The organism is Mesonia mobilis DSM 19841, assembly GCF_000423405.1.
In the GTDB taxonomy this organism is placed as follows: Bacteria; Bacteroidota; Bacteroidia; order Flavobacteriales; family Flavobacteriaceae; genus Mesonia; species Mesonia mobilis.
This window is the reverse complement of record NZ_AUHX01000005.1, coordinates 1-57671: the sequence shown is the minus strand read 5'-3', so window position 1 is coordinate 57671 and position 57671 is coordinate 1. Positions and strand designations below refer to the sequence as shown.

The 57671-nt window shown below is 36.5% G+C and carries 59 protein-coding genes (1 of these 59 running past the window's edge); 32 read left to right on the top strand and 27 right to left on the bottom strand.

Going from position 1 to position 57671, the window contains the following annotated elements; translation table 11 throughout:
• The 9 genes from G551_RS0104670 to G551_RS0104630 form a co-directional block, all read left to right on the top strand.
• Positions 1–907 carry the 3' portion of a tyrosine-type recombinase/integrase gene (locus tag G551_RS0104670; protein ID WP_027884460.1) on the top strand. 425 nt of this gene lie to the left of the window's left edge, so 907 of the gene's 1332 nt are visible here — the last part of the coding sequence; its start codon lies beyond the left edge, outside the window; the stop codon is at positions 905–907.
• A 1084-nt stretch (positions 908–1991) separates the two neighbouring features.
• On the top strand, positions 1992–2333 hold the full coding sequence (locus tag G551_RS0104665; protein ID WP_027884033.1) for a single-stranded DNA-binding protein: 342 nt from the start codon (positions 1992–1994) through the stop codon (positions 2331–2333).
• A gap of 78 nt (positions 2334–2411) precedes the next feature.
• The gene (locus G551_RS0104660; protein WP_027884459.1) at positions 2412–2861 is read left to right on the top strand and encodes a JAB domain-containing protein; all 450 of its coding nucleotides are present in this window, start codon (positions 2412–2414) and stop codon (positions 2859–2861) included.
• A gap of 15 nt (positions 2862–2876) precedes the next feature.
• Positions 2877–3074: a hypothetical protein gene (locus tag G551_RS0104655; RefSeq protein ID WP_027884458.1), complete on the top strand. Its 198-nt coding sequence runs from the start codon at positions 2877–2879 to the stop codon at positions 3072–3074.
• A 375-nt stretch (positions 3075–3449) separates the two neighbouring features.
• Positions 3450–4082: a BfmA/BtgA family mobilization protein gene (locus G551_RS16175; RefSeq protein ID WP_051191263.1), complete on the top strand. Its 633-nt coding sequence runs from the start codon at positions 3450–3452 to the stop codon at positions 4080–4082.
• A complete protein-coding gene (mobB, locus tag G551_RS0104645) occupies positions 4048–5082 on the top strand; it encodes a MobB family relaxase (protein ID WP_027884457.1) in 1035 nt (344 codons plus the stop codon). The genes G551_RS16175 and mobB overlap by 35 nt, the downstream gene beginning before the upstream one ends.
• Entirely contained in the window at positions 5079–6515 is a 1437-nt protein-coding gene (locus G551_RS15420) for a type IV secretory system conjugative DNA transfer family protein (RefSeq protein WP_036243340.1), read from the top strand. Before mobB ends, G551_RS15420 begins: the two co-directional genes overlap by 4 nt.
• 139 nt (positions 6516–6654) lie before the next feature.
• Positions 6655–7872 (top strand): DNA polymerase IV, encoded by a 1218-nt coding sequence (gene dinB, locus G551_RS0104635; protein ID WP_027884456.1) that lies wholly within the window; start codon positions 6655–6657, stop codon positions 7870–7872.
• A gap of 2 nt (positions 7873–7874) precedes the next feature.
• Positions 7875–10880, top strand: coding sequence for a DNA polymerase III subunit alpha (locus tag G551_RS0104630; protein WP_027884455.1), 3006 nt, complete (start codon positions 7875–7877; stop codon positions 10878–10880).
• A 141-nt stretch (positions 10881–11021) separates the two neighbouring features.
• On the opposite strand, the gene G551_RS0104625 is transcribed toward G551_RS0104630, so the two are convergent.
• The 23 genes from G551_RS0104625 to G551_RS0104515 all read right to left on the bottom strand — a co-directional run bounded on the left by G551_RS0104625 (position 11022) and on the right by G551_RS0104515 (position 30311).
• A complete protein-coding gene (locus tag G551_RS0104625; RefSeq protein WP_084626379.1) occupies positions 11022–11885 on the bottom strand; it encodes a TraB/GumN family protein in 864 nt (287 codons plus the stop codon).
• A 166-nt stretch (positions 11886–12051) separates the two neighbouring features.
• Positions 12052–12546 (bottom strand): hypothetical protein, encoded by a 495-nt coding sequence (locus tag G551_RS0104620; RefSeq protein ID WP_027884453.1) that lies wholly within the window; start codon positions 12544–12546, stop codon positions 12052–12054.
• Between the two features lie 202 nt (positions 12547–12748).
• Entirely contained in the window at positions 12749–14851 is a 2103-nt protein-coding gene (locus G551_RS0104615) for a copper-translocating P-type ATPase (protein WP_027884452.1), read from the bottom strand.
• An 18-nt stretch (positions 14852–14869) separates the two neighbouring features.
• Positions 14870–15163 carry a hypothetical protein gene (locus G551_RS0104610; protein ID WP_008616393.1) on the bottom strand — a complete coding sequence of 98 codons (294 nt, stop codon included), beginning with the start codon at positions 15161–15163 and terminating at the stop codon, positions 14870–14872.
• 6 nt (positions 15164–15169) lie between these two features.
• Positions 15170–15814 carry a hypothetical protein gene (locus tag G551_RS0104605; protein ID WP_027884451.1) on the bottom strand — a complete coding sequence of 215 codons (645 nt, stop codon included), beginning with the start codon at positions 15812–15814 and terminating at the stop codon, positions 15170–15172.
• Complete coding sequence (locus tag G551_RS0104600) at positions 15811–16704, bottom strand: ribose-phosphate pyrophosphokinase (RefSeq protein ID WP_008616396.1); 894 nt, start codon at positions 16702–16704, stop codon at positions 15811–15813. Before G551_RS0104600 ends, G551_RS0104605 begins: the two co-directional genes overlap by 4 nt.
• 10 nt (positions 16705–16714) lie before the next feature.
• Entirely contained in the window at positions 16715–18217 is a 1503-nt protein-coding gene (locus G551_RS0104595) for a thymidine phosphorylase family protein (RefSeq protein ID WP_027884450.1), read from the bottom strand.
• A 28-nt stretch (positions 18218–18245) separates the two neighbouring features.
• On the bottom strand, positions 18246–19622 hold the full coding sequence (locus G551_RS0104590; protein ID WP_027884449.1) for an MBL fold metallo-hydrolase RNA specificity domain-containing protein: 1377 nt from the start codon (positions 19620–19622) through the stop codon (positions 18246–18248).
• Between the two features lie 15 nt (positions 19623–19637).
• A complete protein-coding gene (locus G551_RS0104585) occupies positions 19638–19892 on the bottom strand; it encodes a hypothetical protein (RefSeq protein WP_027884448.1) in 255 nt (84 codons plus the stop codon).
• Between the two features lie 41 nt (positions 19893–19933).
• Complete coding sequence (locus G551_RS0104580; RefSeq protein WP_013072812.1) at positions 19934–20776, bottom strand: ATP cone domain-containing protein; 843 nt, start codon at positions 20774–20776, stop codon at positions 19934–19936.
• Positions 20777–20778: 2 nt separating this feature from the next.
• The gene (locus tag G551_RS0104575) at positions 20779–21609 is read right to left on the bottom strand and encodes a universal stress protein (protein ID WP_027884447.1); all 831 of its coding nucleotides are present in this window, start codon (positions 21607–21609) and stop codon (positions 20779–20781) included.
• 32 nt (positions 21610–21641) lie between these two features.
• Positions 21642–22703: a class I fructose-bisphosphate aldolase gene (locus G551_RS0104570; protein WP_027884446.1), complete on the bottom strand. Its 1062-nt coding sequence runs from the start codon at positions 22701–22703 to the stop codon at positions 21642–21644.
• Between the two features lie 11 nt (positions 22704–22714).
• Positions 22715–23728 carry a type II glyceraldehyde-3-phosphate dehydrogenase gene (locus tag G551_RS0104565; RefSeq protein WP_027884445.1) on the bottom strand — a complete coding sequence of 338 codons (1014 nt, stop codon included), beginning with the start codon at positions 23726–23728 and terminating at the stop codon, positions 22715–22717.
• A gap of 18 nt (positions 23729–23746) precedes the next feature.
• On the bottom strand, positions 23747–25102 hold the full coding sequence (locus tag G551_RS0104560) for an APC family permease (RefSeq protein WP_027884444.1): 1356 nt from the start codon (positions 25100–25102) through the stop codon (positions 23747–23749).
• 7 nt (positions 25103–25109) lie between these two features.
• Positions 25110–26465: an NAD(P)/FAD-dependent oxidoreductase gene (locus G551_RS0104555; RefSeq protein WP_027884443.1), complete on the bottom strand. Its 1356-nt coding sequence runs from the start codon at positions 26463–26465 to the stop codon at positions 25110–25112.
• The gene (locus G551_RS0104550) at positions 26462–26923 is read right to left on the bottom strand and encodes a universal stress protein (protein ID WP_027884442.1); all 462 of its coding nucleotides are present in this window, start codon (positions 26921–26923) and stop codon (positions 26462–26464) included. Before G551_RS0104550 ends, G551_RS0104555 begins: the two co-directional genes overlap by 4 nt.
• Before the next feature lie 132 nt (positions 26924–27055).
• On the bottom strand, positions 27056–27874 hold the full coding sequence (locus G551_RS0104545) for an AlbA family DNA-binding domain-containing protein (RefSeq protein ID WP_027884441.1): 819 nt from the start codon (positions 27872–27874) through the stop codon (positions 27056–27058).
• Positions 27875–27968: 94 nt separating this feature from the next.
• Complete coding sequence (locus tag G551_RS0104540) at positions 27969–28244, bottom strand: DUF5676 family membrane protein (protein ID WP_027884440.1); 276 nt, start codon at positions 28242–28244, stop codon at positions 27969–27971.
• A 12-nt stretch (positions 28245–28256) separates the two neighbouring features.
• The gene (locus tag G551_RS0104535; RefSeq protein WP_027884439.1) at positions 28257–28481 is read right to left on the bottom strand and encodes an SHOCT domain-containing protein; all 225 of its coding nucleotides are present in this window, start codon (positions 28479–28481) and stop codon (positions 28257–28259) included.
• A 22-nt stretch (positions 28482–28503) separates the two neighbouring features.
• Positions 28504–28716 carry a heavy-metal-associated domain-containing protein gene (locus tag G551_RS0104530; RefSeq protein WP_027884438.1) on the bottom strand — a complete coding sequence of 71 codons (213 nt, stop codon included), beginning with the start codon at positions 28714–28716 and terminating at the stop codon, positions 28504–28506.
• 10 nt (positions 28717–28726) lie between these two features.
• Positions 28727–28954 carry a hypothetical protein gene (locus G551_RS0104525; RefSeq protein WP_027884437.1) on the bottom strand — a complete coding sequence of 76 codons (228 nt, stop codon included), beginning with the start codon at positions 28952–28954 and terminating at the stop codon, positions 28727–28729.
• A 182-nt stretch (positions 28955–29136) separates the two neighbouring features.
• A complete protein-coding gene (locus G551_RS0104520) occupies positions 29137–29718 on the bottom strand; it encodes a helix-turn-helix domain-containing protein (RefSeq protein WP_027884436.1) in 582 nt (193 codons plus the stop codon).
• A 176-nt stretch (positions 29719–29894) separates the two neighbouring features.
• Positions 29895–30311, bottom strand: coding sequence for an HYC_CC_PP family protein (locus G551_RS0104515; protein ID WP_027884435.1), 417 nt, complete (start codon positions 30309–30311; stop codon positions 29895–29897).
• Between the two features lie 236 nt (positions 30312–30547).
• Between G551_RS0104515 and G551_RS0104510 the strand changes: the two genes are divergently transcribed.
• The 23 genes from G551_RS0104510 to G551_RS0104390 all read left to right on the top strand — a co-directional run bounded on the left by G551_RS0104510 (position 30548) and on the right by G551_RS0104390 (position 53926).
• Complete coding sequence (locus G551_RS0104510; RefSeq protein ID WP_027884434.1) at positions 30548–30964, top strand: HYC_CC_PP family protein; 417 nt, start codon at positions 30548–30550, stop codon at positions 30962–30964.
• A 134-nt stretch (positions 30965–31098) separates the two neighbouring features.
• A complete protein-coding gene (locus G551_RS0104505; RefSeq protein WP_027884433.1) occupies positions 31099–34839 on the top strand; it encodes an efflux RND transporter permease subunit in 3741 nt (1246 codons plus the stop codon).
• Complete coding sequence (locus G551_RS0104500) at positions 34836–36053, top strand: TolC family protein (protein ID WP_027884432.1); 1218 nt, start codon at positions 34836–34838, stop codon at positions 36051–36053. The genes G551_RS0104505 and G551_RS0104500 overlap by 4 nt, the downstream gene beginning before the upstream one ends.
• A 48-nt stretch (positions 36054–36101) precedes the next feature.
• A complete protein-coding gene (locus G551_RS0104495) occupies positions 36102–38474 on the top strand; it encodes a multicopper oxidase domain-containing protein (protein WP_036243335.1) in 2373 nt (790 codons plus the stop codon).
• Between the two features lie 21 nt (positions 38475–38495).
• Positions 38496–38882, top strand: a complete 387-nt coding sequence (locus tag G551_RS0104490; RefSeq protein WP_027884430.1) for a DUF302 domain-containing protein — start codon at positions 38496–38498, stop codon at positions 38880–38882.
• 51 nt (positions 38883–38933) lie between these two features.
• Positions 38934–39539: a DUF3347 domain-containing protein gene (locus tag G551_RS0104485; RefSeq protein ID WP_027884429.1), complete on the top strand. Its 606-nt coding sequence runs from the start codon at positions 38934–38936 to the stop codon at positions 39537–39539.
• On the top strand, positions 39539–39991 hold the full coding sequence (locus G551_RS0104480) for a heme-binding domain-containing protein (protein ID WP_027884428.1): 453 nt from the start codon (positions 39539–39541) through the stop codon (positions 39989–39991). The genes G551_RS0104485 and G551_RS0104480 overlap by 1 nt, the downstream gene beginning before the upstream one ends.
• Before the next feature lie 22 nt (positions 39992–40013).
• Entirely contained in the window at positions 40014–40574 is a 561-nt protein-coding gene (locus G551_RS0104475) for a DUF3347 domain-containing protein (RefSeq protein WP_027884427.1), read from the top strand.
• Between the two features lie 769 nt (positions 40575–41343).
• Positions 41344–42054, top strand: coding sequence for a PepSY domain-containing protein (locus tag G551_RS0104465; protein ID WP_027884426.1), 711 nt, complete (start codon positions 41344–41346; stop codon positions 42052–42054).
• A 22-nt stretch (positions 42055–42076) separates the two neighbouring features.
• Entirely contained in the window at positions 42077–42559 is a 483-nt protein-coding gene (locus G551_RS0104460; RefSeq protein WP_008992801.1) for a DUF305 domain-containing protein, read from the top strand.
• A gap of 11 nt (positions 42560–42570) precedes the next feature.
• Entirely contained in the window at positions 42571–44373 is a 1803-nt protein-coding gene (locus tag G551_RS0104455; RefSeq protein ID WP_027884425.1) for an efflux RND transporter periplasmic adaptor subunit, read from the top strand.
• 243 nt (positions 44374–44616) lie between these two features.
• A complete protein-coding gene (locus G551_RS0104445; RefSeq protein ID WP_027884423.1) occupies positions 44617–45183 on the top strand; it encodes a helix-turn-helix domain-containing protein in 567 nt (188 codons plus the stop codon).
• 82 nt (positions 45184–45265) lie between these two features.
• Positions 45266–45913, top strand: coding sequence for a class I SAM-dependent methyltransferase (locus G551_RS0104440; RefSeq protein WP_027884422.1), 648 nt, complete (start codon positions 45266–45268; stop codon positions 45911–45913).
• Between the two features lie 142 nt (positions 45914–46055).
• A complete protein-coding gene (locus tag G551_RS0104435; RefSeq protein ID WP_008992796.1) occupies positions 46056–46430 on the top strand; it encodes an ArsR/SmtB family transcription factor in 375 nt (124 codons plus the stop codon).
• Entirely contained in the window at positions 46427–47041 is a 615-nt protein-coding gene (merTP, locus tag G551_RS0104430; protein ID WP_027884421.1) for a mercuric transport protein MerTP, read from the top strand. The genes G551_RS0104435 and merTP (G551_RS0104430) overlap by 4 nt, the downstream gene beginning before the upstream one ends.
• Positions 47042–47058: 17 nt before the next feature.
• Positions 47059–47400, top strand: coding sequence for a heavy-metal-associated domain-containing protein (locus G551_RS0104425; protein ID WP_008992794.1), 342 nt, complete (start codon positions 47059–47061; stop codon positions 47398–47400).
• Positions 47401–47429: 29 nt separating this feature from the next.
• Positions 47430–49136 carry a mercury(II) reductase gene (gene merA, locus G551_RS0104420; protein ID WP_189394882.1) on the top strand — a complete coding sequence of 569 codons (1707 nt, stop codon included), beginning with the start codon at positions 47430–47432 and terminating at the stop codon, positions 49134–49136.
• 9 nt (positions 49137–49145) lie between these two features.
• Positions 49146–49532: a metal-sensing transcriptional repressor gene (locus G551_RS0104415; protein ID WP_008992792.1), complete on the top strand. Its 387-nt coding sequence runs from the start codon at positions 49146–49148 to the stop codon at positions 49530–49532.
• 68 nt (positions 49533–49600) lie between these two features.
• The gene (locus G551_RS0104410; protein ID WP_008992791.1) at positions 49601–49870 is read left to right on the top strand and encodes a thioredoxin family protein; all 270 of its coding nucleotides are present in this window, start codon (positions 49601–49603) and stop codon (positions 49868–49870) included.
• 2 nt (positions 49871–49872) lie between these two features.
• On the top strand, positions 49873–50484 hold the full coding sequence (merTP, locus tag G551_RS0104405; RefSeq protein WP_013072780.1) for a mercuric transport protein MerTP: 612 nt from the start codon (positions 49873–49875) through the stop codon (positions 50482–50484).
• 164 nt (positions 50485–50648) lie between these two features.
• On the top strand, positions 50649–52907 hold the full coding sequence (locus G551_RS0104400; RefSeq protein ID WP_027884419.1) for a heavy metal translocating P-type ATPase: 2259 nt from the start codon (positions 50649–50651) through the stop codon (positions 52905–52907).
• 20 nt (positions 52908–52927) lie between these two features.
• Positions 52928–53140 (top strand): heavy-metal-associated domain-containing protein, encoded by a 213-nt coding sequence (locus tag G551_RS0104395; RefSeq protein ID WP_027884418.1) that lies wholly within the window; start codon positions 52928–52930, stop codon positions 53138–53140.
• Positions 53141–53152: 12 nt separating this feature from the next.
• Positions 53153–53926 carry a M90 family metallopeptidase gene (locus G551_RS0104390; protein ID WP_013072779.1) on the top strand — a complete coding sequence of 258 codons (774 nt, stop codon included), beginning with the start codon at positions 53153–53155 and terminating at the stop codon, positions 53924–53926.
• A 117-nt stretch (positions 53927–54043) separates the two neighbouring features.
• Here G551_RS0104390 and G551_RS16810 read toward each other — a convergent pair whose 3' ends face one another.
• The 4 genes from G551_RS16810 to G551_RS0104375 form a co-directional block, all read right to left on the bottom strand.
• Positions 54044–54265, bottom strand: a complete 222-nt coding sequence (locus tag G551_RS16810; protein ID WP_229797310.1) for a hypothetical protein — start codon at positions 54263–54265, stop codon at positions 54044–54046.
• 179 nt (positions 54266–54444) lie between these two features.
• A complete protein-coding gene (locus G551_RS16805; RefSeq protein ID WP_240470471.1) occupies positions 54445–54822 on the bottom strand; it encodes a hypothetical protein in 378 nt (125 codons plus the stop codon).
• A gap of 3 nt (positions 54823–54825) precedes the next feature.
• Complete coding sequence (locus tag G551_RS0104380) at positions 54826–55737, bottom strand: hypothetical protein (protein WP_036243328.1); 912 nt, start codon at positions 55735–55737, stop codon at positions 54826–54828.
• An 85-nt stretch (positions 55738–55822) separates the two neighbouring features.
• Positions 55823–57037 (bottom strand): site-specific integrase, encoded by a 1215-nt coding sequence (locus tag G551_RS0104375; RefSeq protein ID WP_027884416.1) that lies wholly within the window; start codon positions 57035–57037, stop codon positions 55823–55825.
• Between the last annotated feature and the right edge of the window lie 634 nt (positions 57038–57671).

Genomic DNA, 57671 nt, shown 5'->3' with positions numbered 1-57671 from the left:
AAGTAAATCAGCCGTTATTAAATCAATAAATGAGCGTCGCTTGCACCGAATTAGTGAGGCAAGGCTTAACAAATATAGTTGGTTAGATGGTGTAGATCATTTCAAAAATAGTAAGGTTCTAGCGTTTCGGGATATTGATGAAGTTTTCATTAATAAATATAAAACATTTTGTCATTCTTACTTAGGGCAAAAAACCAGAACTATTACTAATCAACTTATTTTGATTAGAACTCTTTTCAATTTAGCCATTAAGGAAGGAATTATTGAGCGAAAATTTTACCCTTTTGCTGGTGATAAAGAGAAAATTAGAATTGGTTCTGGTAATAAAATAGGATTAAGCACAGAAGAAATTGAAAAAATAGAAAAACTGAAGTTGGAGGAAAATAGTTCTATTTGGCACACTCATAATGTATGGCTATTTTCTTTTTATTTTGCAGGGATTCGTATTTCTGATGTTGTCAAAATAAAATGGTCGGATTTTAAGGATAATCGACTTTATTATATAATGAATAAAAATGAAAAAGCACTCAGCCTTAAAATTCCTGCGAAAGCAAAAAAAATTTTAGAATACTATAAAAAAGAGAAAAAACTTAATAAAGGTTATGTCTTTCCGTTCCTTAGAAATACGGATGCCAATGATGCTGAACAAATCTATATAAGAACAAAAAGTGTTACTAAGGTCTTTAATAAATGCCTAAAACAAATTGCCAAGGAATGTGAGATTGAAAAAAACTTATCTAATCACATCGCTAGGCATAGCTTCGGTAATATAGCTGGTGATCGTATTCATCCTTTAATGCTACAAAAGCTCTATCGCCATAGTGATTTAAAGACTACTTTGAATTATCAAGCCAATTTTATTCATAGAGATGCAGATGATGCACTTGATGAAGTAATAAATTTTTAAAAAGGTGGAATTTGTTTAAAAATTTCTTCATTCTTTGAGTACTATATATTACTTGTACGGCATGGTCAATTATATCTCTATTGATCTTTGGTAATATCGTATATTCCTAATATACTATAATATAACTTATAATTTAATAGGACTTAGCTATTTGAATTAAGATTTGGGGTAATGGTTGTTATAATAATTAGATAAGGACTTTCAAAGACTACAAAGATATTACTTTTTAACTTTACTGTTTCTATATCAGTGTAATAATTACTATCCAGAGCGCATACAAAGAATTTTAGGTTTTATAAGAATAAGTCTAAAATCAATCCACAATGCTTTATTATTAAATCTTATCATCGATGAACAATTTATCGTGTGCTTTTTTAAAAATTTCTTGATAAGAGTAAATCTTTCCTAAGTTCAAATAATATCATCACTTTAAATGATAATAAATAATATTCTTTAAGATGTCTTGTGTAATAATAATTTAGGGGCTAGCATTAATTTTTTTACTCTTATTCTGATTTATAAAGCTTATGCGGTTCTTTATACCGAAAAAAATAATACATAATTATATATAAGTAATATTGTGAAGAGCGATTTACATTAATGGATAACATATAATAAGCTCAATTTGATTTGATCTCACATTTTTTGAACCCCTGATTATACATACGAATGTTAATTTTTACTTTTAAAATATTTATATAGTCTCAATTTCATCCATTTACTTCGCTTCCGGTTGTTTTTCAATTTCAATGGTTTTTGTTGACTTCCCAGCTGCTCACTGTCCCTCCCTTTTTTACTATGCAAAATACCAGTAATTGGAAGTTAGTCCAGATGGCATAAGCCAGTCATTCTTCCTTTTTATACATCTTCCCTAATTCCAATTCCTGAAAACGTATCAGCATCAAAAAAGGAAACAGCTCACAGCTCTATGGGAAGTAAATCAAAAAAAATAGCATTATGAAATCATTTCAAAACAACATCATCGGAAGCGAAGTAAAAATCAAAAAGGAAAACGCTTCAGATATAATAAGTAAATCAATGTTTAACCTTTCTACCCTAATGGTAGAATCTAAATTTTAATGTTATGAGTACGATCAAAAATCAAGTTCAATTAATCGGAAATGTGGGGAACACCCCGGAAACCATCACTTTTGACAGTGGTAAAAAAGCGGTTCGTCTATCGATGGCAACCAATGAATATTACCAAAAGGATGGTGAGAAAGTGCAGGATACCCAATGGCACAACCTGATCGCCTGGGGAAATCAGGCGGATCTTATCGAAAAATATGTCGGTAAAGGAAAAGAAATTGCCATTCAGGGAAAATTGACCTCCAGATCTTATGAAACCCAAACGGGTGAAAAAAGATATGTAACCGAAGTGGTGGTACAGGAAATTTTATTTCTTGGAAATCAAGCTGCGGAATAAGTAAAGAGTAAAGAGGGCATATCCGTCTAAAGTTGTGCCCTCTTTTTCATTGTTAACCTTTTAAAAAATAAAAGTATCATGAAAACCAAAGTTAATGAAATTCAAATCAGCTACCACGGAAATCAAACGATAAATACCACTTTTAAAATTGGATGTTCGCAAGATGCTGCCAAGCTGGCTTTTGAACATTGGGATCAAAATCATATCGAAATGCAGGAGCATTTTAAAATTCTATTGCTCAATAATTCAAATATCGTCAAAGGTATTTACGAGGTTTCAAAAGGTGGAATTACCGGAACCTTAGTAGATCTTAGAATCTTATTTGCCGTTGTATTAAAAAGTTTGTCTACAGCGATCATACTTTTACATAACCACCCAAGCGGTACTTTAAAACCTAGTGAAGCTGATCGACAGCTTACGCAAAAGATTATCAAAGCGGGAGAGTTATTGGATGTCAAAGTTCTTGATCATCTTATCATTACTCCTAAAAAAGAGTATTACAGTTTTGCCGATCAGGGAGTTTTGTAAATTAAAATTTCGTTTATGATCTATTTAAATTATACGAATCTCGATAGCGAAACACAGGAACACTTAATTTCAATTTCTAAAAAAGAAGTGCTTCGACGTTATGGTAAAGAATTGATGAGTTATGCTCAGAAAAACCATGTGAATTATGACCAACTCCTAGAAGAGGAAGCCATACGAAACCTATATACTTATCATTTTGTATTTAAGATGTAATTGCTAAATAACAACAAAAAAGCCCTTATTTAATGAGGGCTTTTTTTAATGTTTAATAGACTGAAATTCGTATATTTAAAGCATTGGGAGATAGAAGTTTTGGTCCTTTTATTTTTTGATTTGACTTTCCTGAACGACCAAATAAATAAGTTTTAATTCGTGGTTTTCGGTGACTGCCGGAGGTTTGAATTTTTGTCCCCCACGGGGACGAAAAGGAAAAGCAAGAGGATAACACGCAGAGCGGTGTTATAGCGATATGTTTTTTCTGAAATCGCCTAGGGATAGGGGGTGCGGTGATTGGTCAGATTGTGTACTTGCCTGTTTTTGCAGCAAATACCTTCGTGAGCCTTAAATATCGGGTAATTTTTACAGCAAATGGAACCTAAACCTTTTAAAAAGTACAAGTTTTCAGCGATTAATTTTAAAAAAGAGGTGGCGGATCAGTTCCGGATTTTCTCCAAGAAATTAGGGGCTTCTCATAGTGATAGTTTCCAGGCTATGCTTCGATTTTTTGACATACATCAGCTTTCTCCTTATGAATCTTTAGGGAATAATATGGATACCTTGGAGCGTAGGTTAAAAAAAAGAATGAATGCAATGATCGCTATTATTAAAGATATTGAAAAAAGGCAAACCAAGCCTACTCAGGCTATGCTTCAATTGCTTTTCGAACAGGTAGCGGCTACCGATGAGAATACCCCGGATATTCAGGAAAGAGAATTATTCAACCCGTCTTCCTGTAAGGAAATTCCTGAATTAAAGGTGGAAAAGGAAGCTCCAAGCCGGGAGGTTCCGGAAGTTTCCTCTTGGGAAATCGCCTATCATAGTGAACAGGAGAGAAGTAAGATGCTTTATGAATTATATTCGGCTATTTCATCTAATGTTCGCTACATCAAACCTGGATTAGGGAAGAATTATTTCCGTTTGGAAATGACCCCGAAACAATGGGAGAAAATTCAGCAAAAAATAGAGTATGTATATCACCATCACACCACAGAAACTCGGTAGTCATTACCTGCAAAGTGCCGGTGATTTTGTAGACTATCTGGAAAAAGAAAATCAAGGGAAAACCCAAAATGAAATGGAGGCGTTTTTTGATCCATATGATGATAAAATTTCTGCTGAAGAGGTGAAAACGTCTATTGATGAAAACACGACTAAACTAAAGAAAAAAGAGCCTAAATTTTATTCGATCACAATCAATCCCAGCGCGAGGGAACTGGCACATATCGCTGATAAGCCTTCCGCCTTAAAAGCTTATACCCGAAGCCTTATGGAAAACTATGCCAAGGCTTTTCATCGGGAAATAGAGGGACGTAAAATTACTAAGGATGATATTCTCTATTTTGCAAAATTAGAACACCAGCGTAGGTATAAAGGTACCGATAGGGCTGTTCGGGAAAATCGACCTTATATTCAAAAAATTGTTCGTTTACAACACGAGATGGTACTCATTAAAAAAGGGGAGATGGAAGGAAGTATTCAAACGAAACAGCAAAGCATTCGGGAACTTCAGCAAAAATCGCCGCATCAACAGCAAGGGAAGATGATCGAGGAGGGAATGATCAAGGAAGGGGATCAGCGCCATATTCACGTGCTGGTGAGTCGAAAAGATCGATCTAATCGGTATAGTCTTTCTCCTGGGAGTAGGTACAAAGCGTCAACGACTATGCTTCACGGGAAAGAAGTGAAACGAGGTTTCGATCGGGATCAATTTTTTAAAGCGGCAGAAGAAGTTTTTGATCGGAAATTTCAATACCGAAGAAATTATGTGGAAAGCTACCAAGCTCGAAATACTTTTTTAAAACATCCGGAAAGGTATTTTAAACAACTTCTTCGGCTTCCTGCACCAGAGAAGAAAATAGCTTTCCAACTGCTAAAAGAAAGAGGAGTGAAATTACCCTTAACAACTATTCCCTTAACTTCCTCACAGCTCGCCGGAAAAATTATGACGAAGCTTAAAAAAGGGATTACCAAAGCCATCCATTCCGGATCTATTGAATTATGAGTATAGATATTGCTTACCTTTTCGTTTATGTAGCTCCTCTTTTGTTTTTGGGAGTGATTTGTTGGGGACTCTTTACCGAAAGAAGCACCTCAAAAGTCCCTGAAAAATATCAAGTAAAACTTAAGCTTCGTGGAGGACATTTTAAAATTCAGGATATCAGAAAAGGGGTTTCGATCATCGGAGCTGCAGGAAGCGGAAAAACCTTTAGTGTGGTTTATAATTTGTTGCTGCATTTTAGCCAGTATAAATTTTGTGGGGTGATTCACGATTATAAAGATCAGGAACTTACCGAGATTGCTCTACCTTTATTTGAGGCTGCAGGAGTGCGCTTTTATCCTGTTTCTTTTGATCGGGTTCAATACCGAGTAAATCCCATCGCTCCTCGGTATTTGCCGAATGAAGAGAGTGTCAATGAAGTGGCGAAAGTTTTAATGGAGAATCTGTTAGAACAAAATCTATCGTCTTCAATCGGAAGCAATCGTTTTTTTACAGATGCAGTGGAAGGATTACTGGCAGGACTTATCTGGAAACTGAAATCAAGGTATCCGCAGTATTGTAGTTTACCCCATCTTATCGCTGTGTTTCAGTATTTAGATACGAAGAGTCTGGTGGCTTTTCTAAGTAGTGACCTCACCGCAAAAAGTATGGCAGGGGCATTTATCAATGGGGTTGATTCTGAAAAGCAAACCGCAGGAGTTAAAAGTACACTTGCTAATGCGTTTAAAAAAATCAGCTCTCAGAAAATGTTTTATATGCTCTCCGCTGATCAGATTCCCTTAGATATCAATGCAGTTGAACATCACGCCGTGATTTCCATTAGTAACAATCCGCAATACGAATCTGCTTATTCCCCGATTATTGCCACTATTATTCATACCATTACCAAGCAGATGAGTGTTCGCCAGCGGGAGGGATCTTTTCTATTGATGGAAGAAGCTCCCACCATCAAATTACCACATATGCACCGTATTCCGGCAACTCTTCGGAGCTATAATATTGCTACGGTCTATGTGATGCAGGATAAGATACAAAATGATATGCTTTACGGAGATAAGGCGAGTAAGGCGATTCTGAGTAATCTATCTTATCAGTTTTTCGGAAAGGTGAATGATCCCGATACGGCAAAGTATTATGAGCGCTTTTTTGAAATCATTAAATCTCCTACCAAGAGTGTGAGTAAAAGTAGTGGATTAACTTTACAAAGTAGGGTAACCAAAGGGGAGAAAGAGGTTTCTAAACGGAGAGCTCACGAGTTTTTTAAACTCAAAGCCGGGGAGTTTATCGCTTTTGCCGATGGTAAGGATCGAAAAATAAACTTTGATTTTCCTAAGCATACTCATGTGAATGAAGCAACGATAGACACTGTAGATCCTGAAGTAATAGGGGAATGCTACCAGAACATCTTCGCAGATGTAAAATCTATTTTTAAATAATATTCTCGCAATATGCTGGATACTCGTTATTTAGGGCTTGTTAATTTTTAATTCAATCCTGACTGTTAATTTTCTTGTCAGAAATAGTTCATATTTATAATTTTGGAAAAAATCCTCTTAAAAGGAAAATATCCTAATTATGAATGCCAATTCAATACTTCATTTAGATCTTGATACCTTTTTTGTATCTGTTGAACGGTTAATTAATACGGAGTTATTGAATAAGCCGTTGTTAGTAGGTGGTTTGGGAGATCGTGGAGTGGTAGCGGCTTGTAGTTATGAAACCCGAAAGTTTGGTGTGCATAGTGGGATGTCAATGAAAGTTGCTCGAAATCTTTGTCCGGAAGCTACGGTGATCAAAGGAAATGCTTCTACCTACACAAAATACTCTCATCTGATTACCGAAATTATAAAATCTGAAGTGCCTTCTTTTGAGAAAGCCAGTGTCGATGAGTTTTATGCAGATCTAACAGGGATGGATCGTTTTTTTGGTACCTATAAGTTTGCAGGAGAATTACGTCAGAAAATTATAAGGGAAAGCGGACTGCCAATTTCCTTTGGTCTCTCTCAAAATAAGGTCGTTTCTAAAATTGCTACTGGAGAGGCTAAACCCAATAATCAAAAAATCATTGAAGTAGGTACTGAAAAAGGTTTTTTAGCGCCGCTTTCGGTGAAGAAAATACCGATGGTCGGAAATAAAACCTTTCAAAAACTCGTGCATCTTGGAGTGCATTATATTCATACACTTCAAGAAATGCCTTTGGAGATGTTGGAACGCGTACTTGGAAAAAACGGTAAGCTCATCTGGCTTCGGGCGCAAGGGATTGATCATTCTCCCATTATTCCTTTTCACGAGCGAAAATCTATTTCGATGGAGCGTACCTTTAATAAAGATACCATCGATGTTATACGACTAAAAGCAACTATACAGGCGATGGCAGAGAGTTTAGCTTACCAATTACGGAACGGCAATAAATTAGCATCCACCGTGACAATTAAAATTCGCTATTCTGATTACCAGACTTATTCAAAGCAAACTAAAATACCGTATACCAGTGCCGATCATATTTTGGTGCCTAAAGCTCTAGAACTTTTTCAAAATCTTTATCAACGCCGGGTATTGATTCGGTTGATCGGTGTTCGCTTGTCGGGAATTGTGGGCGGAAACTATCAAATTAATTTGTTTGACGATTCTGAAAAAATGCTGAATCTCTACCAATCCTTAGATAAGATTAAAAACCGCTTCGGCGAAAAGAGTGTGTTACGCGCTTCCACCTTAGGAACACGAACTATTGGGGGCGTACAAAACCCGTTTAATGGAGAACCGCCCATTGTCTTAGCTCACCGAAAGCAATAAATATGTATCTAAATTGTCATACTTGGTTTTCGTTACGCTATGGTACTTTTTCAGCAGAAGAACTGTGTCGATTAGCAAAGAGCAAGGGGATTTCAACCGTAGCGGTTACCGATATTAATAACACTTCCGCTTGTTTGGAGTTTTTAAAAATTGCTCCATCCTACGGGATAAAGCCTTTGGTGGGAATCGATTTTAGAAATGATCATCAAGCTTTGTATGTAGGAATTGCCAAAAACCGTCACGGTTTTTTACGGTTGAACCGTTACTTGTCAGAACATCTCCATCAGAAAAAGGCTTTCTCAGTCATCGCCCCGGAACTGGAGGATTGTTATTTTATTTATCCTTTTGAACAAGCGTTACAACTACCTGCAACCGCATTTCAACCACAGCGGTTGATTGGTGTAGGTATGTATGATTTGAACCGTTTTAAATTCTCAAAATTTAATGCAGAGGAGTACCAACAACATTTAGTGTTTTTATCAAGTGTAACGGTTCGCCATCAAAAAGATTTTAATGCGCATCGCTTATTACGTGCCATTGATCTGAATACTTTATTGAGCAAACTTCCTAAGACTCAACAAGCCGACAAAGCCCATCGCATGTATGCTCAAGAAGAAGTTGAAGAGCACTTTCGTGATTATCCATTTATACTTGAAAATACTCACCAACTGATTGAAGGGTGTAGGGTAGATTTTGAATTTGGTAAAGGGCTCAATCAAAACCTGAAAGTGTATACCCGAAGTCAACAGGAGGATGAGGCGCTGCTACGGAAATTATGTGATGAACGTTTAGAAAAGCGTTATCCTCATCCTTCAGCTTATGTACATCAACGCTTGACCAAGGAACTCGATGCGATTATTCGGTTAGGCTTTGTGTCTTATTTTTTGATTAATCTGGATATCGTTGAATATGCCCGAAGCAAAGACTATCCTTTTATAGGAAGAGGGAGTGGGGCTAATTCTATAGTGGCGTATATTCTAGGAATAACCAATGTAGATCCTATTGAACTCGACCTTTATTTTGAACGTTTTATTAATCCCAACCGAAGTTCACCGCCTGATTTTGATATCGATTTTTCTTGGAAAGATCGTAATGATGTCACCGAATATATCTTTCAGCGCTATCAGCATACTGCTTTGATGGGAACCTATGTGACTTTTAAGCAAAAGGCCGTTGCTCGGGAATTGGGAAAGGTATTTGGGCTGCCTAAAGAAAATATCGATAAGCTTGCCTCGGGATATTACCACTATCAGCAGTTGGATGAATTGGAGCAACTGGTCGTGAATTATAGTGCCTATATCCAAGGCTTTCCTAACTATATCAGTGTGCATTCCGGTGGTATTCTGATTTTAAATGAAGCGGTGGAGAATTTTGCTGCCACCTTTTTACCTCCGAAAGGATTTGCAACCATTCAAATTGATATGAATATTGCTGAAGAAGTGGGGATCCATAAGTTTGATATTTTGGCACAACGCGGATTGTCTAAAATTAAAGATGCTATTGCGCTGATCAAACAAAATCAACCGGAAGCAAAACTGCTCGATATTGAAGCTATAGAAGCGTTTAAAAAAGATGAGCAGATCAATCAACTACTTCAAGTGGGGGATTGTATGGGCGTGTTTTATGTAGAATCTCCTGCGATGCGGGGTTTACTAACTAAATTGCAAACCGATAATTACTTGAATATGGTTGCTGCCAGTTCGGTGATTCGTCCGGGCGTTTCTAGTGCCGGAATGAAAGAACAATTTATCCTACGCCACCGATTTCCTGAAAAACGAAAAGAAGCGCATCCGGTTTTATATGAAATTATGCCCGATACTTACGGCGTGATGGTTTACCAAGAAGATGTGATGAAAGTAGCTCATCATTTTGCAGGTTTAGATCTCGATGATGCCGATGTGTTGCGACGCGGAATGAGCGGTAAGAAAACCTCTAAAGGGCAAATGGAGCGTATTGCGGCTAAGTTTAGAAGTAATTGCAAAGCCAAGGGCTATCCTCATGCGCTCACCGAAGAAATATGGACGCAAATTTCATCTTTTGCCGGTTATGCCTTTCCGAAAGGACATTCTGCTTCTTATGCCGTGGAGAGTTACCAAAGTCTTTATTTGAAATGTTATTTTCCGTTAGAATTTATGGTGGCTGCCATAAACAACGGGGGCGGTTTTTATACGGTTGAAACGTACTTGCAAGAAATAAGAAATAAAGGTGGAGTTGTGCATCCTCCTTGTATTAATACAAGCAATCATCCCACCGTAATCAAGGGCAAAGCTATTTATTTAGGATTGGGTTATTTAAAAGAATTAGAGCTTAAAACCATTCAGCGTATTTTAGAAAATCGAAATTTTTATGGGGCTTATCAATCTTTAGCCAACTTTTTAGAGCGCGTACCTATCGGAATTGAGCAAGTGAGTATTTTAATTAAGATCGATGCCTTTCGGTTTACCGGTAAAGATAAGCACGAACTTTTATGGAATGCTCATTTTATGATAAATCAACCTCAAGTGCTTGAACACCAGGAACAGCTTTTTAGCAATCCGCCTAAAAATTTTGTATTACCCTCTTTTGAACATAGTTTTTTAACGCAGGCTTACGATCAGTTAGCGGTTTTAGGTTTTCATTTGTTTCACCCATTTCAGCTATTGAAGTACAAAGTCACCAGTAAAATGAATATCAAGCGTATTTGCAACCGCTATCTCAACCGTGACGGTTTAAAGACGGTTGGACAAAACCCAAGCGTGACGGTTTATGGATATTTGATCACGGTAAAAACCACTAGAACCAGTAAGGGAGAGTATATGTATTTCGGTACGTTTTACGATTATAACTTTACGGTTTTCGATACGGTTCACTTTCCTAAAGTCGCGGCTCAATACCCAATTCGAGGCAAAGGGATTTATCGATGTACAGGAACTATTCAACAAGAATTAGGGTATCTATCGATCACGATTAGCAAAATTGAAAAAATGGAATTATTACAAGACCCTCGATTTGTGAGTAGGTATTCGTAAATGTTAAGTTTCGATATTATTGCTCTTCAGGGATAAAAATCTGAGAATTTGATTTGTTACGTTGAGTTATTAAATCCAGGATGATATTTTCAAATTAGCACAGAATCTTGAACTGTAATATAAATTGCTGAAGCTACTCTTTTAAAAATTGATAGGATTAACTTCATATCCACTATTTCTTAATTGTTCAATAATACCACATTGACCTTTTAAATGAAGTAAACCAACAGCAATAAATACCGAATTATAATTTTGTAATGAATTTTCAATTATAGGAATCCATTTTTCATTTCTATTTGACAACATATCCTCATTCTGTGTACATTCACTTTTAAACTGATAATCAATGTCCATTTTCATATAATTCTCAGCTGTTGCACAAATATTCTTTTTAAATTTTTTGTTTGAAAAATTTTTTTCTAAATCAGAAAATGCGTCTTTTACCATTTTCCAAGTAATTTCTTCATTATTTACATAATTTATTGAATTAAATTGTTCCGAACGGGTCTCCAATCCTATAATCTCAATCTTTTCTTTATTTATAATCGATTGTAAATATTCATCCATATGTTCACTAGTGTCTTTCGATTTTATAGTCCCACAGTTTCGTTTTATATATTCTTGTTTTAACCTAACTAAAAGCTCAGCAGGCTTATGTTTACTTATCGGTACATCCCAATCTGTAGTATACCTTTCTAAGAACTTAAAATCATCTCTTTTTAAGTAATTTCTATATGAAAAATCATCAGGTCTATCCAGCATAATTTTGGTAATCTCCTCATATCTATCTCCAATAGACTCAAAAATTACTGCATTAGACTTTTCTAAAAAAAAAATTATTTCAGGTTTGTTATCGACAAAAGAATTTCCCATTTGATGAAAAGTTCCAAAAAGATATGAGGTCTTATTTGAATCTGGTTTACTAATAGACCAGAGAATGGTGTTTTGTGAATTCACCATGTTTACACTTAGTAAAATAGATAGTATTAAGATTATTTTTTTCATACTAGTAGTTTTATTTGTGTACTTGATCTTTTGAGAGGGGTCTTTTTTATCTATAAGTTATAAAAATTTGAGAAAGAAGATTGCTTAAACCACCTACTTTTATGATTTTACGATTGTGCTCGCAGTAGACAAAGCCGCAATTGTTTTTATACGGTATTCTACCTCGTTATTTTTTATTCTCATAAAGTTCAATTGCTTTTAAATAATTCATTCCGCCTGTCATTGTTTGGTCGTAGATAAAACCATTCAATTCAGGATGATTTTTATCAATCCAATCCACAAGTTCGTCTCTTTTTTTTACAAATACCGAATCGTTAAAAATTACATATTTAGTTGTTTCAATACTAGTTATTTTATCATTATCAAAACGGACAACTTGGTCAGTCACAATAGGTTCTTGATGAAGGAAAATGATTCTTTTATCCGTTTTTGAAATTTTAGCTTTTACGGTTCCATTTTTCTGTTTTATTTCGAGTATTTTATAAGTCGGTTCAAACACAGAGTCCCATTTCAGCCATTCCACATAATCTTTTTTGGAAAATGTCTGTACATAATTATATTCGGTTTCCTCCGTTGATAGGCTATCGGTGATCAAAGTTTCGATTCCAGAAATATTGGATTTGTCAAGAACTTCGTAGTGAAGGCTTTCCCCATACCACAACAAAAATTAATTGAAATAATGGATAAATGCTTGTAAGCAGTCCAATATGAAAATTGATCGAATTAGTATCGAGGTTAGCTCCTAAAGCAAGCCTTTCGGTATAGTAAGGAAGGGTTGGCAATAATATACCATAGCCCAACATCACTACAAATAAACTCAACAGGATTAAAAATATCCTGTTGAGTTTTTCTTTTTTGTCCATTTATTTTTTACCGATTTTTCGCTTTAATAGTTGCGCATTAATGGCCACTATAATCGTACTTAAACTCATAAATACCGCTCCTACAGCTGGTCCTAAAACAAAGCCTGAAGAATATAATACACCGGCTGCTAAAGGAATAGCCACTACATTATATCCTGTAGCCCAAATCAAATTCTGAATCATTTTATTGTAGGTGGCTTTTCCAAAGAGAATTAAGTTGGCAATATCCTGTGGGTTACTGTTGACCAGAATGATATCTGCTGTTTCGGCGGCAACGTCAGTACCTGAACCAACGGCAATACCAACATCAGCTTTTGCAAGTGCAGGCGCATCGTTTACACCATCGCCAGTCATAGCCACAAACTCTCCCTTACTTTCCAATTCTTTTACTATTTCCACTTTTTGATGTGGCAAAACTTCGGCGTAGTATCCATCCAAGCCGAGTTTATCGCTAACAGCTTTGGCAGTTCTTTCATTATCACCGGTAGCCATTAAAACTTTTATATTATTCTTTTTAAAGACTTTTATGGCTTCGGCAGATTCTGGTCGTATTTCATCGGCAAGAGCAATGTAACCAGCTAATTTTCCATCAATCAAGACAAAAACAACTGTTTCAGCGGCATCACTGTATGCGTCTTCGGGAATAGTGATTTTTTCATCCCTTAAAAAACCAGGACTAACCACTTTTACTTGCTTACCTTCTACATTGGCCTCAACGCCTTTACCTGTAATTGCATTAAAGTTTTCAGGCTTTGGGATGGTCATATTATCTTCTTTGACTTTTTTAATAATACCTACGGCGATAGGATGTTCCGAACTTTGTTCCAATGCACTCGAAAGCCTTAAAATTTCTTCAGATGAATAAGTTTCGCTAACAGACTCAATTCGAGTAACGCCAAAATCGCCTTTGGTCAATGTTCCCGTTTTATCAAACAATAAAGCTGATATTTTTCGGGATTCTTCAAAAGCTGTCCTATTTCGAATTAATAACCCGTTTTGAGCTGAAACAGCAGTAGAAATAGCAACCACAAGTGGTATGGCAAGACCTAATGCGTGTGGACAAGCAATGACCATAACGGTAACCATTCTTTCTAAAGCATAGACAAATGGAAAGCCTAAAATCAGCCATACCGCTAATGTTCCAAAACCAATACCTAATGCGATATAGGTAAGCCATTTTGCAGCTCTATCCGAGAGGTTTTGCATTTTTGATTTGGTTTTTTGCGCTTCTTCGACCATTTTGATGACCTTGTTGAGATAGCTATCTTTTCCAGTATGCTCAACCTTTACTTTTAAGGTACTGTTACCATTTACCGAACCACCAATAACCTTATCGTTTTCATCTTTTTTTACAGGTTTGGATTCGCCTGTAAGCATAGATTCGTTCAGGTAACTTGAACCGTCTACTATAATCCCATCAGCAGGAACTTTTTCACCTGGTTTTACAAGTATTACGTCATCTTTCAGTAAATCTTCCAGAGGAATATCTTCAATAGTGTCTCCTTTAACACGATGTGCCTCGGCAGGCATCATGCTTACTAACAGCTGCAAGGCCTTAGAGGCGCCTAGAACGCTTTTCATCTCTATCCAATGACCTACAAGCATAATAGCAATAAGCGTAGCCAGTTCCCAGAAAAAATCGACACCTTCTAAACCAAACACCGTTGCCGAACTATAAACGTAAGCCACGGTAATGGCCATAGAAATAAGGGTCATCATCCCTGGTGCACCTTTTTTGATTTCAGACCAGAATCCTTTTAAAAATGGCCAACCACCATAGAAATATACGATTGTGGAAAGTGCAAAAAGGATATATGGATTTCCGGGAAGCAAAAACTCATATCCAAAAAAGTCCTGAATCATCGGCGAGAAGAACAGTATGGGAATAGTAAGTACAAGGGTTACCCAAAACCGTTTTCTAAAATCGGCAATCATCATTTTATGATGGTCGTGCCCGTGTTCTCCGTGCCCTGGATTGTGGCCAGAATGGTCTCCACCTTTGTGGTTCATTTTAGAATGGTCTTCTTTTTTGTGTTTCATCTTCGAATGGTCCATTTTAGAATGGTCCATTTCATCGTGATTGTGGTGTTCGTGATTTTCCATTATTGTCTTGTTTAAGTGTTATCGTAATTTTTTTCTCATAGCTTCCGAAATGTTTTCGGCATAGACGCCATAAGCATCTACCAAAAGTCCTTTAATCCCATTTTTTGATGAAATAGCATAAAGCACACTATTATCGTCGGTACTGCTCATACCCTCAAAACGATGCATCTCGTCAACATTAAAATCTTCTGGGTGTATTTCAATTTTTAGTGAGGCACACTCCAAACATTCTGGTTTTAGGTTAAAATCATATGTATAGCCATTTCCCTGTAAATCGTTTATGGCTTCAGAAAGTGTATCGTAATTTTTCATCTGTCTTTAATTATAGTTTATTGTAAAATAGCTGTTATCTGCTTCTGAAAATTTCTGAAAAGTCAATAAACCTTTTTCATTTAATTTTTCGATAACGGTATAATTGAGTTGCTTGATGCGAATACCCCAGGCATAGGCCTTAATATTTATTTTTGATTTAATAGTGTTTTTGCCAGCTTCTAATTTTCGATCGTAAATTTTTATGATGCTTTTTGAACCGAAAAAATTCAACAAGCCCGAGTCAAAACTCATTTCCAATTCAATATTTTTCAGATTATCCAAATTGTATAGTTCTTTAAATTTCTTTGAAGTGGTGTTGATTTCTGTTTTCTTTGATTTTGGATTGGAAAACGGGAAAGCCATTACCACTACACTTGCTTCATCAGGCTTGCAACGATAGGTTGTGGTGTATTTATCGGTCAATTTTTTGTCTTTATCAAACAATTCCGTAACTACCTCAATTTCATAGTATCCATTTTTCTTTATTGTTTCACTGGCTTTGAAAGTTTGTTTGTTTAGAAAAGAGCCTTCTTCATCAAAATTTTCTCGAATAACAACTCTACCTGAAATCTGCCCAATGAGCATTTCAGTTTGTGCATTTATTGTGATACTGAATAATATAAATAGTACTATAAAGCCTTGTTTTCTCATATATGGTGCATTAATTTTTTTACCTCTTTTGCCATAATATCACTTAAATCTATTCCATTTGAAGAGTGTGGGATGGTATTACAAGTCACTATTTTTTCTACTCCGGAATCCAATAAATCTTGATAGGCGTTTCCTGAAAAAACGGCGTGAATGCCTACACAAATAGGTGGTTTCATTCCTGCTTTTTTAAGATGTTGTACGGTTTCAATCATTGTTCGGGCTGTGGAAATAATATCATCTACCAAAATGGGTGTAGCATCTTTATATATATCCACATCGGGAACAGAGACTTCTACATCACGGTCACCGTGACGCACCTTTTGTAATACCGTAAATGGTGCTCCTGCATTTTTGGCGACTTCTGATACCCATTGTTCACTTTCAGAATCAGGTCCGATAAGTACCGGGTTTTCGATATTTTCTTTAATCCATTCTGAAATTGCGTCGGCAGCGTGAATCACTTTATTTGGAATTTGATACACTTCTCCCAACGAACTAATTCTGTGCAAGTGAGGGTCAACCGTGGTAATGCTATCGGCGAAACCAGAAATCAATTTTCCGAAGAAACCGGAAGTCACTCCTTCTCCTTCATTAAATACTTTGTCCTGCCGCATATACGCCAAATAGGGTGCTACCAAACAGGTACACATAGCTCCTAATGATTTGGCTGTGTGGCTTAAAAAATATAGTGACAACAGTTTTTCGTCCGGTTCGTGCAAGGTGCATACCAGTACCACACATTTATCTTTAACATCAGACAATATGCGTGTGTATGATTCCCCGTCAGGGAATTTCCTTAATGTGGCTTGACCCACTTCAGCATCCATTTTTGTAGCCATTAGTTCTGTGAGTTCTTCATTTCCGGGAAGACTGAATAATATTGTTTTCATAGTATGTTCTTTAATTTATAGTTATGATGTCGTTATGGTTGTTTTCATATTCCAAGGCATAATTAAGTTCACCTTTGGATTCAGCATATATGGTATAAAGCAGTTGGTTCTCTTCGATTTGTTCTCCCAAATGCACATTTAGAAGAATCCCTGCCGATTTAGATTGTGGTGCTCCAGAAAGCTTGGCCAGTTTTGCAATTTTACGGTTATCAATTCGTTGCAAAACGCCTGACTTTTCAGCTTTAATTTCAATTTTATAAGGTGCTAAAACTGGTTTTGAAAATTGACCTTGCGCCTTACAAATGGCTACGAATTTTTCATATGCTTTTCCAGATTTGAGAATTTTATGTGCGGTTTCCTGTCCCTTTCCTTTTTCTACTTTTCCAGAAAGTTCTAATAGTTCAGTAGCTAAAAGCAATGCTCTTTCTGTTAAGTCTTTAGGTGCATCTTCCTCATTTTTCAAAACTTTTAATATATCTATGGCTTCTAAAGTTGGACCGATACCCCTTCCAACAGGCTGCGTGCCATCCGTAACTACAACTTTTACATTCAACCCAACAGCAGTTCCAACGGTTTCCATATGATTTTTTAGTTTTTCTGCCATTTCGGTACTGCGAACCTTGGCGGTTTCTCCCACGGGAATATCAATGACCACGTGAGTAGAACCAGCTGCTGCCTTTTTAGAGAGTACTGAAGCGATGAGCTGACCTTCGCTATCAATATCCAAGGCTTTTTCAATTTTAATGAGCACATCATCGGCAGGACTTAACTGCGCTGTACCGCCCCAAACAAAACATCCGCCTTCTTTTTCTACTACGGTCTTTATTTCCTCGGAAGAGAGCGTAACATTGGTCAGTACTTCCATTGTATCTGCTGTGCCAGCTGGCGAAGTGATTGCCCGTGAGGATGTTTTTGGCATAGTAAGCCCATACGCGGCAACAATGGCAACTACCAATGGTGTTGTCCTATTGCCAGGCAATCCGCCAATACAATGTTTGTCGACCACGATATCCTTGTTCCAGTTCAGTTGCTTTCCGGAAGCAATCATTGCTTTCGTTAGGTCGGATATTTCATCAATATCCATTCGGTCGCCAGCACAGGCAGTAATAAATGCCGAAAGGTGGATGTTGGAATAATCGCCTTCCACGATATCGGTTATGATGTTGTTATAGGCCTTATAATCCAGTTTTTTGTTATAGATTTTTGCCCTGACGTGGCTTAAGGATTCAATAGGCTCTAAATGGGAAACATATAATGTATCGTTTGCGGAAACATTGAGTTTTTTCGCAGCAGCATCTGATAGTCCGATTTCATTAGGCAACAGAATATCAGAATTCAGGACATTAAGACTTGCTACGATTGATGTATTTGCATTGGATATTCTTATTCGGGTAAGTGCTTCAAAACCTTCTGAAATACAAACGTGGCAATCTTCGCGCATATACACTACATTTTCGTTTTGGGTATAGATTCCGAGATGTTTATATTTTAATATGTTTGAGTGTGTGTCCATATTTTATTGGTTGTTGTGATTTTTCGATTTATTCTATTTCTTCGATGGTGTATAATTGCGGAATTTCTGCATCCCACCCATAGGTTTCCTTGATGCCTTTTTGCAATGCTTCTGCACTCTCTTTTTCACCGTGTACAATGAAAATACGTTCGGGTTTGTTTTTTATCTTATCCATCCAGTCCATAAGTTCTGCGTGGTCTGCGTGTGCTGAAAGACCTTCAATTTCTGCAACTTCCATATCAAAGGGCACCCATTTTCCATAGACTTTTAGTTCCTTATCGCCTTCCAATAATTTTCTGCCACGAGTGCCTTCAGCTTGATAGCCTACAAAAAGTAAGGTGTTATTTGGATTTTGTGCCTGTGTTTCAAGGTAGTTTAGCATTCTTCCGCCTGTGAGCATTCCGCTTCCTGCAATCACGATTTTCGGTTTATTATCTGTTCGTAATTCCATTGTTTCCCGATAACTGCTTACGACCGTAAAGTGCGAGCACATTTCGTCACATTCGTTATCTTCCAACCTGTGCCAATCTCTTGTGCGATGAAACAATTCTAATACACTTGCTCCCATTGGGCTATCCATTATCATTTGTATTTTTGGTATTTTCTTCTCTTTCAATAATTTCCAAAAAATCAGCATCATCAATTGGGCACGTTCTACTGAAAAACTTGGAACAAATAGGCTGCCACCTCTGTTGATGGTGTCATTGACCAATTTTTCTATCTGTGGAAGTGCTTCTACTTCATCAGGATGAAATCTTCCTCCGTAGGTGGATTCAATAAATAATACATCTGCCTTTTTTGGCTTTAATGGCGGAAACAGTAATAAATCGTTTGTTCTGCCTATATCGCCAGAAAACACAAAACGTTTCCTGTGTACATCCAACTCAATGTAAGTTGCTCCCAGAATGTGCCCGTTGTATTGGAAACGAACTCTGATACCGTCAAACAATGGAATCCATTGTGCTTGTGGAATACCTTTAAAATGCGGAATGGTTTTTTCTACATCCTTCAAATCGTAAAGTGGTTCGGCAGGACTGTGTTTGGAATAGCCTTCTTTGTTGGCACGTTCTGCTTCCTGTTCTTGTATTTTGGCACTATCTTTCAATATGATTTTTGCGATGTCCAAGGTGGGATTGGTGCCGTAAATGGGCCCTTTGAAACCTTGCTTTACCAATCTGGGTAAATAACCTGTATGGTCCATATGACCGTGGGTGAGCAAAACAGCATCAATATCACCTACATTAACAGGTGGATACTCCCAGTTTTTAAGGCGTAATTCCTTTAGCCCTTGAAAAAGTCCGCAGTCTATGAGTATCTTTTTATCTCCTGTATCTACCAGATATTTTGAACCGGTTACTGTGCCTGCCGCTCCTAAAAAATGGATGTTTATTTTGTTGTTTGTCATCTTTATAGCATTTATTTAGTGTCCTCCACAGCAGGAAGGTGTATTGCTTTGGTTTTGGCTCGATTTATATAATTTTGTTATCTCATTATATAGATTACGAGAATCCTCTTTAATAAAAAGAGCCAATTTCTTTACTGATTTAGGTACAAAGTGAACCATTTCCAATAATATCTCAAGGGCTTCTTCAAGTAGTTTTGAGTCATCTTCCAATGCCTGGTAAAATGGTTCTAAATCTATGTTGCCCTGTTTTTGCAATTCTTCAGTTTTCATTTGTATTATTTTTAAAAATTAGTAATTATTCATTATTTGAATTAATGGGATCTACATAATTCTCTTGAATCTTCGAGTATCTTATTTTGCCTTAGCTTACTGATACCCATTTGTTCCAAAAAGTCTGGATTTTCGTGTAGCTCCTTGCAGAGTATGATGCCTTGATCCAATAATTTTGTTTTTTCAGCTTTGGTAAGTGTTGTTAAAGCGGTTAAGGGATGTAGCCCCGATTTATCTATTCTGTCCTTGAGACCATTTCCTCTTGGATAATCCCAACTGGTCATAAGCATTCCAACACATTTCCCGTACTGAATGGCATCGGTTGTGAAACGCGTATTGGTGTAAACCCCGCCTTTATGAAGTTTAGCCTCGTGACCTTTTTGGTGTTTCCATTGCTTTTCCACGTCCAAAAACCGTGAATGGATATATAATGGGATTTTTACATTGCAAAACCTGCCTTGGTCACTATGGTATTTACATTCAATCATATAATGTTTATTTCCTTTTTGCGCTATCACATCCACTTCGTGCTGAACGCAATTGCCTTGAACTATGACACCAACCTGTGTTGAAAATCCTTCGTGTGCCAATAGTTTGCCTACTAACTTTTCAAATGGAAAACCGGTTGGACCTAGTTCCATTAAAGCTTTTTTGAGCTTGTACTTTGAGGCACTTACCCTAGATTTTCGTTTTAGCATCTTGAAAGCCAACTGATAGATTTTTTTGGTTGTCATTCCTTCTTCAATCTGCTCTTGTACTTTCCGGGCTACATCCTGAATAATATCCTCATCTGCCCGTGAACGCCGCAGGGAGTTGATGAGTTTGTTTACATCAAAGGCTTCGTACTCACCAGAGTATTTTTTTATTAAGACTGATTTATTCATTGTTACATTTTAATAGTCATTACTGGTAATTCGGAGTGATTGGTTACACCCTCTGCGATGCTTTTAGAGAATAAAGTTAAAAAGCCTGTACGTCCGTGAGTACACATTGCGATTAAATCGGCATTTTTATATCGTAAAAAATTGTTTATCCCTGTTTCTACGTCTTGTTCGTTATATACATTCATTGAGAAGTTATCCAAATCGGGGAATTTTTTCAGGAACTCCTTGATGGGATCCAACCCTTGTTCTATACTGTTAAAATCGGTCTGAGTATTGACCCTCAATAAATGGATATGTGCGCCGCATTTTTCAGCAATCGAAATAACCTGCTTAAATGCATCGCTTACATCTTGAAGAAAATCTGAAACAAAAACGATATCCTTAAAAGGAAAGGATACTTCTTCATCCTTGACTACAACAACTGGTACATCAGCTTTCCTAACAATTTTTTCTACGTTGCTTCCCATTAACTCACGTATACCGCCTCGGGTGCCACTACTTCCCGTAACTATAAAATCGTGATGAAAATGACCCGAATGTTTAAGGATATTTGCCTGACCACCATCAAATTCAAGAAAAGTCCTGCACTCAAGGCCTTGTCGTTCTGCTTTTTTCTCCAGTTCTCTCAAGGAGGCTTTTGCGATGCCTATTTGCTTTACTGTTTCTGGATATCTTTTTTCTTTTTCCTTATCTAGCTCAACCCAGTTTACGGGGGTGTTAATTAAGTGAAAAAAATGAATTTCTGAATTGTAAAGCTTTGCCATTTCAATTCCGAGTTCCTCTGCTTTCTTGCAGTTTTCTGAAAAGTTTGTAGGTACGAGTATGTTTTTCATGATTTATTGTTTTTAAATTGTTTTCGTTATAATTAAGCTATGGTTATACTATCTTCCAGATATACCTGTTGGACGGAGTGCAGTAACTCAATCCCTCTAATAAAAGGCTTTTGAAATGCTTTTCTTCCCATTATCAGCCCAGAGCCACCAGCCCTTTTATTGATGACGGCAGTTGTTACAGCTTCGGACAAATCTGATTTGCCTTTGGAACCACCACCTGAATTAATCAGCCCTATTTTACCCATATAGCAATTGGCTACTTGCAACCTGCAAAGGTCAATAGGGTGGTCTGTGGTAAGGGTTTTATACATTTCATCATCATATTTTCCAAATCCTATCTCTTTGAAACCAAAATTATTGGTTGGTAATTTTTGTTTGATGATATCTGCCTGTATCGTTACTCCAATCTGATTGGCTTGTCCGGTTACATCGGCCGATGCGTGATAATCTTCTTTATCGGTTTTAAAAGCTTCATTTCGTGTATAGCACCATAAAATGGTAGCCATACCAAGATTATGAGCTTCTTCAAAAGCCTCTGCTATTTCTTTGAGTTGTCTGTTACTTTCCGCTGAACCAAAATAAATCGTAGCTCCTACGGCAATTGCTCCCATATCCCAAGCGGTTTTTACCTTACCAAAGAGTGTTTGGTCATATTTGTTCGGGTAGGTAAGCAGTTCATTGTGGTTAATCTTAACGATAAAAGGGATTTTATGGGCATATTTTCGGGCATTCAAACCCAAAACCCCAAACGTGGAAGCCACCCCATTACAACCGGCCTCAAGGGCGAGTTTTATAATGTTCTCTGGGTCGAAATAATCTGGGTTTTTATAGAATGAAAAGGCCGCGCTATGCTCAATACCTTGGTCCACAGGAAGGATACTTAAATAGCCTGTACCTCCCAGATTTCCGTTGTTGTACAATTGTGAAAGACTTCGAAGCACCTGCGGATTTCTGTTGCTACTGCCAAATACTTTTTCTAAACTATTTTTGCTTGGCACTTGCAATTCATCCTTTGTTATTTTTTCACAAACGTGTTCTAAATAGAAGTCTGCTTTTTCTCCTAAAAGTTCTACTATATTCTTGTCTGTTTTCATTTTGATAGTATTTAATGGATTCCTAAACTTTCATTTGTTTTGGCTATGGATTTTGTACCATCTGTTTCAATTCCAGTTAAAGCCCTAATAGCATCAATTGTTTCCGGGATTACAATAGCTTGGTTATCGACCACGTAGGCATAAAAGAGTTCGTCTCCCTGTACTTTGAGCATATCTTCCCACAGCGCAACTTCGTACATATCGCCCCAAGGCCTTCCCATATCCAAGAACATTTCCTTAATGGTATTGTTAGAAACCAAGCCTTGGTCATATCGAATTAGTTTAATACGACTTGAAGTTTTGAAAGCATTTAGCACTTCTTCCTTTGTCGCCTGCTTTTTCAATTTCACATTCCAATAGTGCAGATGGCTTAAGGTTTGCGGTACTTTTACCGCTGCGGTGATGACATCCAATTCTGGGTCAACACTTTTAGCATCCGGACCTTGATGGCTTGGGATATCTTTTTCGGGAACCATCGTATTCATAATACCACCCAAATGACTTTCCCAAGGGTCTGTAGCTCTTCTTAAAAGTGTACCTCTGGCATAATCCAATAAATCGGCTCTTTTTAAAGCGGTCAAGGTTCTTAAAATAGACGTAGTATTACAGGAAACTACTCTTGTCGCATTCAAGTTTAGAGCTGATTTGTAATTATTTTCTGCACTAAAGGAATGGCCTGTTGTTTCGTGTTTTTCGCCTCCGTGTAAAATAAATTTGATGTTTTGCTCTTTATAAATTGCTACATTTTGAGCCGCAATCTTTTTAGGGGTACAGTCCACAACGAGATCTGATTTTTTCAACAGGTCGTGCATATCGCCTTTTACTGAAATACCTTCGGATTTCATTCTGTCTTCTGCTTCTTGAGTTGCTGCGTAGATATCGTACTTTTTTCTCACGGCATTTTGAATGCGCCAATCGCTTATGATATCACACACGCCCGAAAGCTTCATATCGTCCTGTAGATTGATGGCATCGGCCACCCTTTTTCCTATGACTCCGTATCCTATAACTGCTATATTTTTCATATAAATTGTTTTAATTAATTATGATTTGTTGTTTTTATTATTTGTATTCTCCATTCCCATAGGCATATTGCCATCATCGTCTGTATGCGAAATCATAAAAAAACGTTCCGCAATGAGAATCAGGATAATTCCAATTGCTGCTACGATGAGCACCATTGGATCATTCAGATATTTTATATATAGAAAGGCTGCTAGTACTGCAATGTCCATTACAATGGCTATTAACGGAATGATGGGTTTAAATTTTACCTCGTTTTTTAGGTGGCGAAAAAGCCCCCAATGGATAGCGATATCCATAATGAGGTAGAAAATAGCTCCTATAGAAGCGATTCTTGTTAAATCGAAAAGGGCAGTGAGTAAAATGGCAAGGGAAACCGTGAATATGAGCGCTGGATTTTTAAAATTACCTATCCTTTTTAAAGAGGGTACTTGTTTCATATTACTCAACATCCCCAATAAGCGCGATGCCGAAAAGACACTGGCGATAACCCCTGAAAAGGTTGCTACAATAGCGATTGCTATAGTAAACCATAAACCCCATTCCCCAAAAACAGGTTCGGCTGCTGCTGCCAAAGCATAATCTTTTGCCTTTATTATTTCAGGAATGCTTAAACCGCCTGCAACAGCAAGTGCCAAGGCTACATAAATAAGTGTGCAGATAAGAATAGAAATCACAATGGATCTTCCAAGGTTTTTGTGTGGATTTTTGATGTCTCCACCTTGATTCGTTATTGTTGTGAACCCTTTATAGGCAAGGATTGATAATGCCAATGCCGCTACAAAGCCGAACCCTTGTGGTAAGGTTTCGGTATTTTGTGGGATATAGTCTCCTGTAATATCCGCAAATCCGGAAGCTACCAGACCTGCAATCGCAAGTAGTGCAATACCACCTACTTTAATAATTGCTGTAAAAGTGGCCGTTGCTCCAATTACTTTATTTCCTAGAATATTTATTATATAAGCTGTTACCAAAAGTAGAATACCAAGTATGGATGCATAACCAGCATAACTTTCTGGGAATAATCGAAGGGTATAAGCTCCAAAAGTGCCGGCCACCAGACTTTCGGAAACTACCATAGAGACATACATCAACAATGAAAAAACACCGGTTGTAGTTCCTGGCCCGTAGGATTTACTTAAAAATTTTACGACACCTCCAGAGGAAGGAAAAGCGTTTGAAAACTTTACATAAGAATACGAACTAAAACCTACCACAATAGCTCCCGCAATAAATGCTATTGGAAATAGATCTCCCACTAATTCAGCTATTTGACCCATTAGGACAAATATGCCAGCACCAATCATTACGCCTGTACCAAGGGATATGGAACCTATTAGGGAAAGCTTATTATTTTTATCTGTGGTGTTTTTCATTTCAAAATTATTTTGTTCTGTTTTTAACCGAAGATTTCGGTTTAAAGTTTCTAATAATCAGGCGGTTGCTCTTTTCATAAGTGAAATAACTTACCGCCCAATTAAAACCAACCATCAATCTATTTCTAAATCCACTTATGGACATCAAGTGAACAACGGACCACAGCAACCAGGCGAAATAGCCTGCAAATTTAAATTTGCCCAAGTCGGCTACTGCTTTACGTTTTCCTACGGTTGCCAAAGAACCCTTGTCTTTATATTCGAAAGGTTTTGGTGCCTCGTTCTTAATGATTTTTAATAGTGAATCACCCAACCATTTACCTTGTTGAATTGCTGCCTGCGCCACCTGTGGATGCCCTTTGGGTCTTTCTTCAGAAATAAGCGCAGCTATATCGCCTATGGCAAAAATGTTTTCGTAGCCTTCTACTTTTAAATTAGCATCGGTTTTAATCCGGTTGCCCCTGACTATGTGTTTTTCATCAATACCATTTGGGAATTGTCCTTTTACGCCAGCCGTCCAGATAAGATTTTTAGCCAAAATGGTCTTACCACTTTTGGTAGTGACTTCGTTGCCGTCATAATTGCTTACAGCTTCATTTAATAATACCTTTACATTCAAATCCTCTAAATATTTGAGGGTTTTCGATGATGCCTTGTCTGACATTGTGCCTAACAACTCATCAATGGCTTCTATTAGATAAATATTCATAATGGAAGAAGGGTACTCTGGGTAATCTTTGGGAAGGATGTATTTGCAAAACTCTGCCAAAGCTCCTGCCATTTCTACGCCTGCTGGACCACCACCTACTATTACAAAATTTGTCAGCGCGTCGCGTTCTTTATCATCACAAGTAATAGCTGCCTGTTCCAAATTTTGCAACATCATATGACGGATGTTGAGGGAATCGCGAATATCCTTCATCCCCAAACTATTTTCGGCTACAGAATCCATCCCAAAGAAATTGGTGGTCGTGCCAGTAGCCAACACTAAATAGTCATAAGAAACACTTCCCTTATTGGTCAATATAGTATTTGAATCAGGTTGAATTTCCACAACTTCTGCCAAACGAAAGAAAACATTTTTATAGCCATTGATTTGTTTTCTGAATGGAAATACTATGCTATCAGGTTCCAACGCACTCGTTGCCACTTGATATAATAAAGGTTGAAATTGATGGAAGTTATTTTTATCGAGTAAAACCACTTGAACTTCTTTGTGTTTCAGTTTTTCAACCAATGCCAAACCTGCAAATCCTCCACCAACGATAACCACACTAGGTAATTTGGTATCGGGAAGACAGATTTCATCTGTTATCTTACAAGTGGATTCTAATGTAATGCTATGTGTTTGCTTTTCTTTCATTTTTTATTTCTATCTCTTGCAATCAGTACTGAACATTTGGCATTTGTGGTCAAATATTGGGATACAGAGCCCAATACTAAGCGTGAAAGTGCACCGTGACCCTGAGAGCCTACTACAATTAAATCTGCACCCCAATTTTCTGCTTTTTCATTAATAGTACTTTTGGGCAGTCCGCTAACAACACTTGTGGTTATGGTAAGTGCCTTGTTTTCGGCCTTGATTTTATCGGAAGCTTCTGAAACGATTTTGTTTCCCAATTTTTGAGCGTTACTTTTAATTTCTTCTATGTAATTTCCTATCTTGCCGCCCATAGTATGCAATCCCAGACCGGTTGTTTTAGGAAGTTCATAAACATTTATAATATGAATTTCACTATTTGAGGATAAAGTCATTTTCTTAAGCTCGTTAATGGCTACTTCACTAAAATCTGAACCATCTATGGCCAATACAATTTTCATTTTTTTCGTCTTTTTAATCTCTGATTTCGGGTTTAATTCCACTAATTCTGTCCGAATTAGATTTACATGTCAAGCCAAAGAATTTAGTAATCGAATCATTTTGGATATTTCATTTCCAACCTCTCTTATAAACTAGTTGTATTGCATAAGCTTAAGCTTTTTGGTTTTTAAATAATCCACTGTTTCTTTTACCGATAGTGGATACGTAGCATTTCCTGTGCGTACATAAAAAGTGGTGTTTCCTTCATCACTCACATAAACCGGTTCGTTGGAAGGTTCGATATCCACCACGCACACATCTTTCTCATCAATACTGTAGAACGAAATATGGTTGCTGAAACAAGCCTCGTGACCCAATTGTGTAGAGATAATCCTGAACACCGCACGTTCATACCCATCCATGTTTTTATGCTTTAGGGTTTTATAATCTTTTTCCAATCCCAGAACATTTCCGTCGTCATCAACACCAACTATAAGTTTTCCACCCTTGGCATTCATAAAGCCCACAATGGTTTTGGCAATGACCAACTCCAGTTCCCGATTGGTTGTTTTACGGTAATAATCATAGCGTATGGAAGATTTGAATTCCACCCGTTCATTTTCACCGGCCTGGATTAATTCTTCAATATCACGAACAAGCAGCCGCTGTTGTGTGCCAATAATTTCATTTTTCTTTTTCAGGTTTATCCAGAATAAACCTGAAACTATCCCCAAGAATCCTCCCAATAAAGTTAAGAGTCCGCCCATGCCCCGCATATTGAAACTGAAAGATTCCAAAAAACGTTCTTCTAAGACTTGCTGAAACAAGGGGAAAGAGAAGGGCGTATCACTGAACTCAAACCAGTAGATTACCATTGTAAAAGGGTGTACCAGGAAATAAAAAATACCTGCCCCAATAAATAAATGAGTCAAAATGATCTTAATATTTTTATAAGTATTACTGTTTATCATTTTTAGCGGTTTATGAATCTTTGATATAATTATGTTCTAAATTCAAGAGGGCCTTATCTAAACTTTCGATTAAACAATCCTATTTAATGCAAAATCATCTGTTTTTTATTTGGGCATTATAAAATGCCGCAATACACGCTCCAATCAACCAGCCTAAAATGAAGCTTTGCACAATACCAAAAAATGCTTCTAATAGTGGCACGTCCATTCTTATAATATTACTGGTGTCCAGACCGTGTAAAAGGCTGTTGAAAAATATAATCGTTCCTTCCTGTCCTGCTGTAGCCATCACGATCATACAGCCCAAATAAATTAAGGATACTGTTAGACCGAGGGCAAAACCGAATTTTTTTACATTTAATCGATACATAATTTATATGTTTTAAGATTGGTTATCTGATTTTAATAATTTTTTGGATTCTTCAAATTCCTCCTTTGAAATTTCGCCCTTGGCAAACCTGTTTTTTAGGATGTCCAATGGCTTTTCTTTTTTTGGTTTTTGGTATGGGATATCAGTTGGGATAAAGAAAATCCAAATGATAAACGCCATCCAAATAATCCACCATATCAGGTGCATACCTCCGAAACTTCCGTCGTGAAAAAACATAATTTTTGATTTTAAGTTACTTTTATAGTTTTTCAATTGTGTAACCCTCAAGGTTGCTGAGTTGTTTTTGTAATTCATCTACTGAAAGCGTTTCCTTCATAGTGATGATTGTAGCTCCTTTTGGTGCCAGAAAAATTTCTGCCTTTTCAATCTTTGGATGTTCTTCCAATGTCTTTTTGACCCTGCTAATGCAGCCGCCGCAACTAATACCATTAATTTGAAATTTTCGTTTCATAACATAAATTTTAGTAATATTGTCCTTCTTTTTTTTTATCCTTCTTTTTTAAGTTCTCATTGGACAATCCGTGCGTATGGCTCCCGTGCCGCATGGGCATTAACAAGTGTACTGCGAACATTATTATAATAAATGCAAAAAGCCAGGTGCCACCACCAATTCCAATAGATGGTGCTAAAAAGATGAGTAAAAGCGGCAGTCCACAACCGAGGACCATCCATAACCAGTGATTTTTCATTGTTTTTTATTTTAATTAATGTTTATTCCTCGCCTTTTTAAGACCTGAACTGGCTTATGTTGTAATTGGGGGATTATCAACACAAGCCTTAGGGAGTTCGGGCTTTAGGGTTTTTAATATTATAATTAACACGAAAGCTATCTGTTTTTATGCTACTTCATCTGCATAACTTTCGTTGTTATTTATATAATTTCATCATAGAAATTTCGTTTCCATTTTTCTGTGTTTTTATAGTCGCTCATACTCATTCCCACAATCTCTTTAAACTGTCTTGATAAATGGTTAATGCTACTATAATCCAGCATATATGCCACATCTGAAAAAGAATATTGTTTTAATTGAATAAGTTCTTTTACTTTTTCAATTTTCAGTTTTATAAAGTATTTTTCAATGGTGGTGTTTTCATTTTTAGAAAACAGCCTGCTCAGTATTTTATAATCCCTGTTGAGCGTAGAAGACAAATGTTCTGAAGTATTTGTTTTCAAATGAAGTGGTAACTGAGTAAGCAGTTGGATTAGAATGATTTTTACTTTTTCAACCAGCATTTCCCCTTCACTTTGTACTATTTCAAAATCATTGGAATGAAGTACTTTGGTAACTTTATACGTAACCTCCGTGTTGGTGTTTTTTGAAGATTCAACCAATAGTTTACCTAATTCCAAAGAGAGTACGGTTATTCCCATCTCTTCCAGTTCTTGCGTTATTACTTTTAGACAACGGCTACATACCATATTCTTTATCCAGAATTCTCTCTGTAAATCCATAGTATTAATTATTTATTCTTAGAATGGTATTTATTCTAATAGATTATAAATTTCTGTTTTTCAAATAGTTGAAAGTGTGGTATGCTCAGGATAGAGCGCACCAGTTGTTAGCCTTTGCGTAGTACAGGCCAACATATAAGGTAGGTTGTTTGAAAAAGAACCTACTTAGGATGAAATCAAATTAAATATACCTCGTGGAGTACTTGAAAATCTTTCGGTATGAGGGGTGGGTCATAATCCCTAAAAGGGATTATATTTTGTTCCAACCCTTCGAATAGATTTACGTAAGTGTAAAAAAATGTGTGTAGGAAAATCAGTTTATGATTTTCCATCTCAAATGAAGCTTTTTGAAAGTTATCGCCACTTTCTTTAACTATAGATTTATTAGCACAGCAACCTTTTTTTTCGAACGAACATTTTTTTGAAGGATTGGTCTGAGCCTTCACCGCATTATCACAAACCTGAGCTTTATTTAAAACCGCCATATCCACGAGTTTATCACAGCAGAAATGCATATTCACAGTAAAAGACGATGAAGCAAACATTACTGCAAGTACCAATGAAACAGCTATTATTTTATTAAAGCTTTGCATAATACGAATATAAAAAAAATTAACAAATGTTAACTAATTTTTAATAATGAATTTTTTAGAACTTATTTTTGCCGAACATACTGCAAAAAAGAAATAAAAATATGATATTTATCATATTTTTAGAAGTTTGATTCTTTTATTTTTGTCGAAAATAGTATAGGAAGTAAAAGTTTAACATAACGAAAAGAATTATTAATGTTTTTATATTTCGTTGTTTTATATATATTTGCAATCTTATGAAATCGTTTTTCCATAAAATATTATCTGTAGCCTTGGCGAGTTTGGTATTTGTTACCACTATGTCGTTTACTGTAGATATGCATTATTGTGGAGATTCATTGGTTGATTTTGCTTTATTTCATAATGCTCAAACCTGTGGTATGGAAAATCAATCATCCCAAAAAAGTTGTGAAGCAGGTTTTTCGGAAAAATCTTGCTGTTCAGATGTACAAATAGTGAATGACGGTCAAGATGATTTAAAAACATCTTACACCAATTTAAGCTTTGAGCATCAAGCCTTTGTTGCTACTTTCTTTTATACTTATATTAATCTTTTTGATGGACTGGATAAGAACATTGTACCATTTAGAGATTATGCGGTTCCCTTTCTCATACGGGATATACAAAAACTGCACGAGACGTATTTAATTTGATTTTAAACAGTTTCCGATAAATATCGGAATAATTAGCCCTATGGTCAATACTATTTTGGGCTCAATTTCTTGTGTTTAATGTTTTGATTTTATCAAGATATTATTCGATGTATAACTATTTAATAATCATTGTAATGCTGAATAAAAGCATCAAATTTTTAATCGAGAACAAGCTAGTAGCCGTTCTACTACTTGCACTTTTTATTGCTTGGGGAGTCGTAAACGCCCCGTTTGAATGGAATACAGGCTCACTTCCTCGAGACCCTGTTGCCGTAGATGCCATACCAGATATTGGCGAAAACCAACAAATTGTATTTACTAAATGGGATGGTCGTTCCCCTCAAGATATTGAGGATCAAATTACTTATCCTCTAACCACATCGCTTCTTGGTATTCCAGGGGTTAAAACAATACGTAGTTCATCTATGTTCGGGTTTTCGAGCATTTATATCATTTTCGAAGAAGATATTGAATTTTATTGGAGCAGAAGCCGAATACTTGAAAAATTAAACTCATTACCAGCCGGACTTCTACCAGAAGGCGTTAATCCAGCTCTAGGTCCCGATGCCACAGGATTAGGGCAAATATATTGGTACACCCTTGAGGGACGTGATAAAGATGGTAATGTTACAGGTGGATGGGATTTACAGGAATTACGAAGCATTCAGGATTTCTACGTAAAATACGCACTGTCTTCGGCGAGTGGTGTTTCCGAAGTGGCTTCCATCGGCGGATATGTTTTGGAATATCAAGTGGATGTTAATCCCGAATTAATGCGGCAATACAACATAGGCTTGAGTGAGGTTGTAAAAGCAGTAAAACAAAGCAACAAAGATGTTGGTGCACAAACGCTTGAAATCAACCAAGCTGAATACCTTATAAGAGGATTGGGTTATATTAAGAAACTATCTGATTTAGAAAACGCGGTAGTTACTTCAAAAGATTTTACATCCATCCGTATAAAGGATATTGCGAAAGTAACACACGGTCCTGCTACAAGAAGAGGCTTATTGGACAAGGAAGGAGCCGAGGTTGTTGGTGGTGTTGTAGTGGCTCGTTATGGGGCCAATCCTATGGAAGTCATCAACAATGTTAAAGAAAAAATAAACGAGTTAAGTTCTGGGCTTCCATCAAAAACATTAAGCGATGGGAGGACTTCGCAATTAACCATCGTACCCTTTTATGACAGAACAGAACTAATCCAAGAAACCTTGGGCACACTTGATGAAGCGCTAACTTTAGAGATATTGATTACCATTTTTGTGATTATCATAATGGTCTTCAATTTAAGGGCTTCCGTATTGATTTCCGGATTATTGCCTGTTGCGGTTTTGATTGTCTTTATTTCTATGAAACTGTTCAATGTAGATGCAAATATTGTCGCCTTATCTGGTATTGCAATTGCTATTGGAACTATGGTCGATGTGGGCGTTATCCTTTCGGAAAATGTCTTGCGGCATATTGATGAAAATGAAGAAAAGCTACCTATGAATACGGTAGTTTATAATGCGACTGCCGAAGTTTCTGGCGCCATCTTAACGGCAGTAATGACCACTATTATTAGTTTCATTCCTGTATTTACTATGATTGGTGCAGAAGGGAAATTGTTTAGGCCATTGGCATTTACAAAAACGGCAGCACTCACCGCATCTCTTATTGTTGCCCTATTTTTAATTCCACCATTTGCGGCCTATTTATTTAAAAAGAGAAATTTAAAAACTTCTTTTAGTTATATGCTAAATGGAGCATTGATTGTTTTTGGCGTTTTATCTTTAATTTTAGGCTATCCGCTTGGATTAATATTAGTTGCATTTGGCGTTGTTGGCTTCCTTTCACTAAAGGAAAAGATTACGTCAAAACGCGCCAACATCATCAATATATTTGTTTCGGCTTTTGCTATCATATTCCTATTGGCGGAATATTGGAGACCACTGGGAGTAGATAGAAGTATCCTTATAAACTTAATCTTCGTTGGTCTTATCTGTTTTGGTCTTTTGGGTGTATTTACACTTTTTAGAAATTATTATGTTCGAATTTTAAATTGGGCATTGCGCAATAAGCTGTTATTTCTTTCGATACCAACTGCCATTATAATTTTTGGAGTGATGATTATGCGTAATACTGGTAAAGAGTTTATGCCTTCACTCAATGAGGGTTCATTCCTGTTAATGCCCACTTCAATGCCACACGCAGGTGTGGAGGAAAATAAACGCGTCCTACAGCAACTCGATATGGCCGTTGCGAGCATTCCAGAAATTGAAACCATAGTCGGTAAATCTGGGCGTACAGAATCAGCATTAGACCCTGCACCGTTATCGATGTATGAGAATGTTATTCAATATAAATCTGAATATATTTTAAATGAAAATCGCAAAAGACAACGCTTTAAGGTAAACGAAGACGGCTTATTTGTTTTAAAGGATGGCAGTTTAGTAACCAACCCTAATAGCGAAATTGAAGTAGAAGATGATGACTATAAAGCCTCAAAAATTACAGACCCATTCTCTGTGACAAGTTCACAGCTCATTCCAGATGACGATGGAGAGTACTTTAGAAATTGGCGACCTGAAATTGAATCGCCAGACGATATTTGGAAAGAAATCGTAAGGGTTACAAAGCTTCCAGGTGTTACTTCAGCACCAAAGCTACAACCCATAGAAACACGCTTGGTGATGCTACAGACTGGTATGCGAGCACCTATGGGCATTAAGGTGAAAGGACAGGATTTAAAAGAAATTGAGGCGTTTGGGGTACAATTGGAAGATATCTTAAAACAAGCAGAGGGTGTAAAGGATGAAGCAGTTTTTGCCGACCGTATTGTGGGGAAGCCATACCTACTTATAGATATTGACAGAGAACGACTTGCGCGCTATGGCATAACCATAGAGCAAGTACAGCAAGTTATACAGGTTTCTGTTGGTGGTATGGTGCTTTCACAAACAGTAGAAGGTAGGGAGCGCTATGGTATTCGTGTACGCTACCCAAGGGAATTACGCGCAAATCCAAACGATTTAAAAGATATTTATGTGCCTGTAGAAAAAGGAAGTCCGGTTCCGTTAAGTGAGTTGGTCACTATTAGATATGAGAAAGGGCCACAGGTTATAAAGAGTGAAGACACTTTTTTAGTAGGCTATGTCCTTTTTGATAAATTAGATGGTTTCGCCGAAGTAGATGTGGTGGAAAATGCCCAAGCCCTTATTCAAGAAAAAATTGACAATGGCGAATTGACCGTTCCAAAGGGTATCAATTATCAATTTACGGGAACGTATGAAAATCAGTTACGAGCAGAAAAAACATTGAGCGTGGTAGTACCTCTGGCTTTGGCTATTATTTTTCTAATCCTATATTTCCAGTTCCGTTCTGTTGGAACGTCATTAATGGTCTTTACTGGAATTGCTGTCGCCTTTGCGGGAGGTTTTTTAATGATATGGTTCTACGGCCAAGATTGGTTCTTAAACTTCAGCTTTTTCGGAGAAAATTTACGAGACCTTTTTCAAATGCACACCATTAATTTAAGTGTTGCCGTTTGGGTTGGTTTTATTGCCCTATTCGGTATTGCAACTGATGATGGTGTGGTTATGGCGACCTATCTCACTCAAACATTTGATAAAAACAAACCAACAGATAAATCTGGGATCAGAGCATCTGTAGTCGAAGCAGGGGAGAAACGAATTCGTCCCTGTTTGATGACGACCGCCACTACCATACTCGCTTTACTGCCCGTATTAACATCAACAGGTCGAGGGAGTGATATAATGATTCCTATGGCTATCCCATCTTTTGGAGGGATGCTCATAGCACTTGTGACCTTATTTGTAGTACCGGTTTTGTTTAGCTGGACAAAAGAATTTCAATTGAAAAGAACTATTAGATGAGATATATAATTGTAATAGCACTTGTTTTTATTGCTTTCGCGAAAGCTGATGCACAACAACTGGCATCCTATATTCAGGAAGCTGAAAAGAATAATCCAGAAATTCAAGCTTTTGAATTGCGCTACAACATAGCGGAAGAAAAGGTAAATGAAGCAGATTGGTTACCAAATACAGAGATTGGCGTAGGCTACTTTGTGAGCGAACCCGAAACCAGAACAGGTGCACAACGTGCACGCTTTTCGGTATCACAAATGCTACCTTGGTTTGGCACCATTACCGCAAGAGAAAATTATGCGAGTTCAATGGCAGATGCTCAATATGTGGATATTGTCATTGCGAAACGAAGGTTAGCACTATCAGTATCGCAATCCTATTACAAACTATATTCAATCAAGGCAAAACAACTTATTTTGGATGAAAACATTCAGTTGTTGGAAACCTATGAGCGTTTGGCATTGACCTCTGTAGAAGTTGGAAATGCCTCGGCTGTTGATGTGCTGCGGTTACAGATTCGGCAAAACGAACTGGTGCAGCAAAAGGAAGTCTTGGAACAAGATTACTTAGCAGAACAAACGGTATTTAATAATTTATTGAATCGCGACGAAACACTGGAAGTCCAAGTGCCACAAGAGTTGACTATTCCTGATGAAGAACCATTGGTCTCTAATGAGAACCTCAAACTCAATCCAGAGCTTTTAAAATATGATAAGCTGTACGAATCTGTTGAGCAGTCAGAAGCATTAAACCAAAAGGAGAGTGCACCAAACATTGGTTTTGGATTGGATTATGTTCCGGTTTCAGAACGTCCAGATATGAATTTTTCCGATAATGGTAAAGACATTGTGATGCCTATGGTTTCTATTTCAATTCCCATTTTCAATAATAAATATAAGTCTGTGACAAGACAAAATGAGTTGAAACAACTAGAAATAAAATCACAGAAAGAAGAGAGGCTCAATAACCTTGAAACACGTCTTGCACAAGCTATTTATAATAGAAATACAATGAGAATTAAGTTTAATGTACAAACCGATAATTTGAAACAGGCCATTGATGCCGAGGAAATTCTTATGAAAAACTACGAAACTGGAACTATAGATTTTAATGATGTGTTAGATGTACAGGAATTGCAGTTAAAGTTTCAAATCAATTTAATCGATTCCATTAAAGAGTATTTTACAGAATATGCTTTAATAAATTATTTAACAAGATAAAAAATTGAACTAGGCCAAATTGGCTTTTGAACACTAAAATAAAGAATTATGATTAGAAAGATAACAATACTATTTGTACTTCTCGTTTCATTTGAAAGTGTTGCACAAGTAGGAACCAACGGACAAGATAGAAAAGAAGAAGGACGACCCGTCAAAGAGTATAACCTTACCCTAGAACAAAAGGAGATGACCCTTGGAGGCATAACGTCCAAGGCAATGACCATAAACGGCCAAATTCCTGGTCCAGTCTTGGAATTTAGCGAGGGAGACCTTGCTATAATCAACGTAACCAATAAAATGGATGAAGAAACTTCAGTGCATTGGCACGGATTGATACTTCCCAATTTTTACGACGGGGTTCCATATTTAACTACCCCACCGATTGAGCCAGGAACAACTTTCCAATACAGGATTCCAATCAACCAATCGGGAACATATTGGTACCATTCCCACACAATGCTACAAGAACAAAAAGGTGTTTATGGGTCTATTATCATCCATCCAAAAGAGAAAACCTTGGAATATGATAAAGATTTAGTCGTGGTATTATCAGATTGGACCAATGAAAAACCAATGAATGTATTACGAAACCTTAAAAGAGGTAACGAGTGGTATCAAGTTAAAAAAGGCACAGCAGTGCCATTAAGTAGGGTCATTTCAGAAGGTGCCTTTGGTGCTCAACTTAAATTTTGGAGAGACCGTATGGAAGGGGCTGATATTGCAGACATTTATTATCCCGCATTTTTGTCCAACGGTAAAAAACTGGCAGAGTATCCAGAATTTACGGCTGGCGAAAAAGTAAGGCTTCGCTTCATTAACGCATCGGCTTCTACCTATTATTGGATGGACTTTGGCGGAGGTAACCCAATGGTTGTTTCAAGTGACGGTATTGATGTGGAACCTATATCAAAAAGTCGCTTCCTTTTTGGTATTGCTGAAACCTACGATGTAATTGTAACTATTCCAGAAGGAACTATTGAAATTACCGCAACCGCTCAAGATGGTTCAGGTCATACCTCTATACAGTTAGGTAATGGCACTCTTTACCCAGCCAAAAGAATTGATAGACCTGATAAGGTAGCGATGATGAAGCAAATGGCTAAAATGGATATGAAAATGGGAGCACCTGCAATGGTTGGAAACAAGAAGAAGAATACACCCGAAGTTTTAATGCAGAAGTACGGAATGAAGATGAATATGAAGGACGGCGAGATGAAAATGGGGAACGATAAGATGTCGATGAAGGATGGCAAAATGAATGACCAAATGGATATGAAGATGGGTGATACAATGGGAATGAAAAAAGACTCGATGTCAATGAGCCATAATGGAGCATCAAATAAAATGGAAGGTCATATGCACAATATGCCAATGATGCAGAAGGATTCTACTTCTTTTGATTATGAGGAGCGAAAGACATACTTCAACTATGATTTTTTAGAAGCAAAAGAAAAAACTGAATTTAAGGCAGATTTACCAGTAAATGAAGTGTTGCTTAACCTAACAGGTAATATGAATCGCTATGTATGGAGTATGAATGGGGTTCCATTATCAGAAACCGATAAGATAAATATAAAAGGAGGCGAGGTAACCAGAATTACATTAAATAACCTGACTATGATGCACCATCCAATGCACTTGCACGGTCATTACTTCAGGGTCATTAATGAAAAAGGAGAACGTTCCCCATTAAAGCATACCGTGAACGTACCACCAATGCAGAAAGTTATTATTGAATTTTATAACGAAGAGTATGGCGATTGGTTTTTTCATTGCCACATATTGTACCATATGATGGGTGGTATGGCAAGAGTGTTTAGTTACGATACCCCAAGGGATGATAGAATGAAAGATTATCCAGTTCAGAAACTTATCGATGAGACAGACCATTATTATTCGTGGGGATTGGCTCGTGCAGGTTCAAATTTTAATGAACTCTTTTTAACGTCGAGCAATATCCGTAACGAATTTGGATTAAGGGCAGAGTTCGATTACGACCAAAACCTTGAAGCAGAAGTAAATTACAATAGATACCTAAATGATTGGGTACGTGTTTATGTAGGAGTAAATACCGAAACTGAAATTCCAAATTCGTACGATGAGTTCAATACCGTTGGACTGGTTGGGGTTAAATACTTTACACCTTACCGATTTAATGTAGATGTGAGTATAGACCACCAATTACGCCCAAGAATACGTCTGGACAGAGAGTTATTGATTTTCCCAAGAGTTTTTTTAGAGGGAGAATATGAATACAGAATTGATTTTGGCTGGGTAAACGATTTGGAAAACAACAATTCTTATGAAAGTGAGACTCAATGGTTGGTAGGAGCTTCATATATCCTTTCAAGAAATTTTTCAATACAAGCTAACTACAATAACCGATATGGATTGGGTGGTGGACTATTAGCAAGATTTTAAACAACTAAAAAATAAAAGCTAATGAAATACTATTTTAATAAAACGATCAATGGAACTTTTGAAGATGTTATTGATAAAGTTACCCAAGGATTGAAAGACGAAGGTTTTGGCATACTCACAGAAATTGACGTCAAAGAGACCTTAAAAAACAAACTGGATATAAACTTCAAAAAGTATAGGATTCTAGGGGCTTGCAATCCTCCCTATGCTCACAAAGCTTTGCAAGCAGAAGATAAAATTGGAACGATGTTGCCTTGCAATGTCATAGTTCAGGAAATTGAAGCAGGCACCATTGAAGTAGCAGCAGTAAACCCAATGGCATCGATGCAGGCAGTGGAGAATGAGAAGTTGAATGAGGTTGCCAATGAAATAACTGCAATGCTAGAAAACGTAATTGAAAAACTATAAAATACATTTCAAAAAGTAATACAAATAAACACAAACATAAATTAAAACAAAATGAGCAAATTAAAATCAACATTAGGTATAGTTGCAATAGCATTTATAACCATAACAGTAATGTCTTGTAAAGACAACAGCAAAGAACAAAATAGCACGGATGGAGACCATTCAGAAATGAACCACGATAACAGTGATGGTCATCACGACGGCGAAAAGAGGGAAATGGCAATGGGTGGAGATAGTAATACACAAGCGGTATTAAAGGACTACTTTAATCTTAAAAATGCGTTGGTTGCAGATGATAATGCTAAAGCAAAAACACTTGGTGCAACTCTGGCAACAACTTTAGGGAATTTTGATGTTTCATCAAATTTTTCCGACACTCAAAAAGCCGAATTAAAAGATATTATAGAAGATGCCGTAGAGCACGCAGAACATATCTCGGAAAGTGATATAGGTCATCAGCGAGAGCATTTTAAAATATTGAGCAAGGATGTATCTGATATGGTTGCAATTACAGGAACTGAAAACACCCTTTACCAACAGTTTTGCCCAATGTACGATGGCGGTAGTGCTTGGCTGAGTTTGAGCAAAGACATTAAGAATCCCTATTACGGAAGTCAAATGTTGAATTGCGGGAAGGTACAAAAAGAGATTAACTAATGAGGATTGTAAAAATCATAGCAATAATACTTTTGGTGGCGTTTGTGGGAATTCAATTTATTCCCACAACACGAAATCAAAGTGATACGGTACCCGAAACTGATTTTATGTTGGTTAACAATGTTCCGGAGAACATTCAAAATAAGTTACAGGTTTCCTGCTATGATTGCCACAGTAATAATACGCAATACCCTTGGTACAATAAAATTCAACCCGTTGCTTGGTTTTTGGAAGACCATATTAAAGAAGGAAAGGCCGAGCTTAACTTCAGTAAATGGGATTCCTTGTCTAACCGACGAAAAGCCAGTAAATTAAGGTCTATTGTCAAACAGATTGAAGCTGGCGAAATGCCTTTGGATTCTTACACTTTGATACATAAAGAGGCAGCCTTTTCAGAAGAGGAAGCGAAAGAGGTAATTAATTTTATGACACAATTAAAAGACAATTTATAAACTATAATTAAATATAATAAAAATGAAAAATTTAAAAATGAGTATAGCAGCAGTGCTATTGTTAGCAGTTTCTTTTACCAACGCACAGGAAAAGAAAAAAATGAACCACGATCACGAAGATATGAAAATGGATCATAGTAAAATGACAACTATGAAAAATGATGCAAAAACAGAAACAATTTTAAGTGATTACTTTAATTTAAAAAATGCTTTGGTTGCAGATGACACCAAAAAAGCAGCCCAAGCTGGGTCTAAATTGGTAGTTTCTCTTAAAGCTTTTGATACGGACAGTTATTCAAAAGAAAATCAAGAAGAATTAGAAGATATTATAGAAGATGCCGTAGAGCACGCCGAGCATATTTCTGAAAGTGCCATAGACCACCAGCGCGAACATTTTAAGACCTTAAGTAAGGACATAACAGATTTGGTAGCTATTACGGGAACAAAAAACACGCTTTACCAACAATTTTGCCCAATGTACGATAAAGGTAGTGCGTGGTTGAGTACCAGCAAAGAAGTAAAAAACCCATATTACGGTAGCAGAATGCTTAAATGTGGAAAAGTGCAAAAAACTATTCAATAAATAATCCCCTGCCTTTAATACTCTTTTAAATATACTGGTTTATTAGTTAACAGTAGCTTAGGAGATGACAGGGTTACCTGAATAGTTGTAAAGTCCTGTCGTGGGAAGGAAAACAATGTTGATGATTAGTGTTAGTTCCCTCCCAAGTCAGGCACAATGAACTTTTGAAAAAGAGAAGTTGATTTGGTTAATAGCAGCCTGAACTGGGAGAGAGATTAAATCCCTAAATATAGCGTCTCTCTTCCTAGGTCGGGCAAATTAAAATTTCGCAGAAAAGAAGTTTAGTGAAGATGCTTGATTTTGAGGGGTAAAAATTTGGTTGGTTCATTAAAGTTTACCTCTCATCTTCAAGTATTATTTATATGGTTTTGCAAATAACAATAAAGAAAAGAATTTATAACAATGAAAGAATGTTGCAAGAACGGTTGCCAACAAATAATAGGTAAATCTGTGGTTAAAAAATGGCTCAATTATATAGTATATACAATCCTAATATTAATAGTTGGTGGTGCATTGGCACTTCAATTATTTAGTTAAGAGCTTAAATTAAAATGGTTAATGACAACAAGAAAAAAATCTGAAAACACAGGGTTTTACAAACAACTATTTAGGGTTCTTTAAAAATAAGGGTGTTGAAAGTACGATGAGCGGGATGGCACCTAAAAGCCCATTGCTTGAAAAGATTTTAAAGTATGTTGCCTATATCTGTTACGTCTGGTTGGTAGGTGGAATAATTGTCAAATATTTTGTGAATTAAATTATAGAAAGTATGGTCAACAGAAAGACAGCAAAATGGATTCGAAAAGCGCACCGATACTTGGGTATATTCCTCGGCATTCAGTTCTTGATGTGGACTATCAGCGGAATGTATTTTAGCTGGACGGACATTGATGAAATACACGGCGACCAGTTCAAAAAAGAAAAGCCACGGCAAACTGCTTTTTCCAACCTATTGGGGACTGAGCAATTAGCGAGTGAAGAACCAATCCAAACACTAAAATTATTGGAAATAGCCAATGAGCCGTACTATTGGATTAACGAAGCTAATTTATTTAGTGCTAAAACGGGAAATGAAAAAAATGGTATTACTAAAGCTGAAGCAAAACAGGTAGCCAATAGATATATGCTGCCCGATTTGGAAATAAGGGATATAAAACGAATTGAGAAAGTAGATGCACATCACGAATACCGTGGTCGTCCATTACCAGCCTATGAGATTTCATATAAAACCCCACAAAACTTGAAGGCTTATGTCGCCATAGAAAATGGTGCATTTCAGACCGTTCGTCATAGAAACTGGCGCTGGTTCGATTTTTTGTGGATGAACCACACTATGGACTATCAAGGCAGGGACAACTTTAATACCATAATCCTGCGGGCGTTTTCATTGTTAGGGTTAATTACAGTATTAAGTGGGTTCTTACTTTGGTACATATCGTCGCCCACAATTAGAAAATTGGTTAAAAAGAAACGAAAATAAGTAACACTAAAACCAACATAAAATGGAAAATTCAAATCAAAATTCAAAGAAAAACAACTACACAAAATTTGTAGGTATGCTCGTGGCATCCTTCATAGCAATGTACGTTACAATGTACTTAAACTCTTATGAAATTGACCACGTCTATTTTAGTCTTACCCGATTTTATATGAGCTGTTTGGGTATTGCCGCTATGGCCATTATTATGTTTGTAACAATGCGTAATATGTACCAAAACAAAAAGAAAAATATAGCAATTGTTCTTGGAAGTATTGTTCTATTTGGTGGCGCGTTAGGCCTTGTGAGGGCACAGGCCCCAATTATTGGCGATGTGCTCTATATGAAAGCTATGATTCCGCATCACTCTATCGCCATTTTAACCAGTAAGCGAGCGGATATACAAGACCCGGAAGTGAAGAAATTAGCAGATGATATAATTAAAGCACAAGAAAAGGAAATTGCAGAAATGAAAGCAATGATTAAACGATTAGAAAATAACAAATAAAAACAAAGACAATGAAAAAAAACATCATTTATATAGGTATTGCCTTGATTGTTGGCCTTCTAGGTGGCTTTCTACTGTTCGGTGGAGATTCTACTGATAAGGCAACAAATAGTGCTAAAGACAATCACGAACATTCAGAAGAAATTGCTACTAATCAAATGTGGACCTGCTCTATGCACCCACAGATTATGCAACCGGAACCTGGAGATTGTCCTATTTGCGGAATGGATTTAATTCCAGCTGAATCAGGTGCCGATGGCCTCAATGCCAATGAAATCAAAATGACAGATAATGCAATGGCATTGGCCAATATTCAAACATCCATTGTTGGTCAGGGAGAGATTGGAAATAATATCCTAAAATTATCTGGAAAGATAAAAGCCAATGAAGAATCTAATGCTGTACAGGTAACCTATTTTGGAGGTAGAATAGAACAATTATATGTTAATTCTACTGGAGAACGTGTAGGCGCAGGCCAGCGCTTGGCTACGATATATTCGCCAGACTTGGTTGCAGCACAGCAAGAATTGCTTACCGCATCATCCTTAAAAGAGTCGCAACCCGAATTGTACAAGGCTGTAAGGAATAAACTGAAATTATGGAAGCTTTCCGAAAAGCAAATTAACGCTATTGAGTCAGCTGGAAAAGTGCAAGAATACTTTCCAGTTTTTGCAACTGTATCAGGAACGGTAACAATGAAAATGGTTGAAGAAGGTGACTATGTAAAACAAGGACAGCCCTTATATAAAATAGCCAACCTCAATACGGTTTGGGCAGAATTTGATGCCTATGAGAATCAGATTGCTTCCTTGAAAGTTGGTCAAACCATTAAAGTGACTACCAATGCGTATCGCAATGAAGTATTTGATGCAAAAGTTTCATTTATTGACCCTTTATTAAATTCTTCTACACGTACCGTCGTAGTTAGAGCAGTACTTAATAATAAGAACGACCTATTTAAACCAGGTATGTTTGTCGAAGGTAAAATTGAAGGTGCTCAAGAAAGCACTTCAAGTAAAATAACAGTTCCTGCTACAGCTGTGATGTGGACTGGTGAACGTTCTGTAGTTTATATTAAAACTAATCCTAACGAAGCTGTTTTTGAAATGAGAGAGGTCTTACTCGGTAATGCCAATGGAGACACCTATACCATAATTGAAGGTCTTCAAAATGGTGATGAAGTGGTAACTAATGGCACGTTTACAGTAGATGCTGCTGCACAATTACAAGGCAAAAAATCTATGATGAACACTGCTGGTGGCAAAACAATGACCGGTCACGAAGGGCATTTAGGTATGCAAGGAAACAATTCTGATGATAGTAAGGGGAATACTGACCATTCAGAAATGAAAGAAAGGATAGCTGTTTCAAACAAATTTCAAGGCCAGTTAAAACAGGTGTTTGAGGATTATATTCTTTTGAAAGATGCTTTGGTTAATGATGATGCCAAAAGTGCACAGCAAGCAGGAAAACAAATAATACAATCCCTGAAAAATGTAGATATGAAGTTGTTGTCTGATGAAAAAGCACATAACCATTGGATGACCATTCAGAAGGAATTAAATACTTCGGCAAATGCTATTTCAAGTAATACGGATATTTCAAAACAAAGAGGGCATTTTAAGCATTTGTCTGCGCATATGATAAGTAGTGTACAGCTCTTTGGGGTCAATGAAAATGTTTATATCCAGTTTTGTCCAATGGCAGACAATAATAAGGGAGCGTACTGGATAAGTTTAGAGGAAGAAGTCCGTAACCCATATTATGGCGAAGCAATGTTAACCTGTGGTGAGGTTAGAGATACGTTAAAATAATCAGGGTTAGAGTTAATTGGTAAAAGCGGATTCTTCAGCCTTTAATATTTTAAAGAGGAGAAAGATGATGAGTGAAAGTAGAAGAAATAGAAGAAAAAACAAGAAAAATACATATAAACAGAAAAATCCGATTACAAAAAAAGATAAGGTTATCGGAATTTCAGCGATGATAGGATTATTTATTGCTGCTGTAATACTAATCATATATCTAAATTTAGATTTTATTAGGCATTTTTTCAACCTATGAATAATACCATCCACATTAAAAATATGGTCTGTCCGAGATGTATATCCGCAGTTTCCCAAATTTTGGTAGGATTGAACATTGATTACAAAGCTGTCAAGTTAGGAGAAGTAGAATTGGTTTCGATGCTCAATGAATTCGAAAAAAAATCTTTGCAAAAAAAGCTACAAAATGCAGGATTTAGTTTGATTGACGACCGTAAAAGTCGGCTTATCGAGCAAATGAAAAATTTGGTAATTGAGAAAATACATTATTCCAATGAAAAGACCGAATTAAAATGGGCAGATATTGTTACTGGCGAACTTAACTTGGATTACAAATATTTAAGTTCCCTATTCTCGTCAGTAGAAAGCATCACGTTTGAGCAATATATCATCAACCAAAAAATTGAACGAGTAAAAGAACTTATTGTTTATGATGAATTAACCTTGAGTGAAATAGCCTTTAAAATGAATTACAGTAGTGTTGCTTATTTAAGCAATCAGTTTAAAAAGCTAACAGGAATGACACCTTCGGAATTTAAAAAAAGCACTAATAAGAACCGTAAACCTTTGGATGAGATTTAAGGGTTTTTACCATTATAAGTGGGATATTTTAAATCTATGGATAATATAACGAGTTACTAATAAACTGAATTGAGATATCAAAATGAAATTAGACAGAAAGAAACATTGGGATACAGTTTACCAAACTAAAAATCCAGACCAGGTAAGTTGGACGCAAGAAATACCAAAAACTTCACTGAAGTTTATACGTTCGTTCAAACTAAATAAAAAGGCAAAAATTATAGACATTGGTGGTGGCGACAGTAAACTTGTTGACTATTTACTCAAGGAAGGGTATAATAACATTACTGTACTTGATATTTCAGAAAAAGCAATTGCGAAAGCTAAAAAAAGACTGGGAGAAAAGGCAAGTAAAGTAAATTGGATTGTAAGCGACATTGCCGAATTTGAACCAGATACATCTTTCGATGTTTGGCACGACAGAGCAACTTTTCATTTTCTTACAACAGATGACCAGATTAAAAAATATACTAACATAGCGACAAAATTTGTAAGAGGTTATTTAATAATAGGAACCTTTTCACAAAACGGACCAAAAAAATGTAGCGGACTTGAAATAAAACAATACAATGAAGAGGAATTAACATCGGAATTAAAAAAAGGATTTGACAAAATTCGCTGTGTATCAGAGGACCACACAACACCATTCAACACCATACAGAATTTTCTGTTTTGTAGTTTTAAAAGACAATTAACTGTAAAGCCAGCAATACCTTCACCTACAAGCTAAAAGAACAGACGTACAATTCGGTAGTTTTAGTTTTTGCAAAACACAAATCAAAACAAAAGGAACATAATGATCAAAATTTACATATCATTCTTTTTTGTATTTAAGTATTTGCTTAAATAAGAAATAATTGTAACTTTGCCTTATGAAAAATAATTCTTGCATAAGACAACAGGCAGATATTGAACAGATAAACCGTTGTAAAAAGACAGTTTCAGAATTAAATGAATCGTTTGACTATTTGGCAAATGGACTTTCTTTAGTCGGAAATAATGTTCGGCTAAAAATTCTTTACCTACTCTTTGAGGAGAAACGACTTTGCGTTTGCGACTTAAGTGATATTCTCGAAATGAATATTTCTGCTATCTCTCAACATTTGAGAAAAATGAAGGACAGAAATTTATTGGAAACCGAAAGAGATGCTCAAACGATTTTTTACTCACTAACCCCTGAATATTCAACATTATTAAATCCGTTTTTTGAAATACTCGATAAAAACAAAGTTTTAGAAACGATATGAAACGTGAGAACAAATTAATTGGTGCAGGTTTACTTGCTGCTATTACAGCTTCATTATGTTGTATTACACCCGTTTTGGCTTTAATCGCTGGAACAAGTGGAATTGCCTCAACATTTTCTTGGCTTGAGCCTTTTAGACCTTATCTAATCGGGCTAACAATTTTAGTGCTCGGCTTTGCTTGGTATCAAAAACTAAAACCTCAAAAAGAAATCGATTGTGAATGCGATACGGACGACCTGCCTGCCGGTAAGGAAGGAAAACCAAAATTTATACAATCAAAAAAGTTTTTAGGAATTGTAACTGTATTTGCAATTATAATGCTGGCATTTCCATATTATTCATTCATTTTTTATCCAGATAATAAAAAAGAAGTAGTCATTGTAAACCAATCAAATATTCAAACTGTAAACTTTAATGTTCAAGGAATGACTTGTGCTGGGTGTGAAGAAAGCATAAAACACGCTGTAAATGAATTGGACGGTATTATAAATGTAACCCCTTCGTATGAAAAGGGAAATGCCATCGTAGAGTTTGATAAGTCTAAAACCTCTAAAGTAGCTATTGAAAAGGCAATTAATTCAACAGGATACAAAGTTATAAAAGATAAATAAACGCAAAATTACCCATTATGAAAAAACTATCAATAGTGCCTATTTTGGCTTTAATGCTGTTTTCTTTTCAGGCCAAATCACAAAGCAAGGAGGTTACAAATCAAGTTGTGGAAGTAGCTTCAAAGAAACATAATGCAATCACGGTGAAATTTAAAATTACAGGCATTACTTGTGCTGGTTGTTCCAATGCTATTTATAATGCATTAAAGGAAGTAGATGGTGTTTTGGAACATTCGGTTGAATACCCTGGAGATATTGCTGTTATTGAGTTTGATGGTTCAAAAACAAGTATCAAAGCCCTAAAACTTATCATAGAAAAGAAAGGGTTTAAGGCCGAAGTAATTAAAGGGAAGGTCTAATTTTTAATAAGTAAACAGTACCGATTTCAATGAAAAATACAGCTAAAATGAAAATCAAAATGCCTCAAAATAGAGAAACCATTACATTGGAAATCGAAGGTATGACCTGTGAAGGTTGTGCAACACATATCGAAAAGGATATGAACGCAACTGAAGGAGTTTTAAGTTCCACAGTTAACCACGAAACCGGAAAAGGCGAATTTAATTTTGATGCTGATAAGATGAGTAAGGCAAATGTAATAGATGCTATAAACAGCGTTGGTGATTATTCGGTTGTAAATAATGTCGACGAGGAAGAGGTTTCCGCTGTAAATTCCAAAGGCCAAAATAAATTCGATTTAATAATTATTGGTGGTGGTTCAGCTGCATTTTCAGCAGCCATTAAAGCTGAAGGTTTAGGGCTCACAACACTTATGGTAAATGCAGGATTAGATTTTGGTGGCACTTGCGTAAATGTGGGTTGTGTACCGTCTAAAAACCTTATTCGGGCTGCCGAAACGGTACGTCTCGCTACGCATTCCAATTTTAAGGGTATAAAACCTAGAGGAGCAGACATTGATTTTACACAAATCATAAAAGATAAAAAAGCATTGGTTGCTTCACTTCAGCAACAAAAATATATGGATGTGGTAAGTGATTTTGAAAACCTGATAATGCGTACAGGTTGGGCTGAACTTGTTGATAATAAAACAATCCTTGTGGATGGAAAAGACACCTACACAGCAACCAACATTCTAATGGCAACAGGAGCAACTACCAATATTCCAAATATTGAAGGACTGAATGAGGTTGGTTATTTAACCAATGTGACCTTGTTCGATTTAGAGGAAAAACCTGAAAGTTTGACCATTATGGGAGCTGGTTATATTGGTTTGGAAATTGCGATGGCTTACAACAGATTGGGTGTAAAAGTACGTATCATTGAATTTACCGACAGGCCATTACGCAGTCAAACAAAAGATATTACAGATGTTTTGGTAGAACAAATGAATAGTGAAGGAATTGAAATCCTTCCAAACTTTAGAGCTTTTAAATTTGAAAAGAAAGGTAACGATACAATTATTCATTGTAATTGTCCTGATGGTTCCACAACTCAAATTGTTGAAAAAGGACATATTGTGGTGGCTACAGGGACGAAGCCTAACACCTCTAATTTAGGGCTTGAGAATATTGGCCTAAAGTTAACAGAAAGCGGCCATATTATTGTAAATGAAAAGATGGAAACCAATATTTCCAATATTTATGCAGCAGGCGACGTCACCATTACACCGGCATTTGTTTATACAGCAGCAACCGAAGGTAGTACAGCAGTGAACAATGCGTTTTCATCAACAAAAACAAGTATTGATTATTCATCATTACCTTGGGTAGTATTTACAGACCCTCAAATCGCAGGAGCAGGTATAGATGAAATTGAAGCAGAAAAAAAGGAAATTCCTTTTGAAGTCAGTAAACTTGATTTAATTCACGTTCCAAGAGCCTTGGCAGCTCAAGATACCAGAGGGTTCATAAAACTGATACGCAACACTGAAACCGATAAATTAATAGGCGCAAGAGTAGTTGCACTTGAAGGTGGTGAACTGATACAACAATTGAGTATGGCTATTAAATTTGGAATCACTGTAAAAGATTTAGCAGAAAGCTTTTATCCATATTTAACTTTAGGAGAATCTGTTAAACTGGCAGCGATTACCTTTGGGAAAGATGTTTCCAAATTAAGTTGCTGCGCGAGTTAAGTTTGAGTTATGAAAGGAGAACAGTACAAATTACCTACTGATTTAATCTTGGATATTAAATCCAGATTAAAAACTTTGAGTGGTCAAATAAACGGCATTGTTAAAATGCTTGATGAAGGAAAGGACCCCGAACAAATAAACATACAGTTCAGATCCATTGATAAGGGGATTCAAAAAGCACATTACTTACTGCTGGATGAAGTCTATCGAAAAGCACTTGCTATTGGAATTGTAAAGGCCGTGGACTCTTGCCCAGGAAATTGTGGCAATGAAGATAAAATTGAATATTTAAAAAGTGAATTCCCCAATTTGGAATTATCCGATTTGACCAATCGCTTAAAAGAAATCCAAACTATTGAAACCAGATTAAAAAACTACAACGAAAAAAAAGGTTAAAAAAAGTTTGGTGACCCCCTACCTCACGTTCTCATCTTTGTTCCATTATTAATTTAAACTTAAATAAGATGAAACGACAAATCGAGATTTTTACAGCAGGTTGCCCGGTATGCGAGCCTGTGGTGCAATTAGTAAAAGAGACAGCAGGAAAGGACTGCGAAATCACACTTCATAATCTGTCCGAGCAATGCGAAAGTAAAATCTGTGTTTCAAAAATGAAGGAATATGGGGTTACAAGAGTTCCCGCCATTGCTGTGGACGGAAAACTACTGAATTGCTGCACCAACATCGAAATCACAAAAGAGGATTTGGTAAACGCGGGAATAGGAAGTTGTTAGGTATGGCAATTACTAAATGGAACAAAAAAACATCTATGGGGACTGCTGTATTTTCAGCAGTTTCCCTTAAACTATGCTGCTGGGGTCCTTTGCTACTTACAAGTGTAGCTGGTATTAGTGGAAGTTCTGTCTATTTTTCTTGGCTTATTGCCTTGAAACCTTATCTGTTGGTTATAGCATTTTTGTCATTGGGACTGGCCTTTTATCAGGTTTATAAAAAAAAGAAGGTGGACGATTGTGGTAACTGTGATATGGCTAAGCCATCATTTTTTAAGTCGAAATTCTATTTGTGGTTGGTTACAGTGTTTGTTGTTGTAATGACATTTGTTTCTTATTATCCACAAATATTTCATTCAACGGAGAAAGTAGGAATTGTTGCAACAAACAATACCGATATTCAAACTGTAAAGTTGAATATTGAAGGGATGGTATGCTCGGGTTGTGAAGAAAACATCAACCATTCGGTAAACAAAATTGACGGGGTTACAAATGTATCTACGTCTTTTGAAGAAGGGACTTCAATTATAGAATTTGATACCACTAAAACGAATGTCGATGAGATAAAAAAGGTCATTCAATCAAAAGGGTATTTGATTACAAATAGTAGAGACTGATAGACACGTATCCATTGCGGTGATAAAAGATAAATTAAAAACGACTTATCCAATTGGTAGTAATAATTCGTGAAGAGTAAATTCTACAAATCATTCAGCATATAACGTAACACATTACAGTCTTTTAATCCTGAAATTTGTAACATACAAATAAGAACGGATTTATGGAGACAATCAACATATTTGAAACCAAAGAAAAGAATACTAAAAAAGGAATAAAGGAATCATTCCCTGTTACGGGAATGACTTGTGCCTCTTGTGCAGCAAGTGTTGAATCTGTATTAAAACACACGGAAGGTGTGTTTGATGCAAGTGTTAATTTTGCCAATAGTTCCGTTCTTGTGGAATATGACAAGGAGTTGAGTCCAAATCAACTTCAAAACGCGCTTCGTGAGGTCGGTTACGATATTATAATTGATGCCGAAGACCCTTCGGAAGTACAGCAAGAACTTCAGCAAAAGCATTATCAGGACATAAAAAACCGAACCATCTGGTCGGCGATACTTACGCTACCCATTTTTGTGTTGGGAATGTTCTATATGCAATGGGAACCAGGCAAATGGATTTCATTGGTATTGGCCTTTCCAATTCTTTTTTGGTTTGGGCGCAGTTTTTTCATCAATGCCTTCAAGCAGGCCAAACACGGTAAAGCAAATATGGATACCTTGGTGGCGTTGAGTACCGGAATCGCCTTCCTCTTTAGTGTATTCAATACCTTTTTTCCTGAATTTTGGTTAAGTCGTGGCATCGAGCCTCACGTATATTACGAAGCGGCTACCGTGATTATCACCTTTATTTCCTTGGGGAAACTATTGGAAGAAAAGGCAAAGTCAAATACATCTTCAGCCATTAAAAAATTAATGGGACTACAGCCTAAAACGTTGAAAATTATTGAGAATGGTGAAGAAAAGGAAATTCCTATTTCGTCTGTTCAAGTAGGTCAGACCATTTTGGTGCGTCCCGGAGAAAAGATTCCCGTGGATGGCGAAGTTTCCAAGGGAAGCTCATATGTAGATGAAAGTATGATTACTGGTGAACCCGTTCCAGTTCAGAAATCCCAAGGGGAAAAGGTATTCGCTGGTACCGTTAATCAAAAAGGAAGTTTTCAATTTACCGCTGAAAAAGTAGGTGGAGAAACCCTGCTTTCCCAAATCATTAAAATGGTTCAGCAAGCGCAAGGGAGTAAGGCACCCGTTCAAAAACTGGTCGATAAGATTGCCGGTATTTTCGTTCCTGTGGTATTGGGTATTTCCATTGTAACCTTCATTGTCTGGATGTCTTTAGGAGGCGATAATGCCTTTTCACAAGCCTTATTGACCTCTGTAGCAGTATTGGTAATCGCCTGTCCTTGTGCTTTGGGATTGGCAACACCTACCGCCATTATGGTGGGAATTGGTAAAGGCGCAGAAAATAATATCCTTATAAAGGATGCCGAAAGTTTAGAACTCGGTCATAAAGTGAATGCTGTCATTCTTGATAAAACAGGTACAATTACAGAAGGAAAACCTTTAGTAACTGATATATTTTGGAAGGATAAACTCGAAGATATCAACGAATACAAAAAAGTTCTTCTAGCTATTGAAGCACAATCAGAACACCCTTTGGCGGAAGCTGTAGTCAATCACTTAAAAGATGAAAATATTGAAAAAGCTGAAATTGCTTCTTTTGAAAGTATTACAGGAAAAGGTGTGAAAGCTCAAACAGAAAATGGTTCACCATACTATGTTGGAAACCATAAACTAATGCTTGAGAAAAATATTCAAATCGATGCTTCCTTGATGCAAACAGCAGAAAGTCTCGAAGAGCAAGCGAAAACCGTCATTTTCTTTGGCAATGAAAAACAAGTGCTGGCGATACTCGCCATTGCAGACAAGATTAAGGAAACTTCAAAAATGGCCACAGCAACACTTCAAGAACGAGGCATTGAGGTCTATATGCTTACTGGAGATAACAATAAAACCGCATCTGCTGTCGCAAAACAAGTAGGAATAACAAATTACCAAGGAGAAGTGATGCCTTCGGACAAAGCGGCTTTTGTCGAAAAATTACAGGCGGACGGAAAGATAGTAGCAATGGTGGGCGATGGTATCAACGATTCGCACGCCCTGGCGCAAGCCAATGTGAGTATTGCTATGGGCAAAGGTTCGGATATCGCAATGGATGTAGCAAAAATGACCTTGATAACATCAGATTTACAATCTATCCCAAAAGCATTGGAACTATCAAAAAGAACCGTGTTGGGCATACGTCAGAACTTATTCTGGGCATTCATTTACAACATCATCGGTATTCCAATTGCAGCGGGAGTTTTGTATCCCGTAAATGGGTTTTTGTTGGATCCGATGATTGCAGGTGCAGCAATGGCATTCAGTAGTGTATCTGTAGTAGCAAACAGCTTAAGACTTAAACGAGTAAAACTTTAATAATTAATAAATTCAATACTATGAAAACTTTAAAATTTAAAACAAATATCAATTGTGGTGGGTGTGTATCAAAAGTAACCCCTTTTTTAAACAAACAAGAAGGTGTAGAAAGTTGGGAAGTAGATACCGCCAATCCTAATAAAATCTTAACCATTGAAAGCGATGGTGTAACCGAAGAAGATGTAAAGGCGACTTTGCAAAAAGTGGGATTTAAGGCCGAACCTGTAGATTAATACGTTTTTAATATGGCTTATATTTTTATTTCGGTTGTGATTGTTCTTTTTGCTGTTCATTTTTATAGAAAAGCAAAACGTCATAGTGTAAAACCATTTCCAGAACATTGGCATAAATTATTGACGGATAATGTGCTGTTTTATAGAAATCTATCAAAAGACGCACAGCTAATTTTTCAGCAAAAAATGATGCTATTTTTAAGTGAGGTCTATATCGATGCTGTGCAGTTTGAACTGGAAGAGTTGGATAAGGTTTTAATTGCAGCAAGTGCCGTCATTCCAGTTTTTGGCTTCAAGGAATGGCACTACACAAATTTAAGTGGCATCCTTTTATATCCTGATAATTTTAATGAGGATATGCAATTTAGCAGTAAGGATAACTCACGGAATATTGGTGGAATAGTTGGAAATGGAAGGTTCGAGAAACAGATGATACTTTCCAAGAAAGCATTGTACCACGGCTTTAAAAATACAACCGATAAAAGCAATACTGGCATACACGAATTTGTGCACCTTATAGATAAGTTGGACGATAGAACAGACGGTGTGTCAGAGCGGCTAATGGAACATCAATATGCCATACCTTGGTTAAACTTAATCCATAAAGAAATGGAAGCGATTAACGATAACCATTCAGATATTCGTAAATATGGTGGAACAAATCAAGCTGAATTCTTTGCGGTTGCTTCAGAGTATTTTTTTGAACGAGCGGATTTACTAAAAAGAAAACATCCAGAACTTTATGGGATGTTGGTGGAATGTTTTAGGCAAGAACCGAGCACTTGAGAAAATGAATCAGGCAAACTATAGAGAGTTCAGTTTACACTCTCGTGTAACGTGCTCAAACGTTAGTTTACTATGATTTCCGCATATCTTGCAAGTTCCTTTACGTTTCAAATTATCCTATGAATCCAGTTTTTTGATTTTATCAGTTAGTTCTTCAGGTTGTAAAATTGGTATTGCTTCACGTTCTACACGCAATCCCAATCCTTTGGTCTGATTTATATGGTTAGTAGTAAATTGATTTATGTGAACGTAAATAATTCCAATATCATCACTCATTCGGGTTTGCCAGTCAAAACCATACAATTCTTTCAACCATTTAAAAGGTGTAGTTCTGAACATAACATTGGGGTTTTTGTAATGCCGGCCATCATCCAATAGTATGATTAGCAGATAAACCCTGTTGAATCCAATTTCGGTATATCCATTTGCCTGAATAGTTCCCTTTTTTTGAACGCTTGTAATCTTGTTTATTTTTGGTGGTTGATTTTCAAGCGATTCGGTTTTTACTATTTTACATTCTATTCCAACCGCATTTTGTTCCTTTCCTTGTTCATACAGAAGAATGTCAATATCCCTGGCATTTTGTTTGGGATTGTGATAGGTTCTTTAACGCCACATTGGTATTTCACCGAATTTGCGGATGGAAATACATTACTAAATAACATCTTTTTGAAATCTCGATTTTCCATAAGCCAATTAACGGCTTGGTCTTCGCTATCAAAAGTTCTGGTAACACTTACATCTGGCTTGGGATTGTTTACGAAAAATGAAATGGTCGAAGAACCATCAAGAGGTTGTCTATCCGAAAACACATATTCTGTCACCTCATATTCTGGTGGTGGTTCTTTTCGGAAGAATTGAACTATTCTATTTTTAATACCTGCCCATATTCTCATACGTTAAAATGGAAATATTTGGTTAGTAAATTGTTTGAATATGTCGCTGGCGATAGCTTTGTCAAAGGCTTTGGCTGCGACCAAATCGCCAAGTTTTGATTTTAATAACTGACCAAACGATTTTTTGCTAAGATGCGGAATGTCTTTGCGCAGCTCATCAAACTCATCGAAGATGATTTGCTGACCATATCCTGATCTTTTAACTTCGGCAAGTACCTCTTTGAGAAGTGTTTTTAATTCTTCATCAGAATCGCTAATTTTTGAGTAGTCGGGCACTTGGGATTTTCTGGCTTGTTCAATGGCATACTTTCCCTCAAGTTTTAGTTTGGCATTTACCTCACGACCATTCATAGTCTCAATAAGGCCTCGTTCTTCAAGCATTCTACCATAGTCCCAATCTTCGCTACGCCCACCTAACTTTAGGCCGTTACCTTCAAGAATCCACTTAATAGAATAGTATTTCCCATCATTATACAGTTCATATAGTTTAGAAAGTATAAGATCAAGAATGCCTTCGGTATCAAGGTTTTTATGCTCTTCTAAATCAATGTCATCAGCTCGCACAATAGCATCTGAAATGAATAATATTTTTAAATAGTAATCAAGCCCATTAATTTCATCTTTAATGGTTTGAATAGTGTTTTTGACTCTTTGGTCGATACCTAATTTCATTCCGAAATTATATCCTTGCTGAGCCTTAAACTCGTATGCAAAATTGGTGTGTTCAGGGTCAAAAGAAGCCTTTACATAACTGATTACATCGCTTTCCCACGATTGTTTTTCCTCTTTCAATTCATTTAATAAATCCTCAGTTCTTGCTGCTTTATATTTTTTAATAAGCGCATTTCCTTCGGACTGAAAATTTTCAAGACTACTTTTAAATTCAGTCCATTTAACCTTTAACACCATAAACATAAAATTATGTTGGTAAAGGTAAGGGAATGGCAATTGAATATGTTGAAATATGACTTTAAAATATTTGCAGATGGCTGATAATAGTTCAAAAATTTACCACACTATCCAAAGCATCATCTGCTTCTTTGTGAATAAAATTAGCTTGATAGTTCAATGTGGTTTTTAAATCGCTATGACGATACAATTTTTGCAGCATAAAGGGATGGATGGTATCACCAGCAATATTGCCAAAGGTATGCCTCGCAATATGCATTGTAATTTTCTTATCAATTTTCGCCTTTTTAGCTATAGATTTTAAGTTGTCATTAAATTTCTTGGTAGCTGTCTTTCTCTTGTTATAGACATCTTTTGCATCATCGAGATTCGCTTTTTTCAATTCGGGAAAAACAAAATCGGTTGCATATCTTTTGTCTTCTTTGTAATAATCTAAAATTTTGAAAACCTTATCTGGAATTTTTAATGATAGTAATTTTGAGTTTTTGTTCATTCTATAATGCAACCTTTTGTCGTATATGTCAGACCACTTTGTCCACAATACATCGGTAACTCGCATTCCGGCAAAATTAAAACTAAAGAGCCAGACATTTCGAGTGTGTATTTCACTCAAAGTTAAATTCTCAAGAGCTTCTATGGCTCTTACTTCAATAATATTCAACCCGACTTTGCTTGTTTCTGGAAACTTAATTTTAATCTTGTCACCACCAAAAGGATATAATTCCCTACTAACTATTTTGAGCTTAATAGCTCTGTTGAACAACAACCTAATGAGGACTAAGATGTTCATTACTGATGTTTCTGAAAGTTCGTGTTTGGCTTTCAAATATATCATCAGCTTTTTTAGGAAGCGTTCGTTAATTTCCTGAAAAGCCAACTGTTTTGATTTATTAAACTTTATGATATAGCTAACCAAAGCACTATCCGTAGATAAGCGGTTTAATTTTTCGGCGATTTCCAATTCGTCCAGATGCTCTTGTGCTAGTTCAAAAAAGGTAGCAGAGTTTCCCGAGGCATATATCTCTTTTTTGATTTGGTTGGCAGATGCATCTTTATGCTCGGATTGTAAGTCAATAAGTGCTTTATTGGCGTTCGAGAGTTCCTGTGATAGCAACTTGTTTAAACTATCAGCATTTGAATTAGACTTTCTTACTCGAATATTTTTTTCGTCCCAATCCTCTATGTCAATATAATGACCTATATATTGATATGTTGAACGACGATTTTTTGTAATTCGAACAGTTAATGGGTAAAGCCCTTTACTGTTTGGTTTTTTACGTAGAACTATCTTTGCGTTTGATGACATAATTGACCTGTTTTGAGTACGAAAGTCAAATCAGGTACAACATAGGTACAACATTCCATTTTGAATGTATTCCTTTACCTAAGTACACCATAAAGATACGAAATTATTGTTCTTTTCAGGTACAACATAGGTACAACAAATGTTGAAATCAATTGATATTAGATGATATTAAAGAAAATGTAGAATCGTATAATCAATTGAAAATGAATGACTTTGTTTCAATTTGGTGCAATATACGCTAGACTTTGGCTTTAGTAACTAAACCGCTATTATTTTTATACATCTTAAGTTTGCATTTTAAAATAAATAGTAATTAATCAGAAAGAACAAAGAGGGAATTAAGGTTCTGTTATACGGTGAAGCGTTAGACTTCGGCAACATTGATAATCCTCTCTCTTTAATTGCGTCAATCACGTTCAGTTCTGTGAGGTTAGACCTCGATTTCAAGTTGTTGTGATCAGCGTAATATATGTTCTTTCCAAAAATCAGTGTTATGGGTAAATATAAAGAAACTTTTGGAATCGATATCAGTAAATCAGTCTTTGATGTTTATGGAAGTAAAAGTGGTCATCGCCAGTTTAGCAATGATGAGTCCGGTTTTGTCTCTTTTTTAGGTTATATACCTAAGGATAGC

Coding starts and splice junctions, on each gene's coding strand:
- G551_RS0104475 (WP_027884427.1), top strand. CDS start 40,014: ATGAAAAATTTAAAAATGAGTATAGCAGCAGTGCTATTGTTAGCAGTT.
- G551_RS0104505 (WP_027884433.1), top strand. CDS start 31,099: ATGCTGAATAAAAGCATCAAATTTTTAATCGAGAACAAGCTAGTAGCC.
- merTP (WP_013072780.1), top strand. CDS start 49,873: ATGGCAATTACTAAATGGAACAAAAAAACATCTATGGGGACTGCTGTA.
- G551_RS0104400 (WP_027884419.1), top strand. CDS start 50,649: ATGGAGACAATCAACATATTTGAAACCAAAGAAAAGAATACTAAAAAA.
- G551_RS0104660 (WP_027884459.1), top strand. CDS start 2,412: ATGAAAACCAAAGTTAATGAAATTCAAATCAGCTACCACGGAAATCAA.
- G551_RS0104485 (WP_027884429.1), top strand. CDS start 38,934: ATGAGCAAATTAAAATCAACATTAGGTATAGTTGCAATAGCATTTATA.
- G551_RS0104520 (WP_027884436.1), bottom strand. CDS start 29,718: ATGGATTTACAGAGAGAATTCTGGATAAAGAATATGGTATGTAGCCGT.
- G551_RS0104610 (WP_008616393.1), bottom strand. CDS start 15,163: ATGAAAAATTACGATACACTTTCTGAAGCCATAAACGATTTACAGGGA.
- merA (WP_189394882.1), top strand. CDS start 47,430: ATGAAAAATACAGCTAAAATGAAAATCAAAATGCCTCAAAATAGAGAA.
- G551_RS0104550 (WP_027884442.1), bottom strand. CDS start 26,923: ATGAAAATTGTATTGGCCATAGATGGTTCAGATTTTAGTGAAGTAGCC.
- G551_RS16175 (WP_051191263.1), top strand. CDS start 3,450: ATGGAACCTAAACCTTTTAAAAAGTACAAGTTTTCAGCGATTAATTTT.
- G551_RS0104585 (WP_027884448.1), bottom strand. CDS start 19,892: ATGAAAACTGAAGAATTGCAAAAACAGGGCAACATAGATTTAGAACCA.
- G551_RS0104390 (WP_013072779.1), top strand. CDS start 53,153: ATGGCTTATATTTTTATTTCGGTTGTGATTGTTCTTTTTGCTGTTCAT.
- G551_RS0104465 (WP_027884426.1), top strand. CDS start 41,344: ATGGTCAACAGAAAGACAGCAAAATGGATTCGAAAAGCGCACCGATAC.
- G551_RS0104410 (WP_008992791.1), top strand. CDS start 49,601: ATGAAACGACAAATCGAGATTTTTACAGCAGGTTGCCCGGTATGCGAG.
- dinB (WP_027884456.1), top strand. CDS start 6,655: ATGAATGCCAATTCAATACTTCATTTAGATCTTGATACCTTTTTTGTA.
- G551_RS0104445 (WP_027884423.1), top strand. CDS start 44,617: ATGAATAATACCATCCACATTAAAAATATGGTCTGTCCGAGATGTATA.
- G551_RS0104460 (WP_008992801.1), top strand. CDS start 42,077: ATGGAAAATTCAAATCAAAATTCAAAGAAAAACAACTACACAAAATTT.
- merTP (WP_027884421.1), top strand. CDS start 46,427: ATGAAACGTGAGAACAAATTAATTGGTGCAGGTTTACTTGCTGCTATT.
- G551_RS0104665 (WP_027884033.1), top strand. CDS start 1,992: ATGAGTACGATCAAAAATCAAGTTCAATTAATCGGAAATGTGGGGAAC.
- G551_RS0104555 (WP_027884443.1), bottom strand. CDS start 26,465: ATGAAAGAAAAGCAAACACATAGCATTACATTAGAATCCACTTGTAAG.
- G551_RS0104570 (WP_027884446.1), bottom strand. CDS start 22,703: ATGAAAACAGACAAGAATATAGTAGAACTTTTAGGAGAAAAAGCAGAC.
- G551_RS0104625 (WP_084626379.1), bottom strand. CDS start 11,885: ATGAAAAAAATAATCTTAATACTATCTATTTTACTAAGTGTAAACATG.
- G551_RS0104600 (WP_008616396.1), bottom strand. CDS start 16,704: ATGAAAACAATATTATTCAGTCTTCCCGGAAATGAAGAACTCACAGAA.
- G551_RS0104415 (WP_008992792.1), top strand. CDS start 49,146: ATGAAAGGAGAACAGTACAAATTACCTACTGATTTAATCTTGGATATT.
- G551_RS0104605 (WP_027884451.1), bottom strand. CDS start 15,814: ATGAGAAAACAAGGCTTTATAGTACTATTTATATTATTCAGTATCACA.
- G551_RS0104490 (WP_027884430.1), top strand. CDS start 38,496: ATGAAATACTATTTTAATAAAACGATCAATGGAACTTTTGAAGATGTT.
- G551_RS16810 (WP_229797310.1), bottom strand. CDS start 54,265: ATGTTCAGAACTACACCTTTTAAATGGTTGAAAGAATTGTATGGTTTT.
- G551_RS0104480 (WP_027884428.1), top strand. CDS start 39,539: ATGAGGATTGTAAAAATCATAGCAATAATACTTTTGGTGGCGTTTGTG.
- G551_RS0104515 (WP_027884435.1), bottom strand. CDS start 30,311: ATGCAAAGCTTTAATAAAATAATAGCTGTTTCATTGGTACTTGCAGTA.
- G551_RS0104395 (WP_027884418.1), top strand. CDS start 52,928: ATGAAAACTTTAAAATTTAAAACAAATATCAATTGTGGTGGGTGTGTA.
- G551_RS0104510 (WP_027884434.1), top strand. CDS start 30,548: ATGAAATCGTTTTTCCATAAAATATTATCTGTAGCCTTGGCGAGTTTG.
- G551_RS0104440 (WP_027884422.1), top strand. CDS start 45,266: ATGAAATTAGACAGAAAGAAACATTGGGATACAGTTTACCAAACTAAA.
- G551_RS0104380 (WP_036243328.1), bottom strand. CDS start 55,737: ATGTTTATGGTGTTAAAGGTTAAATGGACTGAATTTAAAAGTAGTCTT.
- G551_RS0104525 (WP_027884437.1), bottom strand. CDS start 28,954: ATGAAAAATCACTGGTTATGGATGGTCCTCGGTTGTGGACTGCCGCTT.
- G551_RS16805 (WP_240470471.1), bottom strand. CDS start 54,822: ATGAGAATATGGGCAGGTATTAAAAATAGAATAGTTCAATTCTTCCGA.
- G551_RS0104655 (WP_027884458.1), top strand. CDS start 2,877: ATGATCTATTTAAATTATACGAATCTCGATAGCGAAACACAGGAACAC.
- G551_RS0104545 (WP_027884441.1), bottom strand. CDS start 27,874: ATGATAAACAGTAATACTTATAAAAATATTAAGATCATTTTGACTCAT.
- G551_RS0104590 (WP_027884449.1), bottom strand. CDS start 19,622: ATGACAAACAACAAAATAAACATCCATTTTTTAGGAGCGGCAGGCACA.
- G551_RS0104375 (WP_027884416.1), bottom strand. CDS start 57,037: ATGTCATCAAACGCAAAGATAGTTCTACGTAAAAAACCAAACAGTAAA.
- G551_RS0104530 (WP_027884438.1), bottom strand. CDS start 28,716: ATGAAACGAAAATTTCAAATTAATGGTATTAGTTGCGGCGGCTGCATT.
- G551_RS0104630 (WP_027884455.1), top strand. CDS start 7,875: ATGTATCTAAATTGTCATACTTGGTTTTCGTTACGCTATGGTACTTTT.
- G551_RS0104615 (WP_027884452.1), bottom strand. CDS start 14,851: ATGGAAAATCACGAACACCACAATCACGATGAAATGGACCATTCTAAA.
- G551_RS0104540 (WP_027884440.1), bottom strand. CDS start 28,244: ATGTATCGATTAAATGTAAAAAAATTCGGTTTTGCCCTCGGTCTAACA.
- G551_RS0104565 (WP_027884445.1), bottom strand. CDS start 23,728: ATGAAAAATATAGCAGTTATAGGATACGGAGTCATAGGAAAAAGGGTG.
- G551_RS0104580 (WP_013072812.1), bottom strand. CDS start 20,776: ATGAATAAATCAGTCTTAATAAAAAAATACTCTGGTGAGTACGAAGCC.
- G551_RS0104425 (WP_008992794.1), top strand. CDS start 47,059: ATGAAAAAACTATCAATAGTGCCTATTTTGGCTTTAATGCTGTTTTCT.
- G551_RS0104535 (WP_027884439.1), bottom strand. CDS start 28,481: ATGTTTTTTCACGACGGAAGTTTCGGAGGTATGCACCTGATATGGTGG.
- G551_RS0104595 (WP_027884450.1), bottom strand. CDS start 18,217: ATGGACACACACTCAAACATATTAAAATATAAACATCTCGGAATCTAT.
- G551_RS0104500 (WP_027884432.1), top strand. CDS start 34,836: ATGAGATATATAATTGTAATAGCACTTGTTTTTATTGCTTTCGCGAAA.
- G551_RS0104575 (WP_027884447.1), bottom strand. CDS start 21,609: ATGAAAAACATACTCGTACCTACAAACTTTTCAGAAAACTGCAAGAAA.
- G551_RS0104560 (WP_027884444.1), bottom strand. CDS start 25,102: ATGAAAAACACCACAGATAAAAATAATAAGCTTTCCCTAATAGGTTCC.
- G551_RS15420 (WP_036243340.1), top strand. CDS start 5,079: ATGAGTATAGATATTGCTTACCTTTTCGTTTATGTAGCTCCTCTTTTG.
- G551_RS0104455 (WP_027884425.1), top strand. CDS start 42,571: ATGAAAAAAAACATCATTTATATAGGTATTGCCTTGATTGTTGGCCTT.
- G551_RS0104435 (WP_008992796.1), top strand. CDS start 46,056: ATGAAAAATAATTCTTGCATAAGACAACAGGCAGATATTGAACAGATA.
- mobB (WP_027884457.1), top strand. CDS start 4,048: ATGTATATCACCATCACACCACAGAAACTCGGTAGTCATTACCTGCAA.
- G551_RS0104495 (WP_036243335.1), top strand. CDS start 36,102: ATGATTAGAAAGATAACAATACTATTTGTACTTCTCGTTTCATTTGAA.